Annotated in this window: 60 protein-coding genes (2 of these 60 only partly in view); 30 read left to right on the top strand and 30 right to left on the bottom strand. The window is 46.2% G+C overall.

Going from position 1 to position 56,814, the window contains the following annotated elements; translation table 11 throughout:
- On the bottom strand, window positions 1–231 hold the 5' portion of the coding sequence (locus ZMTM_RS04185; RefSeq protein WP_221765066.1) for a YbjQ family protein. 99 nt of this gene lie to the left of the window's left edge; the window shows 231 of its 330 coding nt (coding positions 1–231); its start codon is at window positions 229–231; its stop codon lies beyond the left edge, outside the window.
- A 137-nt stretch (window positions 232–368) separates the two neighbouring features.
- Between ZMTM_RS04185 and ZMTM_RS04190 the strand changes: the two genes are divergently transcribed.
- Complete coding sequence (locus tag ZMTM_RS04190) at window positions 369–1,271, top strand: NAD(P)H-hydrate dehydratase (RefSeq protein ID WP_221765067.1); 903 nt, start codon at window positions 369–371, stop codon at window positions 1,269–1,271.
- Here ZMTM_RS04190 and gshA read toward each other — a convergent pair.
- Window positions 1,228–2,814, bottom strand: a complete 1,587-nt coding sequence (gene gshA / locus ZMTM_RS04195) for a glutamate--cysteine ligase (protein ID WP_221765068.1) — start codon at window positions 2,812–2,814, stop codon at window positions 1,228–1,230. The two genes, ZMTM_RS04190 and gshA, sit on opposite strands and share 44 nt — an antisense overlap.
- Before the next feature lie 199 nt (window positions 2,815–3,013).
- Here gshA and ZMTM_RS04200 point away from each other — a divergent pair, with 199 nt between their 5' ends.
- Window positions 3,014–3,406, top strand: coding sequence for an MAPEG family protein (locus ZMTM_RS04200; RefSeq protein ID WP_221765069.1), 393 nt, complete (start codon window positions 3,014–3,016; stop codon window positions 3,404–3,406).
- A 14-nt stretch (window positions 3,407–3,420) separates the two neighbouring features.
- On the opposite strand, the gene ZMTM_RS04205 is transcribed toward ZMTM_RS04200, so the two are convergent.
- From ZMTM_RS04205 to ftsY, 5 genes are all read right to left on the bottom strand, one after another.
- Window positions 3,421–4,215 carry a DUF1223 domain-containing protein gene (locus ZMTM_RS04205; RefSeq protein ID WP_221765070.1) on the bottom strand — a complete coding sequence of 265 codons (795 nt, stop codon included), beginning with the start codon at window positions 4,213–4,215 and terminating at the stop codon, window positions 3,421–3,423.
- A gap of 75 nt (window positions 4,216–4,290) precedes the next feature.
- The gene (locus tag ZMTM_RS04210) at window positions 4,291–5,220 is read right to left on the bottom strand and encodes a hypothetical protein (protein WP_225907093.1); all 930 of its coding nucleotides are present in this window, start codon (window positions 5,218–5,220) and stop codon (window positions 4,291–4,293) included.
- Window positions 5,221–5,465: 245 nt separating this feature from the next.
- The gene (gene ftsX / locus ZMTM_RS04215; RefSeq protein ID WP_221765071.1) at window positions 5,466–6,368 is read right to left on the bottom strand and encodes a permease-like cell division protein FtsX; all 903 of its coding nucleotides are present in this window, start codon (window positions 6,366–6,368) and stop codon (window positions 5,466–5,468) included.
- Entirely contained in the window at window positions 6,365–7,036 is a 672-nt protein-coding gene (gene ftsE / locus ZMTM_RS04220) for a cell division ATP-binding protein FtsE (RefSeq protein ID WP_221765574.1), read from the bottom strand. Before ftsE ends, ftsX begins: the two co-directional genes overlap by 4 nt.
- 13 nt (window positions 7,037–7,049) lie before the next feature.
- Complete coding sequence (gene ftsY, locus ZMTM_RS04225; protein WP_221765575.1) at window positions 7,050–8,072, bottom strand: signal recognition particle-docking protein FtsY; 1,023 nt, start codon at window positions 8,070–8,072, stop codon at window positions 7,050–7,052.
- 176 nt (window positions 8,073–8,248) lie between these two features.
- Between ftsY and ZMTM_RS04230 the strand changes: the two genes are divergently transcribed.
- From ZMTM_RS04230 to gloA, 8 genes are all read left to right on the top strand, one after another.
- On the top strand, window positions 8,249–9,586 hold the full coding sequence (locus ZMTM_RS04230; protein ID WP_221765576.1) for a M16 family metallopeptidase: 1,338 nt from the start codon (window positions 8,249–8,251) through the stop codon (window positions 9,584–9,586).
- Window positions 9,576–10,916, top strand: coding sequence for a M16 family metallopeptidase (locus ZMTM_RS04235; protein ID WP_221765072.1), 1,341 nt, complete (start codon window positions 9,576–9,578; stop codon window positions 10,914–10,916). The genes ZMTM_RS04230 and ZMTM_RS04235 overlap by 11 nt, the downstream gene beginning before the upstream one ends.
- Before the next feature lie 34 nt (window positions 10,917–10,950).
- Window positions 10,951–11,505 carry a 16S rRNA (guanine(966)-N(2))-methyltransferase RsmD gene (gene rsmD, locus ZMTM_RS04240; protein ID WP_221765073.1) on the top strand — a complete coding sequence of 185 codons (555 nt, stop codon included), beginning with the start codon at window positions 10,951–10,953 and terminating at the stop codon, window positions 11,503–11,505.
- A complete protein-coding gene (gene coaD, locus ZMTM_RS04245; protein WP_221765074.1) occupies window positions 11,492–11,992 on the top strand; it encodes a pantetheine-phosphate adenylyltransferase in 501 nt (166 codons plus the stop codon). Before rsmD ends, coaD begins: the two co-directional genes overlap by 14 nt.
- Before the next feature lie 6 nt (window positions 11,993–11,998).
- The gene (locus ZMTM_RS04250) at window positions 11,999–12,247 is read left to right on the top strand and encodes a YfhL family 4Fe-4S dicluster ferredoxin (RefSeq protein ID WP_221765075.1); all 249 of its coding nucleotides are present in this window, start codon (window positions 11,999–12,001) and stop codon (window positions 12,245–12,247) included.
- Between the two features lie 76 nt (window positions 12,248–12,323).
- The gene (locus tag ZMTM_RS04255) at window positions 12,324–13,751 is read left to right on the top strand and encodes a DHA2 family efflux MFS transporter permease subunit (RefSeq protein WP_225907094.1); all 1,428 of its coding nucleotides are present in this window, start codon (window positions 12,324–12,326) and stop codon (window positions 13,749–13,751) included.
- A 164-nt stretch (window positions 13,752–13,915) separates the two neighbouring features.
- Window positions 13,916–14,125, top strand: a complete 210-nt coding sequence (locus tag ZMTM_RS13570) for a cysteine-rich CWC family protein (protein ID WP_221765076.1) — start codon at window positions 13,916–13,918, stop codon at window positions 14,123–14,125.
- Between the two features lie 96 nt (window positions 14,126–14,221).
- A complete protein-coding gene (gene gloA, locus ZMTM_RS04265) occupies window positions 14,222–14,611 on the top strand; it encodes a lactoylglutathione lyase (protein WP_221765077.1) in 390 nt (129 codons plus the stop codon).
- A gap of 43 nt (window positions 14,612–14,654) precedes the next feature.
- Here gloA and dnaJ read toward each other — a convergent pair whose 3' ends face one another.
- The 10 genes from dnaJ to ZMTM_RS04315 form a co-directional block, all read right to left on the bottom strand.
- Entirely contained in the window at window positions 14,655–15,776 is a 1,122-nt protein-coding gene (gene dnaJ, locus ZMTM_RS04270; RefSeq protein WP_221765078.1) for a molecular chaperone DnaJ, read from the bottom strand.
- Window positions 15,777–15,856: 80 nt separating this feature from the next.
- Window positions 15,857–17,788 carry a molecular chaperone DnaK gene (dnaK, locus tag ZMTM_RS04275; RefSeq protein WP_221765578.1) on the bottom strand — a complete coding sequence of 644 codons (1,932 nt, stop codon included), beginning with the start codon at window positions 17,786–17,788 and terminating at the stop codon, window positions 15,857–15,859.
- Window positions 17,789–17,895: 107 nt separating this feature from the next.
- Complete coding sequence (gene grpE, locus ZMTM_RS04280) at window positions 17,896–18,411, bottom strand: nucleotide exchange factor GrpE (protein ID WP_221765079.1); 516 nt, start codon at window positions 18,409–18,411, stop codon at window positions 17,896–17,898.
- A gap of 134 nt (window positions 18,412–18,545) precedes the next feature.
- On the bottom strand, window positions 18,546–19,514 hold the full coding sequence (waaC, locus tag ZMTM_RS04285; protein ID WP_221765080.1) for a lipopolysaccharide heptosyltransferase I: 969 nt from the start codon (window positions 19,512–19,514) through the stop codon (window positions 18,546–18,548).
- Window positions 19,515–19,526: 12 nt separating this feature from the next.
- Entirely contained in the window at window positions 19,527–20,570 is a 1,044-nt protein-coding gene (locus ZMTM_RS04290) for a glycosyltransferase family 9 protein (protein WP_221765081.1), read from the bottom strand.
- 11 nt (window positions 20,571–20,581) lie between these two features.
- On the bottom strand, window positions 20,582–21,346 hold the full coding sequence (locus ZMTM_RS04295; protein WP_221765082.1) for a glycosyltransferase family 2 protein: 765 nt from the start codon (window positions 21,344–21,346) through the stop codon (window positions 20,582–20,584).
- Between the two features lie 278 nt (window positions 21,347–21,624).
- Window positions 21,625–22,719 carry a glycosyltransferase family 9 protein gene (locus ZMTM_RS04300; RefSeq protein WP_221765083.1) on the bottom strand — a complete coding sequence of 365 codons (1,095 nt, stop codon included), beginning with the start codon at window positions 22,717–22,719 and terminating at the stop codon, window positions 21,625–21,627.
- Between the two features lie 80 nt (window positions 22,720–22,799).
- On the bottom strand, window positions 22,800–24,032 hold the full coding sequence (locus ZMTM_RS04305; RefSeq protein WP_221765084.1) for an O-antigen ligase family protein: 1,233 nt from the start codon (window positions 24,030–24,032) through the stop codon (window positions 22,800–22,802).
- Window positions 24,029–24,901 carry a glycosyltransferase family 2 protein gene (locus tag ZMTM_RS04310; RefSeq protein WP_221765085.1) on the bottom strand — a complete coding sequence of 291 codons (873 nt, stop codon included), beginning with the start codon at window positions 24,899–24,901 and terminating at the stop codon, window positions 24,029–24,031. The genes ZMTM_RS04305 and ZMTM_RS04310 overlap by 4 nt, the downstream gene beginning before the upstream one ends.
- Window positions 24,902–24,962: 61 nt before the next feature.
- Window positions 24,963–26,000 (bottom strand): glycosyltransferase family 9 protein, encoded by a 1,038-nt coding sequence (locus ZMTM_RS04315; RefSeq protein WP_221765086.1) that lies wholly within the window; start codon window positions 25,998–26,000, stop codon window positions 24,963–24,965.
- 152 nt (window positions 26,001–26,152) lie between these two features.
- Between ZMTM_RS04315 and ZMTM_RS04320 the strand changes: the two genes are divergently transcribed.
- The 5 genes from ZMTM_RS04320 to ZMTM_RS04340 all read left to right on the top strand — a co-directional run bounded on the left by ZMTM_RS04320 (window position 26,153) and on the right by ZMTM_RS04340 (window position 31,705).
- Entirely contained in the window at window positions 26,153–27,247 is a 1,095-nt protein-coding gene (locus ZMTM_RS04320) for a glycosyltransferase family 9 protein (RefSeq protein WP_221765087.1), read from the top strand.
- Between the two features lie 63 nt (window positions 27,248–27,310).
- A complete protein-coding gene (gene edd, locus ZMTM_RS04325) occupies window positions 27,311–29,125 on the top strand; it encodes a phosphogluconate dehydratase (protein WP_221765088.1) in 1,815 nt (604 codons plus the stop codon).
- 149 nt (window positions 29,126–29,274) lie between these two features.
- Window positions 29,275–29,901, top strand: coding sequence for a bifunctional 4-hydroxy-2-oxoglutarate aldolase/2-dehydro-3-deoxy-phosphogluconate aldolase (gene eda, locus ZMTM_RS04330; protein ID WP_221765089.1), 627 nt, complete (start codon window positions 29,275–29,277; stop codon window positions 29,899–29,901).
- 88 nt (window positions 29,902–29,989) lie between these two features.
- On the top strand, window positions 29,990–30,682 hold the full coding sequence (locus ZMTM_RS04335; protein ID WP_221765090.1) for an HAD family hydrolase: 693 nt from the start codon (window positions 29,990–29,992) through the stop codon (window positions 30,680–30,682).
- Window positions 30,683–30,685: 3 nt separating this feature from the next.
- Window positions 30,686–31,705 (top strand): NAD-dependent epimerase, encoded by a 1,020-nt coding sequence (locus tag ZMTM_RS04340; RefSeq protein WP_221765091.1) that lies wholly within the window; start codon window positions 30,686–30,688, stop codon window positions 31,703–31,705.
- A 176-nt stretch (window positions 31,706–31,881) separates the two neighbouring features.
- Here ZMTM_RS04340 and ZMTM_RS04345 read toward each other — a convergent pair whose 3' ends face one another.
- Window positions 31,882–33,648: a M61 family metallopeptidase gene (locus ZMTM_RS04345; protein ID WP_221765092.1), complete on the bottom strand. Its 1,767-nt coding sequence runs from the start codon at window positions 33,646–33,648 to the stop codon at window positions 31,882–31,884.
- Window positions 33,649–33,695: 47 nt separating this feature from the next.
- Between ZMTM_RS04345 and ZMTM_RS04350 the strand changes: the two genes are divergently transcribed.
- The gene (locus ZMTM_RS04350) at window positions 33,696–34,874 is read left to right on the top strand and encodes an aminotransferase class V-fold PLP-dependent enzyme (RefSeq protein ID WP_221765093.1); all 1,179 of its coding nucleotides are present in this window, start codon (window positions 33,696–33,698) and stop codon (window positions 34,872–34,874) included.
- Between the two features lie 18 nt (window positions 34,875–34,892).
- Window positions 34,893–35,768, top strand: a complete 876-nt coding sequence (locus tag ZMTM_RS04355; RefSeq protein WP_221765094.1) for a Kdo hydroxylase family protein — start codon at window positions 34,893–34,895, stop codon at window positions 35,766–35,768.
- 25 nt (window positions 35,769–35,793) lie between these two features.
- On the opposite strand, the gene ZMTM_RS04360 is transcribed toward ZMTM_RS04355, so the two are convergent.
- The 5 genes from ZMTM_RS04360 to ZMTM_RS04380 all read right to left on the bottom strand — a co-directional run bounded on the left by ZMTM_RS04360 (window position 35,794) and on the right by ZMTM_RS04380 (window position 38,617).
- Window positions 35,794–36,489: a YoaK family protein gene (locus tag ZMTM_RS04360; RefSeq protein ID WP_221765095.1), complete on the bottom strand. Its 696-nt coding sequence runs from the start codon at window positions 36,487–36,489 to the stop codon at window positions 35,794–35,796.
- A 144-nt stretch (window positions 36,490–36,633) separates the two neighbouring features.
- Window positions 36,634–37,395 carry a peptidylprolyl isomerase gene (locus tag ZMTM_RS04365; RefSeq protein ID WP_225907130.1) on the bottom strand — a complete coding sequence of 254 codons (762 nt, stop codon included), beginning with the start codon at window positions 37,393–37,395 and terminating at the stop codon, window positions 36,634–36,636.
- Window positions 37,396–37,498: 103 nt separating this feature from the next.
- Window positions 37,499–37,753 carry a BolA family protein gene (locus ZMTM_RS04370; RefSeq protein ID WP_221765097.1) on the bottom strand — a complete coding sequence of 85 codons (255 nt, stop codon included), beginning with the start codon at window positions 37,751–37,753 and terminating at the stop codon, window positions 37,499–37,501.
- 22 nt (window positions 37,754–37,775) lie between these two features.
- Window positions 37,776–38,078 carry a YciI family protein gene (locus ZMTM_RS04375; protein WP_221765098.1) on the bottom strand — a complete coding sequence of 101 codons (303 nt, stop codon included), beginning with the start codon at window positions 38,076–38,078 and terminating at the stop codon, window positions 37,776–37,778.
- Complete coding sequence (locus ZMTM_RS04380; protein WP_221765099.1) at window positions 38,078–38,617, bottom strand: septation protein A; 540 nt, start codon at window positions 38,615–38,617, stop codon at window positions 38,078–38,080. The genes ZMTM_RS04375 and ZMTM_RS04380 overlap by 1 nt, the downstream gene beginning before the upstream one ends.
- Before the next feature lie 134 nt (window positions 38,618–38,751).
- Here ZMTM_RS04380 and ZMTM_RS04385 point away from each other — a divergent pair, with 134 nt between their 5' ends.
- The 7 genes from ZMTM_RS04385 to rluB all read left to right on the top strand — a co-directional run bounded on the left by ZMTM_RS04385 (window position 38,752) and on the right by rluB (window position 44,831).
- Window positions 38,752–39,660, top strand: a complete 909-nt coding sequence (locus ZMTM_RS04385; protein ID WP_221765100.1) for a 3',5'-nucleoside bisphosphate phosphatase — start codon at window positions 38,752–38,754, stop codon at window positions 39,658–39,660.
- The gene (locus tag ZMTM_RS04390; RefSeq protein ID WP_221765101.1) at window positions 39,660–40,283 is read left to right on the top strand and encodes an L-threonylcarbamoyladenylate synthase; all 624 of its coding nucleotides are present in this window, start codon (window positions 39,660–39,662) and stop codon (window positions 40,281–40,283) included. Before ZMTM_RS04385 ends, ZMTM_RS04390 begins: the two co-directional genes overlap by 1 nt.
- Before the next feature lie 9 nt (window positions 40,284–40,292).
- The gene (locus ZMTM_RS04395; RefSeq protein WP_221765579.1) at window positions 40,293–40,928 is read left to right on the top strand and encodes a site-2 protease family protein; all 636 of its coding nucleotides are present in this window, start codon (window positions 40,293–40,295) and stop codon (window positions 40,926–40,928) included.
- A 96-nt stretch (window positions 40,929–41,024) separates the two neighbouring features.
- Entirely contained in the window at window positions 41,025–42,227 is a 1,203-nt protein-coding gene (locus ZMTM_RS04400; protein ID WP_221765102.1) for a tryptophan--tRNA ligase, read from the top strand.
- 35 nt (window positions 42,228–42,262) lie between these two features.
- Entirely contained in the window at window positions 42,263–43,051 is a 789-nt protein-coding gene (locus ZMTM_RS04405; protein ID WP_221765103.1) for a segregation and condensation protein A, read from the top strand.
- A gap of 5 nt (window positions 43,052–43,056) precedes the next feature.
- On the top strand, window positions 43,057–43,611 hold the full coding sequence (scpB, locus tag ZMTM_RS04410) for an SMC-Scp complex subunit ScpB (protein WP_221765104.1): 555 nt from the start codon (window positions 43,057–43,059) through the stop codon (window positions 43,609–43,611).
- 116 nt (window positions 43,612–43,727) lie between these two features.
- Window positions 43,728–44,831, top strand: coding sequence for a 23S rRNA pseudouridine(2605) synthase RluB (rluB, locus tag ZMTM_RS04415; protein ID WP_221765105.1), 1,104 nt, complete (start codon window positions 43,728–43,730; stop codon window positions 44,829–44,831).
- Between the two features lie 16 nt (window positions 44,832–44,847).
- Here rluB and prmB read toward each other — a convergent pair whose 3' ends face one another.
- The 7 genes from prmB to xseA form a co-directional block, all read right to left on the bottom strand.
- Window positions 44,848–45,753: a 50S ribosomal protein L3 N(5)-glutamine methyltransferase gene (prmB, locus tag ZMTM_RS04420; RefSeq protein WP_221765106.1), complete on the bottom strand. Its 906-nt coding sequence runs from the start codon at window positions 45,751–45,753 to the stop codon at window positions 44,848–44,850.
- Window positions 45,750–46,874 carry a succinyl-diaminopimelate desuccinylase gene (gene dapE / locus ZMTM_RS04425; RefSeq protein WP_221765107.1) on the bottom strand — a complete coding sequence of 375 codons (1,125 nt, stop codon included), beginning with the start codon at window positions 46,872–46,874 and terminating at the stop codon, window positions 45,750–45,752. The genes prmB and dapE overlap by 4 nt, the downstream gene beginning before the upstream one ends.
- Window positions 46,871–47,221 (bottom strand): ArsC family reductase, encoded by a 351-nt coding sequence (locus ZMTM_RS04430; RefSeq protein WP_221765108.1) that lies wholly within the window; start codon window positions 47,219–47,221, stop codon window positions 46,871–46,873. Before ZMTM_RS04430 ends, dapE begins: the two co-directional genes overlap by 4 nt.
- A 127-nt stretch (window positions 47,222–47,348) precedes the next feature.
- Window positions 47,349–48,176, bottom strand: coding sequence for a 2,3,4,5-tetrahydropyridine-2,6-dicarboxylate N-succinyltransferase (gene dapD / locus ZMTM_RS04435; RefSeq protein WP_221765109.1), 828 nt, complete (start codon window positions 48,174–48,176; stop codon window positions 47,349–47,351).
- 97 nt (window positions 48,177–48,273) lie between these two features.
- Entirely contained in the window at window positions 48,274–49,113 is an 840-nt protein-coding gene (locus ZMTM_RS04440) for a M48 family metallopeptidase (RefSeq protein ID WP_221765110.1), read from the bottom strand.
- Window positions 49,114–49,126: 13 nt separating this feature from the next.
- Window positions 49,127–51,013 carry a potassium transporter Kup gene (locus ZMTM_RS04445; protein WP_221765111.1) on the bottom strand — a complete coding sequence of 629 codons (1,887 nt, stop codon included), beginning with the start codon at window positions 51,011–51,013 and terminating at the stop codon, window positions 49,127–49,129.
- A 156-nt stretch (window positions 51,014–51,169) separates the two neighbouring features.
- On the bottom strand, window positions 51,170–52,393 hold the full coding sequence (gene xseA / locus ZMTM_RS04450; protein WP_221765112.1) for an exodeoxyribonuclease VII large subunit: 1,224 nt from the start codon (window positions 52,391–52,393) through the stop codon (window positions 51,170–51,172).
- A 55-nt stretch (window positions 52,394–52,448) separates the two neighbouring features.
- On the opposite strand from xseA, the gene ZMTM_RS04455 reads away from it, so the two are divergent.
- From ZMTM_RS04455 to ZMTM_RS04480, 6 genes are all read left to right on the top strand, one after another.
- Window positions 52,449–52,952, top strand: coding sequence for a disulfide bond formation protein B (locus ZMTM_RS04455; RefSeq protein WP_221765113.1), 504 nt, complete (start codon window positions 52,449–52,451; stop codon window positions 52,950–52,952).
- Window positions 52,953–52,993: 41 nt separating this feature from the next.
- On the top strand, window positions 52,994–53,881 hold the full coding sequence (gene cysM, locus ZMTM_RS04460) for a cysteine synthase CysM (RefSeq protein ID WP_221765114.1): 888 nt from the start codon (window positions 52,994–52,996) through the stop codon (window positions 53,879–53,881).
- Complete coding sequence (locus tag ZMTM_RS04465) at window positions 53,841–55,718, top strand: hypothetical protein (RefSeq protein ID WP_225907095.1); 1,878 nt, start codon at window positions 53,841–53,843, stop codon at window positions 55,716–55,718. The genes cysM and ZMTM_RS04465 overlap by 41 nt, the downstream gene beginning before the upstream one ends.
- A 59-nt stretch (window positions 55,719–55,777) precedes the next feature.
- Complete coding sequence (locus ZMTM_RS04470; protein ID WP_221765115.1) at window positions 55,778–55,975, top strand: hypothetical protein; 198 nt, start codon at window positions 55,778–55,780, stop codon at window positions 55,973–55,975.
- Window positions 55,976–56,054: 79 nt separating this feature from the next.
- A complete protein-coding gene (locus ZMTM_RS04475; RefSeq protein ID WP_221765581.1) occupies window positions 56,055–56,447 on the top strand; it encodes a YdbL family protein in 393 nt (130 codons plus the stop codon).
- A 30-nt stretch (window positions 56,448–56,477) separates the two neighbouring features.
- A protein-coding gene (locus ZMTM_RS04480) for a 3'-5' exonuclease (protein WP_221765116.1) crosses the window boundary here: on the top strand, window positions 56,478–56,814 show its 5' end (the start). It continues 440 nt past the right edge of the window; only the first 337 of its 777 coding nucleotides appear in the window; its start codon is at window positions 56,478–56,480; its stop codon lies off the right edge, out of view.

Here is a 56,814-nt window from a genome sequence, read left to right on the forward strand (position 1 = left end):
TGCCCCATGTTTTTCTGCTTGTTTACACATGAGTTGGAAAGCATCACGTCTAGCCTGTTCACACAGCGTGGTATAGACCGTAATATTGCCACCTAAAATTGTCTGCAGACTACCAAAGAATGAACCGACAATAGAACGTGAGCGCACAACTATGCCCCTGACAACGCCAATATTTTGGGTAATTTCGTAGCCTGGCAGTTCGAGTACGGTGGTGACCATTTTGACTTCCATGTTTTCCCCTTTTGATATGTGTGCAGATAATCCGCGATAGCAGAAAAGTACGCCCTACGATTTCGCAAACATGATTGAATAAGAGTATATATAAGATTCATTCGATTGATATTGAAACCAGCCATAGGCAATTAAATATGAATGCAATAAATGCTTTACCTTTACTCGGACGACTCAAACGCAAGCCTGATTCGCATAAGGGTGACTATGGCAAAGTGCTGATTATTGGCGGCGCGGCTGGCATGGTTGGTGCGCCTTTGCTCTCTGGGCAGGCCGCTCTGCATAGCGGCGCGGGTTGGGTGGTTATAGCCTTTTTATCAACCAACGCACCCGCTGTGATGCAAGCGCAACCAGAAATGATGTTGCGACATGTTGAGACTATCGACTTTGGTGATATCAATCCCGATGTAATCGCAATTGGGCCTGGCATGGGCACAAGTGAACAAGCCAAGGCCTTGTTAGCACAGGTGTTCTTGATGGATGTTCCATTGGTGATTGATGCAGATGCCCTGAATCTGTTGGCGGCAGATTATGCTTTGATAGGTTTGTTGCAAAAGCGTAAAGCACCATCAGTATTAACGCCTCATCCAGGTGAGGCTGGCCGTTTGTTGCAGTTATCTAATCAGGCCATACAAGCTGACCGCATTGCCAGCATTAATGCCTTAGTGAAAATGACAAAAGCTATATGTGTGCTCAAGGGCTCTGGCAGTCTTGTAGCTTCTCCAGAACATGCTCCAGAGATATGTAGCGCAGGTAATCCCGGTATGGCAACGGCGGGTATGGGTGATGTGTTGACTGGCGTTATTGCCGCGTTAATCGGGCAGGGCGTACGTAATAGCCTGAACGTCTGGGATGCAACCCGACTGGCGGTGTTGTTGCATGCGATGGCTGCAGATAGCCTTGTCAATAAGGGCATAGGCCCAATAGGCCTAACCGCGCTAGAGGTGGCTTACGAAGTGAGGCAACTGGTCAATCACTATGCTGAAAATGCCTCATCTACTGACACAGATGGCTTGGCGTTCTTGCTCGATAGTCCTTGATAAAGGCATCGAAGTCGCCCGTCTGTGTTGCTTCAATCTGTGCTTGTTCATTGAGCGATGTTTGAGCCATCTCTTCAAAACTGGCTAGCTCTTCCGCGCTCAATGGGCGTGACTTGAAGTCTTCTGCATGAATTTGGCTTTGATGCAGGGCAAAAGTTTTGAATGAGCCACCATGCGCATGAATCGCCTCTAATACCTTGGCTGATGGCGTGAGTTCTACTGAGATTAGTTTCTCTTTTTGAACAGCTAGTGCATTCGCATGTACTGAGTCACCATGCTGCGCATCTAGTAAATCTGCAATTTTGCTAATTTCGGTTAGCAGTTCTAGCCCCCAGGTTTTGAGTTCAATGGCTTCACCATTGCGTTGCAAGGTAAAGCCTGGGCGGCGGCCTTCTTTCACCGTGCGAGCAAAGTTATCTTTATTTTCGGCATCTTCAGCTTCACTTGTGGCTGGGCTATCTGTAAATGCACAGAAGTGTAAAAACGCATCAATAAAGCGCGAGGTTTCCAGAGTAATACCGATGGGGTTGAACGGGTCAACGTCCATACATCGCACTTCAATATATTGCACCCCGCGTGAACAGAGCGCTTCCAGTGGGCGTTCGCCAGTGCGGATGACGCGCTTGGGGCGTATTGTGGCGTAAAACTCATTCTCGACCTGCAGAATGTTTGCGTTGATCTGTACCCATTCACCATCCCGTTGTATGCCAAGTTCCTCATACGGCGGATACGGCTCGCGCACGCCGCGTGCAAGGCTTACCATGTAATCACGCAACGAGTTAATTGGCTTCATTAGCCCCGCCTGCACATTGTTCTGGTACCCGAGGTCGCTCATACGGAGGCTGGTGGCGTAGGGTAGGTATAAGGTATCTTCCGACAATGCTTCTAATCCATGAGGATTGCCCCGCATAAACTGCTTGGCGACGGCAGGTGACGCGCCGAACAGATACATGAGCAGCCAGCTATATCGGTGAAAGTTGCGCAATAGCGCAATATAGCTCTCGGACTGGTAACTCATGGCAGTGCCGCCAGCTTCTTCTGTGTTCTTGAGTAAACGCCAGATATCCTCAGACATCGAGAAGTTGTAGTGTATGCCTGCGATACATTGCATGGTTCTGCCATAGCGCAAAGCTAGGCCTTGTCTATACACATGCTTGAGCATACCGATATGTGACTTGCCGTAGGTAGCAATCGGGATATGTTCTTCTTCTGGCAGGTCACAGGGCATGGATTGACTCCATAATAATTCGTCGCCAAGTGCGGTGTAGCTAAAGCGATGCACTGCGTCCAGCTGAGCTAGTACAGATTCAATATCGCGCCCAGTTGGAGTGATAAATTCAAGCAGTGACTCAGAGTAATCAGTAGTGATTTGCGGATGGGTGAGTGTTGAACCAAGTGATATTGGATGCGGCTTCTGCGAGAGATTTCCTGTGGCATCTACCCTTAAAGCTTCACGCTCTATACCGCGTAATCCCTGCGCCAGTAATTTGCGGTGAGCCTCATACGAAAATAATTTAAGACGGCGGGTTAGTTGCTCACTCAATTGGAATCTCTTTATTGTTTGTTATATGTGCTCACGCGATAAAATCAAGCTTGCTATATGACTGGGCTAAATTAGATTAGTGCCATACATTATAAAGCCTGCGCATCAATTTATCAGACACAATAATATGTGGGGTGATGCTATTTCAAAATCAAGCTTAATTAGGCTTTAATAACGACCAATTAATTAGGAGAAAAACATGACATTAGAATTATCCTGTTTAGCATGGCTAGTGGTACTTGCCGTTGTACAAATCATGATGGCTGGGCAAGCACGTACCAAACAATACGGTACCCAGTGGAATGTGAGCGCACGCGACGGCGAAATGCCAGAGCTTAATCCACTAGCAGCAAGACTTGCCCGTGCACAAGCCAACCTGTTTGAAACCCTGCCATTATTCGCCATCGCCATATTGATTGCCACGGTAGCGAATAAAACCAACTGGATGACAGAAGTCGGCGCTGTCACTTATCTCATTGCACGCCTAGTTTATCTGCCACTTTATGCATTCGGCGTACCTGTAGTGCGCACGGTTGTGTGGATGATTTCAATGCTTGGATTTCTGCTGGTGCTTGCTGCCTTGGCATTATGAAATTAACAGGTTGCCTAGCTACATATTTTCAATGCTAGTGCCTGTAACACCGCACCATTGGTTCGGTCTTGCACAAAAGTGGCAACCCCTGCATTGCGAGCTTTCCACTCCGATTTAAGCGTAATGGTACGTTGCCAGCCGACATTGTTGGCATCATTGCCATCCAGCTTGAATGGGCCATAAAACTCGCGCACCACGTAATCGTGGTCTAGTTTTCGCCCACTGTTTTCACCTGCATTGACCTGGCTCGAAAGCTTGTTTTCGTAGATTGCGATAAAGATATCAGCATTTTTACTGTCATTGGCTTGCAGGGTTTGTGCCGAGACTCTCAATGACAAATCGCCATTAGCATTAGGCTCTATATTCAAACTCAGGTTGGCTCGTGCGGGCTGTTTGAGTTGGTCGTTGATGGATTGATTAAATCGTGAATTTTGCTGCCAGCCGCGAAAGTCTGAGCCATTAAATACGACTTGTGGTGTATAGACGAAACGAGAGTTACCCATGCTCGCCACTTCATTCTGCCGTGCACTGTATTCTGGCTTGGCAAAGCGGTCTTTCCAGCCTATGTAATCCCAGTAATCCACATGAAAAGCCAGAGGTACTACTTTGTCTAAGGAATACCCTGCAGCATTGATACTACTCAGCCATTGCTCTGCTGGCGGGCAACTGCTACAGCCTTCTGAAGTGTAAAGCTCCAGTAGCGGTACGCGTTCTTTACCGCTTTGTGCGACACATGCGGCATTGATATACGGGGTGATGAGCATTGAGGCTGTGCCCAGATAAATGGCGAATAAGCGAGCGAACGACATTTGAATTCTCCAGATGAATAAGTCTATAAAACTTAGTCGTGAGAATTGAGCTTGGCTTACATGTTGAATCTCTACTTAATTAAAAGATTTACCGCCGCCACCGAAAAACTCGCCCATGAGGAAGTTTTCCAGTTCATCATTGTCCTCAATTCTTGCCGACTTAGTGACGGTTCGCCCCAGCCTGACAGACTCCCAGGTAAAGTCACCTGGATAATCCTTGCGAATAATCGCAATCATCTTTTTGACGATTGCACGGTTAATATCTTCACCCCTATTCGCTTCAACATTGATGACTTGGTGTTCAGCAATTAACGAGTTCTTTTTCCAGCCATTAAACGAGAATTGTGCATTGTAGGTGCCCTTACTGGTGATCTGGAATACACCACCGCCACCTCCCTGTGGTTGCAGATTTTTCTTGATAATGGCATCGCGCTTTTCTTCTTCGGTTGGGCCTCGCTCAGTGGCCATAGATGCTGCATTCTCCGCTGCTGCTGCGGTTTCTTCAGGCGATTGATTGGCCAAGCGCTTGGCTCGCATCGCATTCACATAAGATTGCATGTCAGTCGGTGCTGGCGTGGTCGGTTGCGCAGCGGAACTTGGTGCAGGTTTTTGCGTGGCGATCACTGGCGGTGTTGGCGGCACAGGGCGCGGTTTAGGCGGCGTGCGCTGTTTTCTGGGCACAATCACTGGATTAGGTTCAGGCGTGACTTCGTTGGGCGGTGCAACTTCGGCGGGTGGCTGTTTTTTAGGTTCACCAAGCTGCACGACGATAGGTGATTGTTCAGGCGGTGCAGTTGGAGGATTTAATGCATTAGGTACCGCTTTCAACACGAATAGTATTAGCAGTGCATGAATCAGCAGTGAAACAATAACTGCAATCAGCGTATTGCGACTGATACGGAAATTGAGGTAGAAATCGCCTCTGGGCGGTAATTCCCAGATAGGCAATGGTGCTTTGGGTTCTACATTTGGCTTTAAGCCAAGATTGATGTCAGTCCCAGTCAATGCTGAATTGCCTTGATGTTTTGGAGATTAGATTGTGCTGGCAAAAGACGCATAAACAACAAATGATTCCAAATGACAGGGGTAAGTGATCTGGAGAATATACTCAGTGAAATGTAATTTTAGTGTGATTCACAAAATCACGCCTGAATATCTTCTATTGATTACAAAGATTTACAAATTTTTTGGTGAAAAACTCTGACTTTAAGACCTGCGGCAGTTGCAGGTGTTCAACTCATTAATTGAAACTAGTTCAGTTTTGACAACGAACGCCCTACAGCAATGTAAGACCCAATCCAGCCTAAACTCAGTGCACTAGCAATCATGACCACGCTGGTAGCAAAATCAGGCAGAGCTAGATGGAAATTACTGCCGTAAGATGCGGCAATCTCAGTCACTGAGCTATTGAATAGGGTAATGACACTTGCCAGAAACAAAGTCGCAGCTAAGCCGCCGCCCAAGCCATAAATAGCACCTGCGTATAAAAATGGTCTGCGTATAAAACGGTCAGTTGCGCCTATCAGCCTGCTGACTTCGATCTCTTCTCGTTGCGTAAGTATTTGCAGCCGTATGGTGTTGCCGATAATGGCAATCAAGGCAAAACCAAGCAACAACACTAGAGCGAGAATTGCTTTTTTGCCTAGCTCCAGCATTGCATAAAGCCGTTTTACCCAATTGGCATCAGCTTGGGCGATTTCAACGCCAGGCCATTGCTGCATTTCTTGCTGTAGCGCTTCAATCGCGGCTGGCTCTATGTTTTTAGGGGTCACGAAATAGGCGTCAGGCAGTGGGTTTTTTTCGAGATTATGGGCGATTTCGGTAGCGCCGCTAGTCGCTTGTAAATCTTGCCATGCTGCATCTTTACTGACGAAACGATAAGTTTTAACTGCTGCATGCTCGCTCAGTTTTGTATCGAGATCAGCGGTGGTGTCGGATTTGATATCCTGCTTCAGAAACAGGCTGATCTGCGGCTCACCCTTGATGTCGCCCGCCAGGCGGTTCAGGTTATCCACAATCACATAGAGAATGCCGGGCAGGCATAGTGTCACGCCCATCACGCAGAACATGAGTAGCGTCGCCAATAAGTTATGGCGCATGCGCGTAAGGACTATCTGCAAGGCTTGCTGGTGCTGGTTGAGCCATTGCTTCATGAGATTAATGTTCCTTCTTCAGCGTTTAGCAATTGCCCCTGATTCAATCTCAGCACGCGTGCGTCTCCGGTGTCGTGCAGATTGTGGGTAGCGATAATCACGCTAACGCCGACTTGCCTGAAGGCATCAAAAATACCCATGATTTCGGTCGCGTAGTTTTCATCAAGATTGCCCGTGGGTTCATCTGCAATTAGCACCGATGGTCTGCTGACTACAGCGCGGGCAATGGCCAGCCGTTGTTGTTCACCGCCAGACAAGGTGATCGGCATGGCTTTTTCCTTGCCTAGCAAGCCAACTTTATCAAGCGCTGCACGAATGCGCTTACCAGCTTCACTACCTGTGACGCCATTGATATAGAGCGGTAATGCCACGTTTTCAAAACAGTTGCGGTCGTAGAGTAATTTGTGGTCCTGGAAGACTAGGCCAAACTTACGGCGCAGATAGGGGAGCGCTGCGGGGCGTAATTTACTGACATTCTGGTTATTGATGAGCACGGTGCCAGATGTGGGGCGCTCAATGCCTGCAATCAATTTAAGCAAGGTACTTTTGCCAGCGCCTGAGTGCCCAAGCACAAACACCATCTCACCTTGTTGCAGCTCGAACGAAACGCCTTTGAGCGCCTCATGGCTGCCAGGGTAACGTTTGCTGACTTGGTCAAAACGAATCATTTCCATGCTTCCATTATGAGAATAGCGCTTCTATGAATTCACTGGCATTGAAAGGGCGCAAATCAGCAATGTCTTCGCCAACGCCAATGTAGCGAATCGGGATAGGCCGTGATTGCGCAATCGCTGCAATTACGCCGCCTTTGGCGGTGCCATCCAGCTTGCTTAGTACTAGGCCTGTCACGCCAAGCGCGTCATCGAATGCATTCACCTGCATCACTGCATTCTGGCCTGTGTTGGCATCAAGCACCAATAATACTTCGTGCGGTGCGCCAGGCAAGGCTTTATCGATGACACGCTGTACCTTGCGAATTTCTTCCATCAAGTTCAGCTGCGTGGGTAAGCGACCAGCAGTATCGGCCATTACGATGTCGATGCCTTTTGCCTTGGCAGAATTCACCGCATCAAATATTACGGCAGCTGGGTCACCGCCATCTTGCGTAACGACATGGACATTGTTGCGCTCACCCCAAACCTGCAATTGCTCACGCGCTGCTGCACGGAAAGTATCGCCAGCGGCGATCAATACTGATTTACCTTCAGCCTGAAACTGGTTGGCCAATTTGCCTATAGTTGTTGTTTTACCTGCGCCATTCACACCCGTGAGCATGATGACGAAGGGCTTGTGCGTTGACGTAACCAGTGGTTTTTGTAGTGGTGTCAGTAATTCAAGTAGCGCCTGTTTAAGCGCCTCGCGCAGTTGGCTGTTGTCACTCAGGCTTTGTCTTTTTACCCTGTTCTTGATGTCATCAAGCAGCTTTTGAGTGGCGGCAACGCCTACATCCGATGTGAGCAAAATCGTTTCAAGTTCTTCATAGACATCATCATCAATCTTGCCGCCGCCAAATAGCCCTACCAGTTGTCCACCAAGCTGGTTGCGTGTGCGGCTGAGCCCTTGCTTGAGTTTTTCAGCCCACGATAGATTGTTTGTTGCTTGGTCTAAAATAGGAGCTTCGGGAATGCTAGATGGCAGAGTTGTAGGTTGTTGCGGTATAGGCGTTGGTTCTGCAGGCTTATCTTTTTTGAACAGGTTGAACATAAATAATGGCAGGGAAACTTTCACTTGAATTTCATAGTATTTTAGACGCATTCAACGCGACGTGCCACGAACTAAGCAGTATTTATCTGGGTCACAGGGTTGCCAATCAGACTTAACTCAAACTATAGCAATAGCGTTACAAGGAGATTCACAAGGTGTTCACCAAAAAAATAATCATGCTCATGCTGGTTTTTCCACTCGCTGCGCATGCCGAGATTCAGGAATTCAAGCTGGATAACGGCCTCAAAATCGTGGTGCAGGAAGACCACCGCTCCCCAGTCGTAGTTTCTCAAGTGTGGTATCGAGCAGGCAGCATTGATGAGGTCAACGGTAAAACCGGCGTGGCGCATTTGCTGGAACACATGATGTTTAAAGGCACTAAAGCCGTTAAAGCAGGGCAGTTCTCGCGCCTGATTGCAGCTGCTGGCGGTAAGGAAAATGCTTTCACCAATCGTGATTACACCTGCTATTTTCAGCAACTGGAAAAATCACAATTGCCGCTGGCAATGAGGCTGGAAGCTGATCGCATGGCTAACCTGGATTTGAGCAAGGAGGAGTTCTCCAAAGAGATCAAGGTGGTGATGGAAGAGCGTCGCTGGCGCACTGAAGACAAGCCGCAATCCATGGTGAGTGAGCAATATCAATCGACGATTTTTCAGGTGCATCCTTATGGTCGCCCAGTCGTTGGCTGGATGAATGATCTGGAAAATATGACGGTGGAAGATGCCCGCGAGTGGTACCACAAATGGTACGCGCCGAATAATGCCACGCTGGTGGTGGTTGGCGATGTGAAGGCGGAGGATGTTTACCAGCTTGCCAAGAAATACTACGGCCCGATCAAAGCGCGCCCATTGCCTGAGCGCAAACCACAGATTGAACCAGCACAAATCGGTGAACGCCGTATTATCGTCAAAGCCCCAGCTGAGTTGCCTTATGTGTTGCTTGGCTTTCATGTGCCAGCTTTGCAAGACCCAGACAAAGACTGGGAGCCGTACGCGCTGGATATTCTCTCCAGCGTATTGAGTGGCAATGGCTCTGCACGCCTGAACCAGAATCTGGTTCGCCAAGATCGTGTAGCGGTTGATGCAAGCGCTGGCTACGACTCTACGCAACGCGGTGCGACTAGTTTATTTGAGTTAGATGGCACGCCAAGCGAAGGCAAAACTGCCGCTGATCTTGAAGTTGCTTTATTAGGTGAAATAGAAAAAATCAAGACACTGGGCGTGACGGAGGAAGAGTTGCAGCGGGTAAAAGCGCAAACCATTGCGGCTGATGTATATAAGCGTGACTCCATGTTCTATCAGGGTATGGAGATTGGCCAACTGGAAACCATCGGTTTTTCGTGGCGTATTCTCAAAGATTATCCAGCCAAGCTTGCAGCAGTAACGCCTGAGCAAGTGCAGCAAGTTGCCCAGAAATACTTGGTGAAAGATAACCTGACAGTCGCCACGCTAGACCCACAGCCCATAGACCCTAACGATAACAAGCCAAAAGGTAAGCCACATGTTCATTAACAAGTTATTGAAATATGCATTCGGCGCGGCTGCTTTATGCGCCAGTTTGCAGGCCAGCGCTGGGTTGAACATCCAGCATTGGCAAACCAGCACGGGTGCTGATGTTTATTATGTTGAAAACCATGACCTGCCAATTATTGACCTCAGCGTGAACTTTGCCGCAGGCAGCGCGCGTGATGAGCTAGCCAAAGCAGGCCTGGCCAGTATTACGCGCTACATGATGACACTGGGCGCTGGTGGTTTGTCTGACGAAGATATTTCCAAACGTATGGCCGATGTGGGCGCGCAGCTTGGTGGTGATTTTGATGCGGACAAAGCCAGTTTTAAATTGCGCAGCTTGAGCAGTGAACGTGAGTTTAATCAGGCGCTGGATATCTATACGCAGATTCTGCAAAAGCCAGATTTCCCTGAAAACGTGCTTGCACGTGAAAAATCACGGATTATCGCAAGCCTGAAAGAGTCTGCGACCCAGCCAGATAGCATTGCTAGTAAAGCCTTCATGAAGGCGCTTTACGGTAACCATCCTTATGCTTACGACAGTCTGGCGGAGCCTGCTACCGTTGATTCCATCATACGCAGTGATTTGCAGTCTTATTATGCCAACCATTACGCAGCAAAAGGCGCAGTGATTGCCATGATTGGTGATCTCACCCGCGAGCAGGCCAACCAGTTGGCGGAGAAATTAACTGCAGGCTTACCACAAGCTTCTGCAAACGTACCACTTCCAGCAATGACATATCCGCTACAAGCCCAAGAGCAGCGCATTGCGCATCCAGCCAAGCAATCCCACATTTTGATAGGCTACCCTGGTGTGAAACGTGGAGACCCTGATTACTTTCCGTTATATGTCGGCAACTATATTCTGGGCGGTGGCGGCTTTGTTTCACGCCTGACCGAAGAAGTACGTGAGAAGCGTGGCTTGGTCTACAGCGTTTACAGCTACTTCATGCCGATGGCGGAATTAGGTCCGTTCCAGATTGGGTTGCAAACCAAGCGTGAGCAGTCTGAAGACGCCTTGAAATTGGTACGTGAAACGCTGAATACCTTTATCGTTAAAGGAGTCACAGAACCTGAATTGAAAGCCGCTAAGCTGAATATCACTGGCGGTTTCCCACTGCGCTTGGATAGCAATGCCAAGATTCTGGATTACCTTGCAGTGATTGGCTTTTACAAGCTGCCATTAAGTTTTTTGGATGACTTTAATACTAATGTGAATAAAGTCACTACTGCACAGATAAAAGAAGCATTTAGTCGTCGCATTGACCCGAGCAAGATGGTGACTGTAGTCGTGGCGGGGAATGTACCAGCCACAGCCGCTGAAGGAAAATGATAAAATCGGGCTTACTGTTTAATTGAGCCCGATTTTGTCAGCAAACAATAAAGTAAGAATAGGCGGTGGTGAGTGGCGCAGCCGTATGGTGACCTTCCCCGACCTGCCAGGTTTACGCCCTACACCTGACCGGGTACGCCAGACACTATTCAACTGGCTGGGCCAAGACTTAGAGAGTTTGGCCTGCCTTGACCTTTTTTCAGGGACTGGTGTGATGGGGTTTGAGGCATTATCTCGCGGGGCTCAGCAGGTAGTGATGGTTGAAAAGGCTGTTCCAGCCTATAAATCTCTACAGCAGAATAAACAGCAACTAAATGCCGATACTGCACAAATCCTCAATATGGACGCCGTGCAGTTTCTGGCAAAAAATCAGTTGGTATTTGACGTCATATTTCTTGACCCTCCCTACAATCAGGGCTGGCTGGCTAAGCTCTTGCCCACATTGAGCTCCCACTTGAGTTCTGAAGGTGTTATCTATGCCGAGGCCGAGTTTGCCATTGAAGATGATGACCATTGGCAAGTCATCAAACACGGCAAAGCGGGCAATGTTTTTTATCACCTGTTAAAATCACGCCATGAAAGCACTTAAAGTCGTTTATCCAGGTACCTTTGACCCTATTACTCGGGGACATGAGGACATCGTCCGTCGCGCTGCGGGATTGTTTCCCGAGGTGATTATTGCAGTAGCTCAAAGCCCAGGTAAAGCGCCATTCTTTGGTCTGGATGAGCGTGTTGCTATGGCTGCCGAGGTCTTGAAAGATTGTCCGAATGTCAAAGTGTTGGGCTTTTCAGGCCTGCTCATGCAGTTCGTTAAAGCACAGGGCGCGCATGTGGTCATCCGTGGCTTGCGCGCAGTTTCTGACTTCGAATATGAGTTTCAGTTAGCTGGCATGAATCGCAATATGTTTCCTGAAGTCGAAACCTTATTCCTGACGCCTGCTGAGAAATACATGTTTATTTCTGCCAGTCTGGTGCGCGAAATCGCAAGACTGGGTGGCGATGTCAGTAAGTTTGTCTCGCCATTAGTGCAAGACCATATCAGTCAGAAAATCAGCGAACTTAGTAAGAATCGTTAGGTTGATATGGCATTAATGATTACAGATGAATGCATCAATTGCGATGTATGTGAGCCAGAATGCCCGAATGGTGCGATCTCACAAGGCGAGTATATCTATGTGATAGACCCCAATCACTGCACCGAATGTGTTGGCCACTTTGATGAGCCGCAATGCCAGCAGGTGTGCCCAGTTAGCTGCATTCCGTTTGACCCCGATGTTATTGAAACTAAAGATCAGCTCTATCAGAAATATTTGAAGATTTCAGCTGTTTAGATTGCTGAAAGTCTAGAGTTTTCAATCACTCTGCAATTAAGTTTTTGCCAATTCGCTATCAATCCTTTCAGGAGACATGATGTCCTTAACAGCCCTACTCAATAGACGATGGATGACACTGATCGTGCTTTGTCTGGGCGAATTAATGATCGTACTCGATACCACTATCGTCAACGTTGCGCTCCCTTCTATTCGTGCAGACTTGGGTTTTACCGAGACATCTCTGGTGTGGGTGGTGAATGCCTACATGCTGACTTTTGGTGGATTCTTATTACTTGGTGGTCGTTTAGGTGATTATTACGGGCATCGAAAATTATTCCTGATTGGGTTGATTTTATTCACGGTTGCTTCATTGGCCTGCGGCTTGGCTAATACCCAACTCATTCTAGTAGTTGCCAGAGCGATACAAGGTCTAGGTGGCGCCGTTGTCTCAGCCGTGGCCTTGTCATTGATTATGGATTTATTCACTGAGCCAGGTGAACGTGCAAAAGCGATGGGTGTATATGGATTTGTCTGTGCTGGTGGCGGTAGTATCGGGGTGTTGCTGGGTGGACTACTTACTAGCCTGTTCAACTGGCACTGGATATTTTTAGTTAACCTGCCAATCGGAATAGGGGTATTGATGCTGTGCATGAAGCTGATACCCCGCGACCATATTGAGCAAGATTCCAGCAGCCATGATATCGCTGGCGCATTCACTATTACTGCATCGCTTATGCTGGCAGTTTATGCCATTGTGAATGGTAATGAAATGGGCTGGACTTCAATGTCAGTGATAGGCATGTTGATTCTCGCTGCTGCCTTCTTGGCGACTTTCATTGCGATTGAACAGCGCGTTGCTACACCGCTGGTACCGCTGGCTCTGTTTCGTTTACGCAACCTAGCCATCTCTAATATCACTGCGGTGTTGTGGGCCGCATCAATGTTCGCTTGGTTCTTTATTTCAGCCTTGTATATGCAGCTAGTGCTGGGCTATAGCGCTATGCAGGTTGGGCTCGGATTTTTACCTGCCAACCTTATCATGGCGGCATTTTCATTAGGTATCTCGGCCAAAATGGTCATGCGCTTTGGTATTAAAATTCCGCTCATTGCAGGTCTGCTGATGGCTGCGCTGGGCTTAGCCTTGTTTGCCCGCATGCCGTTGGATGGTCACTTTGTCATTGACCTGTTGCCTGGCATGCTGCTGCTAGGTTTGGGCGCAGGTATTGCATTCAACCCTATGCTGCTTGCTGCAATGAACGATGTATCACCAAAAGAATCGGGTTTGGCATCTGGCATTATCAATACCTCGTTCATGATGGGAGGTGCGCTAGGCTTGGCTGTGCTTGCTAGTCTCGCTGCTATGAGAACTACATATTTGATGGGGCAGGGGACTGCGGAAATTGCTGCGCTTAATGGCGGCTACCAGTTGGCCTTTGCTCTGGGGGCTGTTTTTGCAGCTATGGGTGGACTGCTTAGCGTCTTGCTTACCAGCAAATCCCCAGCGCACATGGCAGCTCACTAATCGTATCTGTACCGCCAACCAGAAACGTTGATAATCCCAGCCCTCGGCGTGCTGGGCAAGGTCCAGTGTATTTATGAATGGGTGCGATATCAGGAATATTCTGCTCTAATTAGTGTCAGATTTAAATTTTGAACCAGTTGTATGAATAATGACGGAGATTATGTGTGCTAGCAAAACGCAATCCTCTTTGCCCGATCTGTAATGAAATTAATGGATGTGCAATCGCCAGCACAGGTGATTTGCAAGCGCAGTGTTGGTGTAAACAACAGAATATTTCTATTGATGTGATCGCAAAAGTACCCGAATCCGAACGCAATCAGTCATGTATTTGCATGAATTGTGCTGGCAACTTTGCACTCGAGTCTTCAGACTAAGCTCGCTGGAGTCGGATAAACAACACGGCGTATAATTCATTAAACGCTAGTAATTTTTTTAAATTAAAAAGATAAAAACGAATTAGGAGAAGATCAATGCGAATGTTACACACTATGTTAAGAGTCGGTGACTTGAATAAATCCATCAAGTTCTATGGCGATGTGTTGAATATGAAACTGCTGCGCAAGCATGATTTCCCTGACGGTAAATTCTCGCTGGCCTTTGTTGGCTACGGCGATGAAAAAGACCATACCGTCATCGAATTAACCCATAACTGGGATACTTCAAGCTATGACAAAGGCAACGCCTACGGCCATATTGCGATTGAAGTGGACGATGCTTACGCCGCTTGTGATGCAGTCAAGAAGGCAGGCGGTAAAGTAGTTCGTGAAGCTGGCCCAATGATGCATGGCACCACCGTGATTGCTTTTATTGAAGACCCAGATGGCTACAAGATTGAATTTATCCAGAAGGGTACGCAGTAGAAATTATGTAAATAAAAAGGCCTGCAATCGCAGGCCTTTTTATTTACTCAAAGAAATCTTTCACCTTATCCATCCAGCTTTTGTTTCTAGGGCTATGCTTGCCAGAATCTTGCTGATTAATGGTTTCTAGCTCCTGCAACAACTCTCTTTGTCTATCGGTCAGTTTAACTGGTGTTTCGACTATGACATGGCACATCAAGTCGCCATTATCACTACCGCGCAATGGTTTGATGCCTTTGCCACGCAGGCGGAATACAGCGCCTGTCTGCGTTTCCGCTGGAATCTTCATCTTGGCATGGCCATCCAAGGTGGGAATCTCAATCTCGCCACCCAATGCAGCAGTGGTAAAGCTGATGGGCATTTCGCAATGTAGATTGCTGCCTTCGCGCTGGAAGATGTTATGTGGCTTGAGGTGAACGACGACATACAGATCGCCTGGAGGGCCGCCATTAACGCCAGCTTCGCCTTCGCCAGATAGGCGAATGCGATCGCCTTCATCCACACCTGCTGGAATCTTAACCGCTAGTGTTTTGTGTTGCTTAACGCGACCACCGCCTTGGCAGGTTGGGCAAGGTTCCTTAACCATTTTGCCGCTGCCATGACATTTAGGGCAGGTTTGCTGTACTGAGAAAAAGCCTTGTTGCATACGCACTTGGCCATGGCCGCTACAGGTAGTGCAAGTGACAGGCTGCGTACCAGGCCGTGCACCTGATCCATGGCAGGTTTCACACTCTGACATGACTGGAATGCGGATCTTGGTTTCAGATCCTCTCGCCGCGTCTTCAAGCGAGATTTCCATGTTGTAGCGTAGATCAGCGCCACGATAAACATTAGAGCGACGCCCACTAGCAGCACCGCCAAAAATATCACCAAAGATGTCGCCAAACGCATCAGAGAAATTGCCGAAACCCTGACCACCAGGCCCGGGGCCAGCGCTAGGGTCTACACCTGCATGGCCATATTGATCATAAGCTGCGCGCTTTTGATCGTCCGAAAGCATTTCGTAGGCTTCTTTCGCCTCTTTAAAGCTTTCTTCGGCTTTTGGGTTATCTGGATTGCGGTCTGGATGATGCTTCATCGCCAGCTTGCGATAAGCCTTTTTGATATCATCTTCAGACGCGTCCCGGTTTAAGCCGAGAACTTCGTAATAATCACGTTTTGCCATTTATACTCGCCACACATAGCACGGAGGACAGCGAGGGTGCAGATTGCTCTGGCCTCGCTGTCCCCCGTGACTGGTTAGATTTATTTCTTGCTGTCTTTTACTTCTTCGAATTCCGCATCCACGATTTCTGCATCTACGGTTTTCTCATTCGGTGTGCCTTCGTTGGTTTCAGCGCTGGCAGTTTCTGCCTGGCTGGCCGCATAGACTTTTTCACCCAACTTTTGTGAAGCTTCCATCAATGCATTGCTCTTGGCTTCAATCGCATCTTTGTCATCAGACTTCAGCACTTCTTCCACTTCCTTGATGGCAGCTTCGATGGCGTCTTTTTCGCCAGCGTCTAGCTTGTCGCCATGTTCAGCCAGTGATTTCTTCACGCTGTGGACCATGCCGTCTGCGGTGTTGCGCGCATCAACCAGTTCACGCAGCTTCTTGTCTTCATCGGCGTGGGTGGCAGCATCTTCTTCCATGCGCTTGATTTCTTCTTCACTCAAGCCAGAGTTAGCCTTAATCGTAATCTTGTTTTCCTTGCCTGTTGCTTTGTCTTTGGCAGAAACATGCAAGATACCATTGGCATCAATATCAAAAGTCACTTCAATTTGCGGCATACCACGTGGTGCAGGTGGAATATCGCTCAGGTTGAATTGACCCAAACTCTTGTTGCCAGAAGCCATTTCACGCTCACCCTGTAACACCTGAATGGTCACTGCGGACTGATTATCATCAGCTGTAGAGAACACTTGTGCAGCCTTGGTTGGGATGGTGGTGTTCTTCTTGATCAGCTTGGTCATGACGCCACCCAAGGTTTCAATACCCAAAGATAATGGCGTTACGTCTAGTAACAGAACGTCTTTCACATCACCTTGCAACACACCACCTTGAATAGCAGCGCCAACAGCAACCGCTTCATCAGGGTTTACGTCTTTACGTGGCTCTTTGCCGAAGAACTCTTTAACCTTTTCTTGCACTTTAGGCATGCGAGTCTGACCACCGACCAAAATTACATCTTGAATGTCGGTCAATTTAACGCCTGCATCTTTAATCGCCACTTCGCATGGTTTGATTGAACGTTCAATCAGGTCTTCAACCAAGCTCTCGAATTTCGCGCGGTTGATCTTTACAACCAAATGTTTAGGGCCAGTGGCATCCGCGGTAATGTAAGGCAGATTCACTTCAGTTTGCTGGCTAGATGAAAGCTCGATTTTGGCTTTTTCTGCTGCTTCCTTCAGGCGTTGTTTCGCAAGCAAATCGTTGCGCAGATCGAGACCACCGTTTTCTTTCTTGAATTCATCAGCCAAGAAATCGATCAAGCGGTTGTCAAAGTCTTCACCACCAAGGAAAGTATCGCCATTGGTAGAAAGCACTTCAAACTGGTGCTCGCCATCAATGGTTGAAATCTCAATGATGGAAACGTCAAAAGTACCGCCACCTAAGTCGTAAACAGCAATCTTGCGATCACCTTCCTGTTTGTCCAGGCCGAAGGCGAGGGCAGCAGCAGTAGGTTCGTTGATGATACGTTTAACTTCAAGACCAGCGATACGGCCAGCATCTTTAGTGGCTTGACGTTGACTGTCGTTGAAGTAAGCTGGTACGGTAATCACTGCTTCAGTAACTTCTTCACCTAGATAGTCTTCTGCGGTTTTTTTCATCTTACGCAGAACTTCGGCTGAGATTTGTGGTGGTGCCATTTTCTCGCCACGCACTTCTACCCATGCATCGCCGTTATCGGCTTTAGTAATGGTGTAGGGCATCAAACCGATGTCTTTTTGCACTTCTTTTTCATCAAAGCGGCGGCCAATTAGGCGCTTTACAGCATACAGCGTATTTTTTGGGTTAGTAACAGCCTGACGCTTGGCTGGAGCACCAACCAGAATTTCGCCATCTTCCTGATAAGCAATAATCGATGGAGTTGTGCGAGTGCCTTCAGCGTTTTCGATCACCCGTGGCTTGCCGCCTTCCATCACTGCGATACAGGAATTTGTTGTTCCCAAATCAATACCAATAATTTTACCCATCATGTTTTCCTCGTAATTTTTAACTATAGATTGGAGTCATCTAAATACTCATGTTCTAAAAGTGGGGATTATGTTTTCCATTTCAAGAAGCTGAGTTGTATTTTTATTTAACTTTTTGCCTTGGCAACCATGACCAGCGCAGGTCTCAGCACGCGGTCATTAAGCGTGTAGCCTTTTTGCAGTACGCTGACTACGGTGTTTGGTTCTTGGTCTGCTTCTACAGAGCTGATGGCTTGATGTTTGTTCGGATCGAATTTCTCACCGACTGGGTTGAGTTCCACGATATGGAATTTCTCAAACACATGGGAGAGTTGTTTAACGGTAATCTCAACACCATTCTTGTAGCTTTCGAGCGTGCCAGTTTCTATATTTAATGCGGCTTCCAGACTATCTCTGACAGCAAGTAATTCGCCTGAAAATTTCTCAAGTGCAAATTTACGTGCTTTATCGATGTCGTCCGCTGCACGGCGGCGAATATTTTCACCTTCCGCTTTGGCATACAAAACAGCGGCTTGTTGCTCTGCCAGTTGCGCTTCTAGCTCAGCAATCTGATCTACTTGGTTTGTGTTTTCTTGATCCAGTGGGCTTTCCTGGTCCATAGGAGTTTGGTCTTCTTGCTGCATGGCTATCCTTTATCACTTGGTAATTTTTATTAATGATAATTACTGCATCTAATTCAATTTAAATGAGGCGTCTTGAGTTATTTTCAAGTCTATTTAACGAAAACTCTATTAAATATGCGAAACAGGTTTGTAGCTTAGCGTTTGAGTTCCGAGAAGGCTGTGAGCACTTGATTGACGTCGGGACTGTCATTTTTCCCGCCAAGATTAATTGCAATAGAGCCTTCACCAGCGTAAGCACCATTCAATGCTGGGTAGGTATCTGTATAAATCGCGATACTAGGGATTTTTAAAGCGATTGCAAGATGTATTAGCCCAGTGTCTACGCCGATTGCTGCAGTTGCTTTACCAATAACGCCTGCTAGTGTTGCCAGGCCGAATTTTGGTAGCACTATAGATGACGCTACATTTTCAGCAATTGTATTCGCGCGTAGATGCTCATCCTCATTTCCCCAAGGTATTACTAAAGTAAAGCCTTTAGCTTGAAGTGCTTTGCCCAGTGCAATCCAATGATCAACTGGCCAAAGTTTAGAGTCTCTGCTTGTGGCGTGAAAGGCAATCACATAATTTTCAGGTAAATCAATACCAGATTCGTCGTCTGATGGCCTAGCTGATAACCCATACTCAGGCAAGCTGGCAGGCAAAGTGTAGCCAAGCGTTTTAGCTGCTAGTGCACGGTTTTGCTCAACAGCATGCTGGTTGCGAGGCACAAAATGCGTGTGATGGTAAAAAAGTGCCGCTAACGGCTCACGTGTAGTTTTGTAATTCTGACCATGCCGAATCCCCTTGGCAAATGTGGTGATTAATGCGCTCTTAAGCAAGCTTTGCATATCCAATATCAAGTCATATTGTTCGGCACTTAATTGCTTTTTAAAGCATGATATTTCGCGCCACGTACTTTTGCTAAACAAGTGCTTGCGCCAACGTCTGATGGCAACAGGAATGATTGCATTAATGTGAGGATTAAGCGCCAATATCTCAGCAAAACTTTCCTCAATCACCCAATCAATTTTTGCGTCTGGAAACTTTGCGCGGATATCGGCAATGATAGGCAAGCAATGAATTGCATCGCCCATAGACGAGGTTTTGATGATAAGGATGTTCATATATCTTTGTGATTAAGCAAAGGTTGCAAGCCTTGCTTGTAATTTTTCAAACACTTGTTGAGGCTGAATACCATCCATACAGGGATTTGGACTGCCGCATGTTGGTTTGCTGTCTAACTCAGCGCTTTTGAAGCATGCGCAGTCATCACCAACGACCACTTCTTCAGCTTGATAATGAGGGGCCACGGAACGAATAGAGTTGCCAACTGCATATAAACCAATTACAGGAATACCTAAGCCAGCAGCAAAATGTAAAGGGCCTGTATCACCTGCAATAAAAAGTTTTGCACGGCTTATTAATGCTAAAAACTGAGCTAAGTCTGGGATGGATGGAATGATGATGATGTTGGCATCCATCTTTTTAAAATCCGCAAGCAAGGTGCGCTCTCTCGCATTAGTACCAGCTGAAAACGCTAATGAATAACCTGCATTTCTAGCAAGTTTATAAAATTCGTACCACTTTTCCAATGGCCACTCTTTTTTCACTTGAGAAGTTGCTAAATGACATAAAATCGTATTCGGGGGAATGATTGTGCTCACAGCGTTAATCGCTGCGGAGTGATTCGAAATACTGAGCTTTAAATCATTTTTCGGCTTAATTCCCCATTGCGCAAGCAATTGAAGATGTGTCTGAGCATAGACGTAACTGAGGGATTCAATAGCAACTGTGTCCGTATACCCAATTTTTTTAATGAACCCTTGTTTGTGCTCACGATATGAAAGCCTGATGGGCGCGCCTACTAGTAGTCCAAATATGGCACCTCTATCATTGCCGCCAAAGTCCACAACTCGATCAAAGCATTCTTTTGTAAGAGATTTAATGAGTGGCCAAGTCTCTTTAATGTTTGCTTTTCCGCGTTTTCTGGGCATTGCCCATAGCTTATCAATGAACGTTGAATTCTCAAGTAAGGGAGCCATTTCTGCGGCTATCAGGACATGTAATTCTGCTTGCGGATAATGCAGTTTAATTGCTTGCAAAGCTGGTGTAATAAACACCGTATCACCAAAGTACTTAAATTGAATAGCAAGAATCTTCTTCGGGTTAAGCCGTTCCATATTTAGACGTTTTAGCCCAGTTCTTTGTTATTTAACATCATGAGTTTGAGGTATTTGTAATAGGTTGTTTCAGCATTGTATACAGCAAGTATAAATCCCATGCGACCATCTAATATGCCAAGTTTCAAAATGTATGTTCGAAGAAATGCCCATAGTCCACGCAACACAGCGCTTAAAACACTAGTTTGTTTGTTCTTGGCCAACAACATGGCGGCCCCATCACTGGAATATCTGTTTAGCTTGATAAGAACATCTTCTAGGTTGTTGTAGCTTAAGTGAATTAATGGGGATGACAGATTTTTTATCTGACAATTTGTAATCAATTTTTCGTGAACAATATCGTCACTAAATTTTGCTTCACCACGTTTAAATAATCTTGTTACATAATCTGGATTCCATCCAGAGTGATTAATAAACTGCCCACAAAAACTCGACGATCTTGAAATTTGAAAAGCTGAGTTTAAAGGATTCGACCTTATCGTCTCTTCTATTTCTGAATGCAACGCTTCTGACACACGCTCATCCGCATCAATTGATAATACCCATTCATGGCTAACTAAAGCCAATGCGCGATTCTTTTGTTTACCAAAACCTTGCCAATCTTTTGCAATATGTACTTTAGCGCCAAATGAACGGCATATTTCGACAGTGCTGTCCATGCTGCCAGAATCTATTACAACAATCTCATCTGCCCATTTGACTGAGGATATACACTCTAAGATGCTATCTTCTTCATCCTTGGTGATGATGATGATGGAGAGTTTAGGTGGGTTCAATTTGCGAGCGGTTTGTGAGTTTTGTGAATGATGATAACTAAGCGAGATCAATATACCTCAGAAAGAGCAGTTTGTTCTACAGTATGCTCAATAACTCTTACATCATATGGTATTTCCGAAAACTGTGATTTGTGTTTCAAATGAGTCAATGATTTCGCTGCTTAAATATGAGGATTGATGGAGTAATACACATAATGGGCGTTCGCAGGCCGTATTGAATTAAACTATTTAGGATCTAATCCACGTCAGTCCCAAGTTCTATATAAATGCATTTTGCATTAGGCGGAATGCTGCTGGGCTGTTTTGACCATGTTAATAATGTCTTCTGGGAGAATCGTATTAATGTCGCGAGATTTTGCCTGAATTGACAGGGCGAGTAATTCATCTGGCAGCCGCCATATAGGATTGATGGCATTATTGAATAATGAGAGCACAGGTTTATTTGTGCTGATCGCAAGATGCATTAAACCGCCATCTGCAGCAATGATGAGGGATGATTCTTGCATGATTTTTTGACATTCTTTTAGGCTGGTTTCCCCCACCAAGTTTTTTATTTCAAAGGTATCGTCTTCTAACGATAGTATTTTTTCCGCATAAGAAACACCATTTTCACTACCCACGAGCACTACCTTTTTTTTATCCATTTTTTTAAGCTCTAAAACAACCTCATACCAGTGCCTATAAGTTCTGGTGGAGTCTGCACCTCCTATGGCAATTGTTGTTACATCTACGTTGTTTATTGAATGTTCTGTAATTTTCGTTAAGCTGAGTTTTTGGTGTGCATGATAGGAAAGTTGCGCACGGGTAAGTGTTGTGTTCAATAATTCAACAATTTTTTTTGTTGAATAAAGTGAGCGATTAATTTCAGGACCAGAAAATTTACCAAATATACTTAACCATGGCAGGTACCAAGCATAGTAAATTTTGTGGCGAATGGATCGCCATTTCATGCTTGATACAATCACAAAGTCATATTGCTTTGCATTAATCTTGGACTTGTCTGATTCAACCCTATTCAGCCATTGGTCGTCAGCAAACAGTGACGCGATATGTATTGGGCAGAATAAATCAATTTGAATACCATGTTCATTAAGTAGTGATCTTGGCGCCAGATCCATTAAGGCATCCCCAATTTGTGGAATATCATAATAAAGCCATAAACATTTTTTCCATTGCGGCTTTATATGCTTGACCAAGTATTTTTTTTGTCCGCTTAACCGATATGCTAATAATCTGCGAAATGCACGCCATCCCAGTTTAGGTATTCCTTTTTCTGGCAAATATATAGATTTGTTAGAGTGAATAGGATGAGCAATTGATTGAGAAATCGAGTCTATTGCCTCTTTAATCAAAAAGCGTTTTAAGCATTTCATGCGGAATTGCACTCTAATTTAATCTTTGTGTTTGTTTGGGCTTGCTGGCTAGACCATCGAAAAACTTCTAGGCTACCTTCTTAATTCTTGTTACTGATGCTGGGATTGGGGGTATCAGCAACAAGGCTACTGCTTTTTGGTATATAAGCACTAAGTAGGACACCTGCAAGTACGCAAAAAAACTTTCCTTCTGCGGCGTCTAGTAAAAGTGAATTAAACAGCGACCCTATTACCATCGTAACAATGAGTCCTTTCATTGCTGTACCGTAACTAGTTTTTTTTAGTTGGCTGGCAGTACGCCACTGAGTGGTGAAAAATGCCATTAACGCGAAAAGTCCAACAATGCCAAGCTCGTGAGTAATAAGTAGGAATTGGTTGTGAGGGTTAACTAAATGATCGATAGCAAGATGTTTAGATGTTGCTAGTTGGCTAAACTCTTGTTCAAAACTCCCCGTTCCTCCTCCCAAAAATGGATGCCTTTTAATTAAGATTAGCGTGTTTGTATAATATTCAATTCTCTGGTCTGATGATGTTTCTACTACGTTGGCATGGTGGCTTGATATTTCTTTGCCAATTACGGTGAGTCTGGAATCTGGTAAAAATTGATGGCATGTCAATGTAATTGATATTGCAATGCTAAAGCCAATTATTGCTCTTTTCCCCCATGTTTGATAAGAAAAAAGTGCTAATAAAACAAATGCTAAGACTTGGCCTGTGCGACCATTGACTAAAAATAATATATTGAAAATTACCAGAGCTGAGAAAATAAGCCATGTGAGTCTGAAGTAACCCGTGAGGTTTTTTGCCTTCATCAGCATTAGAAACATTGCAAACGCCATAAGTATGCTTTGGTATATGCGGTTGGTAAATACGATATAACCTTGCGTAAGGTCTTTAGGAGTAATTAGCCCACCCCACATTAAGTAAGAGGCTGTGAGGGTGATAATTGAGCTAATTAAGAAAGCATTAATCGCATAATTTCTGTGGCGGTCTGAGGTGATTATGCTGATGACGATGGGTATGTAAAGTAATTTGTGATATCTAAACCACCACATGGATTTTGTATGCCAGTCAACGTTGGAATAAACCATTCCAAGGCCGTATAAAACAAATAGTCCAATAGCAATAGTTGACGCTGGATTCTGAATTATTCGCTGGTACTTGGTTTCCCACTCGCCAGAAAATAACCAAGCTAAAAACAATATGCCTATTGTGATATTGATAGCACCTATTCCAAATGGAAAACTAAAACAAACAGCTATGATGAGCCACGGTAATATTGTCTGGTTGAGTTGTTGGATGTGTTTAGTCAATTGGTTTCTTTTACTAATTTATAATGTTTTTTGCTCAACTCCCAGCCAAATAAATTCTCTAGTTTCATCGCATATCTGTGTTTAATTTCTCTACGTGTGGCTTGGTAATTTGGATTCTGGTGGTAGCTTTGTTCTGCTTCAGTTCTAAGCCAAGTACAAATAATTTCAGGGTGCGACTCAGTAAATGGTTTTAATGCTTGGGCATCAATTTGATAACCGTCAAAAAGTGGGTGGTTATGGCCCCAATAGTGTCCAACACGCTGATTTTTCTCTCGCATTGCTGCAATGTTTCTGACATGTCCATAATGATAAATTGAGGCATTTGCCAAAGCGGCTTTGGGATATCTGCCATGCTTGTTTTTGTCCATGATTACAAAATATAGACCATCTGGTGCCCAGCTACGTATTGTGTTTCGAATAATGCGAGGTGCTCTGCGGTACCAACCTGGGCTAATTGCTAGCCAGTCAGGGCTGCCGTAAAAATGCTTGTAATCAAAAACTAATGCCTCAACTTCTGGGTTCTTTAAATGCTTTTGCATGCTTGCGCGTATTGTTTCAATGTCTTGTTGGTGCAATATTTCATCACCCTCAAGATAAAATGCCCAGTCGCCCGTGCATGCATATTGAGCAATCATTTTCTGCTGGGCATATACGAAACCTCTGTCCTGCATTTTTTCATTCCAATGAGTTTCGATAATTTTGATTTTATCTGACGGAATGTTCTTAACTCTCTCAAGCGTATCGTCCTCACTTTTACCAACTACTACAATGAGTTCATCGCAGAGCGGCAATAATGATTGAATGCTTTCAATAAATGGATATCCCAGTAAGGTGCCATTTTTGATAAATGTGTAACCACTGACCTTCATAAGTATTTACTAAGGTTGAAATGAAGAGGGCTTAATTATAAGCGTATATGTATTTTATACCTTATATGCTTTGAGATTTATCAATATGGAAATTTAAAGTGTTAATAATGTCTCTTGTGGCTCGTGCGACTTGATTGGGGTCAATGTTATCCACTTTTTTATTTGCGATTAATAAGCGATTTATTTCTGATTTAGGGCTCCAGCTAATGATTGCAGCAGGGGCTATAAAAATCGCAACGACTGGGGTGTTGAATGCCGACGCAATATGAATTGCGAAGGTATCTGGGCTAATTAAAACATCGCAATCACGAATAAGTGCAGCAACGTCTAAAATATTTTTCTTGGGCGGAGTGATGAATATTTGGTTTGAGTGTTTTGATGAGTTAAGCTCCTTTTTTAAGTCGGAAGCATGTTTTGTGTTTTGAGATATGATGTGTAATAAGACTTTTGGGGCTATAGCGAAAATAGAGTCGCAAATTAGTAGTACTTTGGGGGGGGATAAACGTCGATCATCTCCGCTTGCGCCAGAATTCAGTAAAATCTTTGTGTAGTCTGATGAGTGGGTATTTCTCCAATACTCATTTGCAAAATTTATAGAATCTTGAGGCAAGCTTAGCTGAGGTTTAACTTTAACTGGGGCGCTAAGAATAGTATCTAAAACGGCTTGGCATCTATCAAGAAAATGACCATCGTCCCAGTTTCTTATTATTAATATGTCGTTCTTTCTGCCTACAGGTGTTGTACTTATCCATAAAATTCGCTTTATCCGAGCGGCCCACCTCATGATTGAGAAACTTTTACCTTGATGTTCCCCGCTTGTTACAATCGCTATTGAATAATTGCTCCTGCTCAACTTCAGGCCGCACCAGAAACGTGTTAATACGCTACGACTGGGGATGATAAATACTTTGTTAATGTCTGGGTTTGCTTGCCAGATAGCGGCGTTGTTTTTTCCCGCAGCAACATCAATAAGGCAACTTACCCATTGTTGCTTCAGCGGTTTAATCAAGCTATTTAGTAAGACGGCATCTCCGATTTTATTATCGTGACTAAAAATGAGAATACGCTCTGGATTTGTGATTGTTGTATTTATACGCATGAGGCTTTCAATTACAATTTTTAATATACTTGGCAGCTTACTTCAATAGTTTATTTTTTTGTCAACCTTAATAACAGAAGTATTTTTCTGCCCCTTTTTTAGCGTACGGCTAGGTTTTATATTGTTAACAAGGATAGAGATTTAGTGTGGTTATGGCGAATTTTAATAAAAAATTGTCTTTGAAAGTCAAAATTAAAGCATGGGCTATGCGCAGGCTATGCAAAAAAGAATCTCCTCAACCGCTTAGCCATCAATCAGTAAAAAGTATCCTTGTCATGCGCTATGACCGAATTGGCGACATGATTGTAACGACTCCATTGATTCATGTCTTACGTAAGTATTATCCAGATAGCCACATCATGGTACTGGCGAGCAAGGCAAATTATGATGTAATTATACAAAATCCAGATGTTGATGAGGTACTGATTTTCCCCAAATCATTGCTTGCCCGTATAGCAGTATTGATGAAGTTGAGGAAAAGAAAGCTATCTATGGTAGTCGATTTGTACCATGATTTAATTTGGCACGCGATTATTGCGATACGATTAATCCGTCCTACTTGGGTATCCAGTAGTTTTAAGAATAATCGTTATGGAGTCGATGCCAAATCACTAGATTTATACGATGTGATGAGTAAGGTTGATGTTACACACCCAATCTCTGAGATTTATTTAGGTATAGCAACAGCATTAGGCGCCAAATTAAATAGGGATGATTATTTCTATAGATTAAATCCAAATGCCGAACAACGACAGTGGGCAAATGCAAATATTAAGCAAGGTGTTAATGTGGGTATTAATTTGTTTAGTAGTCATGTAGATCGGCGACTGAAATCAGAAGATTGCATAGCATTGTGCCAGCAAATATTGAACGAAAAACCAGATGCTAATGTTTTTCTATTGGCAACACATCAAACATTAGCTGAGATGAAGCGTTTAGCTGACTCTATGGGAAGTTCAAAAGTTTTTGTTTTACCGCCAAAAGATAACATTATGTTTATTGTTAGCTTCATTAAACTATTAAATTTTTTGATCACGCCTGATACGTCCCTTGTTCATGTTGCTTGTGCTTGTAATACCCCTTTTATTGGGGTTTATCCAAAATCCTCTGGAAACTACACGCATTGGAAGCCAAAACATCTATCCAATAGATTTAACGTTATATTTTCATTAAAGGAAAAGTCTTTAGATGGCTATTCTAAGCAAATGCTAAAACAAGCAGTGCATGAAATGATGGTCAAGCTTTAATTTGACGGTAATGCTCTCATTAAGGATAATCAAAGACTAATTTAATTCTATAAATCACATCTGATGAAACAATCCCTGATCGAAGTGACACAGCGCATACAAGAACGTAGCGCGCCTACGCGCAAGGCGTATCTGCAGCGTGTTAATCATGCGATTACCACGCCTAGAGGGGCTGATAGGCTTGGCTGTGCCAATGTGGCTCATGCATTTGCTGCCTTACCAACTAGCGATAAATTCCGTGTGGTGGCAGAAAAAGCCAAGAATATTGGCGTGATAACCGCTTATAACGATATGCTTTCTGCGCATCAGCCGTATGAGACTTTCCCAGCGATTATTCGTGATGAAGCCCGCAAGCTAGGCGCTACAGTGCAAGTGGCTGGTGGTGTACCAGCCATGTGTGATGGCGTCACACAAGGTGAGCCTGGCATGGAACTCAGCCTGTTTTCACGCGATACGATTGCGATGGCGACAGCTGTTGGTTTATCCCATGACGTATTTGATGCCGCTTTATTATTGGGCGTTTGCGACAAAATCGTGCCTGGTCTGTTGATTGGTGCTTTGCATTTTGGTCATCTGCCCTGTGTGTTTGTGCCTGCTGGCCCGATGAGCACGGGTATCGACAACACAACCAAATCAAAAGTGCGCGAGAAGTATGCGCAAGGTCTGGTGGGGCGTGAGGAGCTATTGGCGTCGGAATCTGCTGCGTACCATGGTGCTGGCACCTGTACTTTCTATGGCACGGCCAATAGTAACCAGATGCTGCTTGAAGCCATGGGTCTGCATGTGCCAGGCGCTGCGTTTATCCATCCACATTCTGGCATGCGCGAAGAATTGACCCGTGAAGCTGTGCGTGCAGTGTTATCTATTACACAAGGCCAGCGTTTCACGCCCATCGGCCAGATGGTTGATGAGCGTGTGATCGTGAATGCAATGGTGGCCTTGCTGGCTACTGGCGGTTCTACCAACCACCTGATTCACTGGGTCGCTGTAGCGCGGGCTGCCGGCATTATTATCGACTGGACAGACTTCTCTGATCTTTCAGACAACACACCATTGTTGGCGCGCGTTTACCCAAATGGTAAAGCTGATGTTAATGAGTTCCAGAATGCAGGCGGCCCAGCTTTCGTTATTCGCGAGCTGATAGATGCTGGCTATATGCATGCTGATGTTTCCTCGGTTGTGATAGGTGGTTTGCGTGATTTCTGTAAGCAGCCAGCTTTGTTCGAAAAAGACCTGATCTGGGTTGATTTACCTGAGCAGACACCTGACGACACCATCGTGCGTAATACCGAGAAGCCATTCAGTGAGTCTGGCGGTATGAAGTTGCTGACTGGCAATCTGGGCCGTGGCGTAATCAAGACGTCTGCAGTGCCAGAAGATCGCCAGATTGTTGAAGCACCTGCCATTATTTTTAATGGTCAGGAAGAATTGCTGGCAGCGTTTGAGCGCGGCGACCTAGAGCGTGACTTTATTGCCGTGGTTCGATTCCAGGGCCCGAGTGCCAACGGTATGCCAGAATTGCACAAACTGACGCCCCCATTATCTGTACTACAAAGCAAAGGTTTCCAGGTTGCAATCGTGACTGATGGCCGTATGAGTGGTGCTTCAGGCAAAGTTCCTGCAGCGATTCATGTCAGCCCTGAAGTGAATATGGGCGGCCCATTGGGCAAGGTACGCGATGGCGACATCATTCGCTTGAATAGTATTGTTGGCACCTTGAACGCATTGGTCGACTCCGATGAATGGGCAGAGCGCGAGATTGTACACATGAGTGATCAACAGCGTAATGGTAATGGCCATGGTATGGGTCGTGAATTGTTTGGCGGTATGCGTAGGCATGCACTCAGCGCCGAGCAAGGCGCAGTCACCTGGCTATAATCTGCTTCAGAATTGAGCGATAACTGCGTTGCCTTCGCTTGCCGTACTTATTGTACTGTCTTCGCTCAGGCGCCTTGTTCTCGCACAATTCTGAAACAGATAGTTTCAACGAAATTATTTACTTAATCAACAACAGGTCATTTCAAGATATGAATACATTAGATTTAGCTAACTACGGCCCAGTGATTCCAGTCATCGTCATCAACAGGGTTGAAGATGCAGTGCCAATGGCCGAGGCCTTACTTGAGGGCGGCATCAAGGTATTAGAAGTGACATTGCGTACTTCAGTAGCTCTGCAAGCGATGGAAGCGATTGCCAAAGCTGTGCCTGAGGCAATTCTTGGTGCAGGTACTGTGCGCAGTATTGCGGATGCGTATGCGGCTCGTAATGCAGGCTGTACCTTTGCCGTTAGCCCTGGCTACACCAGTGAATTGGGCAAGGCAGCTCGCCAGATCGGCTTGCCTTTGTTGCCAGGTGTTTCTACTGGTAGCGAGATCATGATGGCGAATGCCGATGATTATTACTTCCTCAAATTATTCCCTGCAGTAGCGGTAGGCGGCATCAATTTGCTCAAGGGTTTTGCTGGCCCATTCACTGATGTGAAATTCTGCCCAACGGGTGGCGTTACCGTTGAATCAGCACCACAGTTCTTGGCTCTGCCAAATGTTGTGGTTTGTGGCGGTACTTGGCTCACACCAGCCGATGCGGTCAACTCCAAGAACTGGGCACACATTACCAAGCTGGCGCGCGAAGCCAGTGCCATCAAGCCTGCTTGATTTTTAGTGTCATGATAATCAAATCTGTATCTAGTCTAGGGCTGGATACAGATTTTTTATATGCGCCTTACGCAGAATACAAGCCGTCATGACTGATTTAAGCCGATACAAAACACTAGTGTTTGATTGTGACGGAGTGGTACTCAACTCAAACCAGCTCAAGATTCAGGCCTATTACGCCACAGCACAAAACTATGGTGCCAGCCACGAGCAATCACAGGCGCTGGTGGATTATCATGTCGAATATGGTGGCATCTCACGCTTTGTGAAGTTCGATCACTTCTTGCGTGAAATCATGCATAAGCCAGTCAGCGATGCTGATATTCAATTTTTACTGGCTGACTTCGGCCGTGAGGTAGAGCGGCGCTTACTGGGCTGTGAGGTAGCACTAGGTCTGCACGAATTGAAAAAATCTATGCCCCATACTCGTTGGATGATGATTTCAGGCGGTGACCAAGATGAGTTGCGTCGGTTGTTGGCACAACGTAATTTGGCTCAGCTGTTTGATGCTGGTATTTTTGGTAGCCCAGATAACAAAGATCAAGTCATGGCGCGTGAGATAGCCAGCGGCAATCTAGCTAAACCAGCTATCTTTTTTGGGGATAGTAAATATGACCACCAGTCCTCAGGCCGTGCAGGGCTAGACTTCATTTTTTTTAGTGGCTGGACAGATGTTGAAGGCTGGCAGCAGTATTGCCGCGAGAATGCGATTATTATATTGCCCAGGCTAGCCAGTCTGTTAGGCACTGAATCCTCAACCAACTCTTTTGATAATGCTTAATCTATGAAAATTCTCGTCACTGGTGCTGCTGGTTTTATTGGCTTCCATACTGTGTTGCGTCTGCTTGATCGTGGCGATCAGGTCATCGGGGTCGATAACTTGAATGATTATTACGATGTCGCACTGAAAGACGCGCGCTTAGCCGAGATAAGCAAGCACGCACAGGCCGCGAATTTCAGCTTCATCAAAATCGATCTGGCCCATACCAGCCTGACTGACGCATTGTTTGATGAGCATAAGTTTGACCGTGTGGTACACCTTGCAGCCCAAGCTGGCGTCCGTTATTCGCTCACCAATCCACATGCTTATATCAGCAGCAATATTGTCGCTTTTGCCAATATTCTTGAGGCTTGCAGGCACAATGCTGTGCAACATCTGGTCTATGCCAGTTCTTCCAGTGTCTATGGGGGCAATACCAAATTGCCGTTCAGTGAGCATGACAATGTTGACCACCCGGCCAGCCTGTATGCTGCGACTAAAAAATCCAATGAATTGATGGCACATACCTACAGCCATCTTTATGACTTGCCGACGACAGGGCTGCGTTTCTTTACCGTCTATGGCCCGTGGGGACGCCCTGATATGTCGCCTTTCCTGTTTGCAGATGCCATCTTAAATAATCAGCCAATCAAGGTGTTTAATCACGGCGATATGCTGCGTGACTTCACTTATATCGATGATATTGTGGAAGGTATCATCTGTGTGTTGGATAAAACCGCGACTACCAACCCGACTTATGATGGCGACCAGCCAGACCCAGCAACGGGCATTGCCCCCTATCGTGTGTTCAATATTGGCAACAATAATGCAGAAAAGCTGATGGACTTTATAGGGGCGCTGGAGTCTGCGTTAGGTAAAACTACCGAAAAAATCTTCATGCCTATGCAGCCTGGTGATGTCAAAGCGACGTTTGCCGATACCAGCTTGCTGGATGCCTGGGTAGGCTTTAAGCCAGATACGCCCTTACAGGTTGGTATCGACAAGTTTGTTAGTTGGTATAAAAATTTCTATAAGTTTCTTTAGATACTAATGGCGATACACAATTAAGTCTGTTGGAGTTTTTAGAACAATAAAAGTAGGGCTTTATTGGCTTTTTATCAGAGTCTACTATCGACGGCGGATTCAACTGATCTCTGAAACACACGCATTAAATTTTGAAGTTGGGGTCTCATAATTCAAGTTTTTTTGAGGCCTTTCATTCACCTGCCTAGCCAGTCTTCTAAGAGTTTTTCCGTGTCAGCATTAAGCTTGGGTTTAATGACTAGATTGCAGTAATCCAGCGTTTCTGTTTGTTTAATAATCGTTGTTAGCATGAGTTCGTCACGGCGGAAAAAATGCGTCTGTAGATGAGCACCATTAGGTTTTTTAGCGACAATATCCTTTAGGCTTTTTGCATTGACCTTAATGTTATCTACTGCGATCAATACATCGTTTGCGGCTAATCCTGCTTGTTCTGCGGGGCTGCCTGTAAATACGTTTGCCAGCTTTGTTTCATTTTCACTGCTAAGTTGAAGCCCTAGCATTTCTCGCAAGACATTCGGGGTTTTATCTTTGGTTTCATACGCGATTCCGAATTTTGCTAATAGCTTTTTCAGTGGCGGGTCATCTGTGCCGCGCACCGTGCTATCTAATAACCTAGTCAAATTTTGGCCAGTACTGGCTAAGATAAAATCATCTATCTCATCTTCACCTAGCAAACTGCCCCTAGTTTGATAGCGCAACCACAAGGCGCGCATAACGTCATCTAATGAACGGTTTTTTATGCGTAAAGATAAATCCAGCGCTAGTGCTACTAAGGAGCCTTTGAGGTAATAGCTGATTTGTGTGTTTGGGGTGTTTTCGTCAGGTTTATATAATTTAACCCAACTATCAAAGCTCGATTCGTCCAGTCTTTGTAGTTTTCGCCCTGGTGTACGCAAATAGCGTGTGATGTCTTTGCTCAGTGATTTTAGATATTCTTCACGGCTCATTAGGCCTGCGCGTAATACTGCTAAGGTGTCGTAATAGGCGGTAAAGCCTTCGAATATCCAGAGCAAACGGGTATAGGCTTCGCTTGATAAATCAGGGTTTTCAAATACTTGAGGGCGCATGCGTTTTACGTGCCATGCATGAAAATACTCATGGCTACACAGCCCTAGAAACTGCTGATAATTTTCAATATCCAGCGTTTCATCTTTAACAGGTAGCCAACTACGTGGGCATATCAGGCTGGTTGAATTGCTGTGCTCCAAACCGCCATATTGATTATCGCCAGCGGCATAGAGCATGAATAAATACTGTTCGAACGGTGCGGTGCCAAAGAATTTGATGTGGTATTCGCACAAGGTTTTCAGGTCTTTGCAAATGCGCTTGAGATCACTTTTATGTTTGCCAGAAATCGCGATGCGATGGGGCACGCCAGCAGCTTTAAATTCTGCGACAGCCAGATTGCCGATTTCAAAGGGATAGTCGATCAGTTCAGCGTAATTGCTGGCTTGGTAGCGGCCAAAGCCTTGTTTGTCTATTTTTACAGCAGGCATTGCAGTCGCCACTTGCCAGTGTTGATAAGGTTTTGGGGGTGAATTCAGCTTTACTTCACAAGTTGCTTGATCAGCGCCATGTACTTTTAAAAATAGGCTGGTACCGTTAAAGTAAGCGCGTTCGGTATCAAAATAAGCAGTGCGCACAGACATATCAAACGCATAGACCTGATACGTAATACGCAACGGAGTATTGCACGGCGCGCAATGCCAGGTGTGCTTATCCAGCTTTTGGATGGCAATGTTTTCGCGCTTGCCTTTATGCTCAATGATGGCGCTTATCTTCACGATATGCCTAGCAAAGTCGCGGATTAAATAACTGCCAGGTATCCATGCGGCAAGCGATACTATTTGACCATCTGGATCAGGCTTGCTAATCAGGCAAGTGACTTCAAACAAGTGAGCTGTAGCTGAGTGCAGGGAGACTTCGTAATAGATGGTTTGCATAATCGTTATAAATTGGGTTGTACTTAATAAATATAGTCAGGTAAAAAATGCAGTCAAAATGGAATCATCAATCAGAGTTTAATGCGGGCTTGGAAATGCGCAAGCACTGGATGCTAGATGATGAGATTTCTTTTCTGAATCATGGCTCATTTGGCGCAACCCCGAAAGTTGTATTACAGAGTCAGCAAGATTACCGCGCCCTGATGGAACGTCAGCCTGTCGATTTTTTTGTCAGGCAACTGCCAGATTTAATTAGGAAGGCAGCCGCTGATTTAGCGGGTTTTCTGGGGGCTAATCCTGATGATTTAGCCTTTGTCGAGAATGCTACAGCAGGCATTAACGCAGTGTTACGTTCTTTTCCATGGCGGGCAGGTGATGAGCTATTGCTAGCCAATCATGCGTATCCTGCAGTAAAAAATGCGGCTTATTTTGTTGCTCGTCAATTTGGAATTACTGTGCGGGAATTTGAAGTGCCATTTCCGCTAGAAGATGAAAACGAAATACTGCAGGCATTCACGAAAGCAATTAGCCCCAATACCAGAATGGCCGTGCTTGACCATGTTTCATCGCCTCTCGCCATTATTTACCCCTTAGAGAAAATGCTGGTAATTTGTCGTGCACATAGTGTGAAGACTTTAGTGGATGGGGCGCACGCACCAGGAATGTTGCCGCTTAACCTTGATGCAATAGATGCTGATTGGTATGTGGGTAATTGCCATAAATGGTTATTCGCTGCCAAGGGCTGTGCATTCTTATGGGCAGCGCCACATGCGCGCGATTTTTTGCAGCCAATGTCTATTTCTCTGCATGCGGATGTTGGCTTTCCTCAAAGCTTTGATTGGGTTGGCACGCGAGATGTCAGCGCATGGCTTTCAATTAGTGCTGCGATAGATTTTTATAAAAGTGTAGGTGGTGATGAAATACCAGAGAAACTTCACAATTTTGCGATTGTAATGGCGCAGCAACTTGCGGCAGATTGGCATGTCGATTTGCCAGCAAAGCCTGCGATGTTTGGCAGTATGGTAACTTTGCCTATGCCGTTTAATGGTGAGGCTACCCAAGAAACAGCGGATCAATGGCGAGATACGCTCTGGCATGAAAACAGAATTGAAGTGCCATTTTTTGCGATCAATAGACAGTTATGGCTACGTATTTCAGCGCAGCTTTATAATAGTAGTATTGATTATGAACAGTTGTCACAAGCTGTTACCCGCAAATTTTTGTGACTCTAGAATAGGCTGAGTATGAACATATTGCACACATTCGATTTTGAGAGTTGGCGTCCGGATATTGATAAAGCACTCAGGCATCGTGCAGTGAGTGCACTTGAGGGGGGCGGTGTTATTTTCATGCCTGCACTGACTTTTAGCCTCAAGGAAGATGAAAAGCGTTTTCTTTCACCTGCATGGTCGGATGGTAAATCTAAGAATATTTCATTACGGCCAAATGGTGGATTGAAGGGCGCTATAGGTAATGAAGAAGAGCTTAATGCTTTGCAGCGGATGATTCATCGCTACGCCACTGAAACAACGGCATTAATTCATACGCTATATCCTGAATACACGCCATATTTACAGCCAGCAAATACAAGCTTTAGGCCATGCGAGGTAGAAAACCGCAAGAGCTCTTACCGCAAAGATGATAGCCGTTTGCATGCGGACGCTTTTCCTTCGAACCCTACACAGGGGCTGCGTTTATTGCGTGTCTTTACGAATATCAATCCTGATGGCAGGCCTCGCCAATGGCGAGTAGGTGAACCGTTTATTGATATGGCGGCTAAATATTTGCCAGATACTAAATCGATGTTGCCAGGTCAGGCAAAACTCATGCATGTCTTAAATATCACCAAGAAACGTCGCACGCCTTACGATCATCTCATGCTGCAACTACATGACAAAGTGAAGTGGGATATCGAGTATCAGAAAAACGCACCACAACAGCATGTGGATTTCCCACCAGGAAGTACTTGGATTGTGTTTTCTGACCAAGTATTACACGCTGCAATGGCAGGTCAATACATGATGGAGCAGACTTTTTATCTCCCAGTGGATGCGCTTTATAACCCGCAAACTGCGCCGATTCGTGTGCTGGAATCCATGCTCAATAAATCATTGGCATGAGTGGAAAGTTTTGAGCCTGCTTTAATTAAGCTGGTGGCTCTTTAGGATAGGTGGCAGCTAGGTAAATCAGCGCCAAGATGGGGACGAGTAAGCAAGCAAAAGACCAGTATTTGTAGAGAAAAGCGCCCGCGATAGCGCCTATCATAAAGGCGACAATCGCAGGGCCATAAATAGCAAAACGCTTGGCAGCATCGTTTGCAGTTACAGGATTTTTGGTGACGATATCTACAAAATCAATCACGGCTTGCGTCATGTTGCCCGTCATAATCGTAGTAGGGACTTGGCCCGGCTCAATCAGGCGTGATTGTGCGTTTTGTATACCCATGGCCATGACAGCGAATATCCCCGTTACAAGGGCAAGCCAGTTGTCTGGATTCAATATTGGGCTGGCATACCACCCACTCAGCATGAAAAAAGTCAAAAAGCTTGCCTGCAGCATATACAACAAAATAATCAGTCGCCTTGATTGCGAGCCGTAATGCGTAATCACAAGGCGTGTAGCTGCCACGGTGATGATAAATACAGGGATGGCCAGTAATTTTGATACTAAGCCATTAGAAGAGTTACTGACTGATACGCCTATCATCACGATATTGCCAGTCATGTGATTGGCAAATAGCCCAAATAAGGCGACGAAACTCACTACATCAACAAACCCACCAGTGAAAGACAAAATGTTGGATTTGCCAAATATGGGTAAGGAACGAATTTTGTTGATCATAAGCGTTGAGTTATTTTTACGAGATAAAGTTGTTATGTTTAGATGACTGTTAATTGGTTAGCTTGCCTAAACCTTCACCATCAAGATAACAAAAAACCCGCATTTGCGGGTTTTTTGCTTGGGTATCACTACGTGAGTGCCAGATTATTTCTTGACAGCAGTATCAGTGATTTTTGCTTTAGCGCGCAGGTCGCTCAACAGTTTTTCCAATTTTTGTTGTTGCAGGCGTTTTTGCAAGTCATCTTTTACTTTTTCGTAAGCTGGTGGTTGTGCATCACGAATATCGTTCAGCTTGATAACGTGCCAGCCAAATTGAGTTTGTACTGGTGTTTGTGTGATGCCACCTTTTTGCAGTTTAGATACTGCATCGCCAAACGGTTTCACCATGCCACCTAGAGAGAACCAGCCTAAATCACCACCTTTTTCTTGTGAACCCGGGTCTTTAGATTTGTCTTTAGCGATTTTTGCGAAGTCACCGCCTTTACCAAGCTGTGCAATCACGTCTTTTGCTTCAGCTTCTGTAGCGACCAGAATATGGCTTGCGCTGTATTCTTTGTCGCCCAGTTGTTTCTTGTAATCATCGTAGGCAGCTTTTGTATCAGCATCGCTTACTGGGTTCTTCTTGATGTAATCAGCCAGGAACGCGTTTACCAATAATTCACGTTGTGCAAGTTCTTGGCGTGCGATGTAGTCAGGTTGTTTGTCCAGGCCAATGCGCTGCGCTTCTTGCGCTACTAATTCGCTGCTGACTAATTTGTTGATGATGACGTTACGTGTGTTGTCATCAACATTTTGACCGCGGGCAGTAGCATCCTTAACGATAAAATCGTAAACAGATTGTTTGATTGGCTTGCCATTGACTGTAGCAATAACGCCATCAGCCGCTTGTGCTGCGGGCAACATCATTGATGCTGATAAGGTGATTGCCGCAAATACACGGCCAATCGTCAAAAAGTTAGAAAATTTCATGCGTGATTCCTTCAGTAATTTTAGTAATTAAGTGCAGTATTTATAATTCATTTGGCGACTTTGCACGAATGCTCAGTGCATGTATTTTAGATGTCATCAGGTCTGCAAGTGCTTGGTAAACCATACGATGTCGGATTATGTGGGATTTTCCGTAAAAATGCGAGCTTACGATATATAGGCTGTAGTGTCCGCCGCCTGTATTGCCAGCATGACCCGCATGCGAAGCACTATCGTCACTGATTTCAATAGTCGTTGGTTCAAGTGTGGCTAAACGTCTTTTTAATTCTTCTATCATTATGTGTGGGTAATTTTGATACTTAGTTAGGCAGGGTTTTGCGGAATGGTTTGACTGATACTTTTGCATAGACACCCGCTGCCAAGAAAGGGTCAGCATTCGCCCATATTTCAGCGGCGGTCAGATTATCAAATTCAGCCACAATCAGGCTACCTGTATAACCTGCTGGACCCGGGTCTATGCTATCTATCGCAGGCAAAGGACCAGCGAGAAGCAGGCGACCTTCTTCGTGTAATTTGGTTAAACGCGCCAAGTGTTCAGGCCTTGCTGCAGTGCGCTTGGCAAGGCTGTCAGGGAAGTCTTCTGTAATAATCATGTACCACATTATTTAGGTGTTTCTTCGCTAATGTATTTGTTGAGTATCAAGCCCTGGCCGATGATAAAAATGAACATCAGCGCAGTCGTGCCAAACAGCTTGAAATCTACCCAATGATCAGTTGAGTAATTGAATGCTACATACAGATTAATAAAACCCAACACCAAGAAAAACAAAGCCCAGGCCAGGTTAAGTTTGTTCCAGATGTTGTTAGGCAAGCTGATCTGTTTTTCCATCAAGCCACGAATCAGATTCTTTTTAAATGCCAGATTGGCCACGACCAAGGCGATAGAAAATACCCAGTAGAGCACGGTAGGTTTCCACTTAATAAAGTTCTCATCGTGCAGTAGCAAAGTCGCACCACCAAACACGACGATAATCAGGCCGCTGGCAATCAGTGTGCCTTCAATTTTTCCGTATTTGAGCTTCATCCAGATGATCTGGATAATCGTGGCTACCATGGCCGCTGCTGTGGCTGGGTAAATGCCAAAGAATTTGAACACCACAAAAAACAGGATGACGGGAAAGAGATCAAAAAGAAACTTCATAAATGCCTTAAATTGAATGCAACAGCTACCAAAGAAAAATCTAAAAGTAGCATGAGTATGAGCGACAACGCTATTTTGCTATGATTGCGCACTAGTCACAAGCAACCAAGTGCAAGTATTCAAGTCTTATACCCATGCCCACGCCGATAGATCTACATTGCCATTCTACCATTTCAGACGGATTGCTTACGCCCACTGAGTTGGTGGTGCACGCAGCTAGCAAAGGTGTGCGTGTGATGGCTTTAACTGATCACGATGATCTTTCTGGTTTGCCTGAAGCCAAAATTGCTGCAAAAACAGTAGGGATCACGCTGCTCGCAGGCGTTGAAATCTCCGTAACTTGGCGCAAACGTACTTTGCATATCGTTGGCTTAAACATTGACCCCGATTATTCGCCCTTGGTTCAAGGTTTATCCGCCATTCGCGAAGGCCGACATCTACGCGCAAAGGCTATGGCAGAGTCATTGGATAAAGTTGGCATTCATGGCAGCCTAGAAGGCGCTTATGCCTATGCGACACATGGAATTATCAGCCGTACGCACTTTGCCCGCTTTCTGGTTGAAAAAGGCTATGCAAAAGACTCAAAAAAAGTATTCAAGAAATATTTGGTCAAGGGTAAGCCTGGCTATGTTGAACACCGCTGGGCAGAACTGGCTGACGCCGTGAACTGGATTACCGCTGCTGGTGGCGTAGCTGTGATTGCGCACCCAGGGCGTTATGATCTGGGGCGTACGAATATGTTGTTACTATTGGAAGAATTCAGGGCTTTAGGCGGCAAAGCCATCGAAGTGGTGACAGGCAGTCATACGCCGCCGCAATATGATGAATATGCCAAGTTTGCCCGGATGTTTGGTTTTGCGGCGTCAAAAGGTTCTGATTATCATGGTCCAGGCCATAGTTATATTGATATGGGCAGCCTGCCCGACCTGCCTCATGGCTGCATACCTGTATGGCAAGATTGGCCTGAAGCCAAACTACTGGAAACATTGCCAGCAGAAACATTAGCAATAGAAACCTTACCTTTAGAAAACGAGTTGCACTAATGGCGCAGTATTTCGTAGTTCACCCTGAAAACCCGCAAGCGCGGCTGATTAGCCAATCTGTTGAAATCTTGCGTAATGGCGGCGTCATCGCCTATCCAACAGATTCAAGTTATGCCTTGGGCTGTATGCTCGGCAATAAAGAAGCGCAGGATCGTATTCGGAGCATTCGTGGCGTGGATGAAGACCATCTATTTACGCTGGTGTGCCGTAATTTGAGTGAGCTGGCAGTCTATGCGCAAGTCGATAACAGCCAGTTTCGTCTGCTCAAGGCAAATACGCCTGGCCAATATACCTTCATCCTCAAAGCCACGCGTGAAGTGCCTCGTAGATTGCAGCACCCAAAGCGCAGTACTTTGGGGCTACGTGTGCCAGAGCATGCTGTTACGCAGGCTATTTTAGAGCAACTGGATCAGCCTATCCTCAGCATGACCTTGTTGCTGCCAGAAGACGATGAACCCATGAACGCTGCGTGGGAGATTCGCGATCGCCTAGAGCATCAAGTCGATTTGGTGATTGATGCTGGTGCCTGTGTTGCCACGCCAACCACAGTGATTGATCTCACTGGTGAAACCCCTCAACTCATACGTGCTGGTGCTGGCGACACTGCACCTTTTGGACTATAAAACATCATGATGGAATTGACCTTCATTCAGAAAATCGCAATCTATGCATTGCCGGTTATTTTTGCGATCACAGTGCATGAGGCTGCGCATGGTTACGTAGCCAGATATTTTGGTGATATGACTGCGCAGGAAGAAGGACGCATTAGCCTAAACCCGATCAAGCATATCGATTTGGTGGGTACCATTGTGATTCCTGCAATCAGTCTGCTATTGGGCGGTATTTTGTTTGGTTGGGCGAAGCCCGTGCCAGTGAATTTTTCAAGATTACGTCATCCCAAAAAGGACATGTTGTGGGTAGCTGCTGCCGGCCCAGCGGCCAACTTGGTAATGGCCTTATTCTGGGCAGTGCTTTATAAATACTCTGTTGATATGGGTAGTTTCGCAACGCCAGCAGGCTTAATGGCGCAAGCGGGCATTATGATCAATATCGTATTGATGGTGCTTAATCTGTTGCCTATCCCACCGCTCGATGGTGGCCGTATTGCCGTAAGCCTTTTGCCAAATCACTTGGCTTATCGCTATGCAAAAGTTGAGCAGTATGGCTTTATCATCCTGATTATTTTGCTGTTTACTGGTGTGTTATCGCAGATATTGCATCCGTTTATTGAGATAGTGGCAGGCTTTATCCAATGGCTGATTTTGTGAACACCCAAATATTTTAAGTCGCTATTTGGCTTTTCTCTAAAATCGCTCACTTGCCCTTATAATGCGTATATCTTCATTCTAAGTTTGTAAATCACTATGGCGGTTGAGCGGGTTTTATCGGGCATGCGGCCCACAGGTAATCTCCACCTTGGGCATTATCACGGCGTATTGAAAAACTGGTTGCGTTTGCAGCATGAGCATGAATGCTTTTTCTTTGTTGCTGACTGGCACGCGCTCACCACACATTACGATACCCCAGAGATCATAGAAGAAAGCGTCTGGGAAATGGTCATAGACTGGCTAGCTGCTGGTGTTGACCCCGCCAATGCCACGATCTTCATTCAGTCTCGCGTACCAGAGCATGCCGAATTGTTTACCCTGCTTTCGATGATTACACCTTTAGGTTGGCTGGAGCGTGTGCCAACTTACAAAGACCAACAAGAAAAACTTGCGCAGAAAGATCTCTCCACTTACGGTTTTCTTGGTTATCCGCTGCTGCAAAGCGCGGACATCCTGATCTATAAAGCTACACAAGTGCCAGTTGGTGAAGACCAGATTCCACATATTGAATTCACACGTGAAATCGCACGCCGTTTTAACCACATTTATGGACGTGAAGTTGGCTTTGAAGAAAAAGCCAAGGCAGCCATCAAGAAGTTGGGTAGCAAGCGTGGTGGCTTGTATGAGGAGCTGCGCACTCGCTATCAAGAGAGCGGCGATGACGAGGCCCTTGAGTCAGCCCGCGCTATGATAGAAGAACAGCAAGGTTTGAGCATGGGTGATAAAGAGCGTCTGCTCGGCTACCTTGAAGGCGGCGGCAAAATGATTCTGCTGGAACCAGAACATAAGCTCACTCCCGCATCAAAAATGCCTGGTTTGGATGGGCAGAAAATGTCCAAGTCATACAACAACACAATTTCATTGCGTGAGTCACCAGACGTCGTAGCTAAAAAAATCAAGACTATGCCGACAGACCCAGCACGTGTTCGTCGCACTGATCCAGGTAATCCAGAGAAATGTCCTGTATGGCAATTGCACGAAATTTATTCTGACGAAAAAATACAAAGTTGGGTGCAGGAAGGCTGTCGCACAGCTGGTATCGGCTGTATCGAATGCAAACAACCAGTGATAGAAAGCGTGCTGGAAGAGTTGAAGCCTATCCAAGAGCGTGCTGCTCAGTATGCAGAAGACCCAACCTTAGTCAAAAACATCGTTGCTGAAGGTTGCGAGCGGGCGCGTAAACAGGCACGCGAAACCATGCGTGAAGTGCGTGATGCAATGGGCTTGAATTACTCTTGAGCGATTTCTGATTCTTTATTAAAAGAGGTGAATGTTTGCAGACTCAGCTGACAATCGATGCGCGTATCTACGGTGAGCAGCTAGAGTCTATTCCCCAGGATTTATACATTCCGCCCGATGCGCTTGAAGTCTATCTGGATGCCTTCGAGGGCCCGCTTGATTTATTGCTGTACCTGATACGCAAACATAACCTCAATATTCTTGATATCCCTATGGCTGAACTCACACGCCAATATATGGATTATGTCGAGAAAATGCGCCAACTCACGGCAGGCTTTAAACTTGAACTGGCCGCAGATTACCTGCTGATGTCTGCCATGTTGATTGAAATCAAATCACGCATGTTGCTACCCAAACCAGCTGCTGTGGAAGAAGAGGATGACCCTCGCGCTGAGCTGGTGAGGCGATTAATGGAGTACGAATCCATTAAGCTGGCAGCGCAAAATCTTGATGCCATGCCGCAAGTTGGCCGCGATATTCTGGTTGCCCAAGCCTATTTGCAGCAAATCACAGAAGTGCAATTGCCAACGGTTTCTATGGATGACCTGATGGCAGCCTGGCAATCAGTATTGCATAGGGCAAGCCAGTATGCGCACCACAAGGTAAGCCGCGCTGAGCTTTCAGTGCGTGAGCATATGAGCTATGTTTTACGCCGCCTGAAAAATGATAATTTGCTCGAGTTTATCCAGCTTTTTGATGTGGAGCATGATGGCCTGCCGAAGCTGGTGGTGTGCTTTTTAGCGATACTGGAGCTTGTGCGCGAAGGCTTGCTCAAGATTACACAGCAGGCTGCGTTTTCACCGATTTATCTGCAATTGGTTTAATTAATATGACCACAGAGACACAAAACATCCAGCAAATGAAAAATATCCTCGAGGCTGCATTGCTGACGGCAGGCGAGCCATTGTCGCTAGATGATTTGTTGCGCCTTTTTGTTGAGCGCATGGAACGTGCGACATTGCGCATGTTATTGGATGAACTGAAAACTGACTGGCAATCAGGCACTATGGAGTTAGTGCAAGTGGCCAGTGGATGGCGCTTTCAAGCGCGTGAGGAGTATGCGGGTTTTCTGGCACGTTTAAATCCAGATCGCCCACAGCGTTACTCGCGTGCGGCGCTGGAAACACTGGCGATTATTGCGTATCGCCAACCCGTTACCCGTGGCGATATTGAAGAAATCCGTGGCGTGGCAGTCAACCCCAACATCATGCGCCAACTGATTGAACGTAACTGGGTTGATGTCATCGGCCAGCGTGACGTGCCTGGCAGGCCATCACTCTACGCAACGACTAAAACTTTTCTGGATGATTTAGGCTTAACTTCGCTGGCTGATTTGCCACCTATGGAAACGTTTACCCAGGCTGAGATTCAGCTAGACCTATAGTTTGTGCTTTTGGTTTTCTAGTAACTAGCAGCAAACATCTTGCTGTAATCGCGTTAAATCAGAGTTTCTCCACTATCTGCGGTAAAATGCCTTAATTATTTAGTTGGCAATCTCTCATGGCTCGTCCTTTTAAACAGCAGCGTGACCCAGGCGCTGTAAAATTCAAACCTGTTCTTTTTGATCCCGATGCAGTACCACAGCGCCTGCACAAGCTGTTGGCATTGGCTGGCATAGGCTCACGCCGCGATATGGAAACGCTGATTGCCAGTGGCCGAGTAACCATTAATGGCCAAGTTGCACAAGTGGGCGCAGGTGTTGTGCCTAACGATATTGTGCGGATTGATAGCCGACCAGTCAGTCTGCCGTTTGAGCCAGCCTTACCTAAAATACTGATTTACCATAAACCAGAAGGCGAGATTGTCAGCCAAGATGACCCGGAAAAACGGGCGAGCGTGTTTGATAAATTACCCAAGGTTAAAGGCGCGAAATGGATAGCGATTGGTCGTCTGGACATCAACACTTCCGGCCTGCTGATATTCACTACGTCTGGTGAATTAGCGAATCGTTTCATGCATCCACGTTATGAAGTCGAGCGCGAATATGCCGTGCGTATTTTCGGTGAATTGACCGAAGGCCAAATGTTGCAACTTACCCAAGGTATCGAGTTGGATGACGGCCCCGCTAGTTTTGATGTGATCAGTCCACAAGGTGGCGAGGGTTCAAACCACTGGTATCAGGTCATTCTGCGCGAAGGTCGCAATCGCGAAGTGCGTCGCCTGTTTGAGGCGTTTGCATTGCCAGTTAGCCGTCTCATGCGTGTACGTTTTGGCCCGATTAACCTACCACCGCGTATCAAGCGCGGCATGATGATGGAGCTTGAGCCGAAAGAGGTTGTTAATCTGCTCGAATGGGCTGGTTTGGAAGCGCCGCATGTGCCATTCAAGCAACGCACCGCACGTGAGATAGAGAAGGCTTCGCAACCGTTCACACCTAAATCACGCAAAACTGAAGCTGTCACCGCAGATGCTGAGGCAGTAGCGAACCAGCGCAATCCAAGAAGAGTAACCAAGACCAGACAAGAAGCCGATAAGTCTGCTACTCCAACTAATAAACCTTTTCAGGCAGCTAAACCCAGGAAACCTGCCCAAAACAGGCGGATCAGGCAGGCCTCTGATGTGCCAAGCCCGCAGCAAAAACGAGGTAGTAAGTCTAAGCGCTAGTCAGGTGCTATGTCTATTAGTGTTGAAGCAACTGTTCTTTTGTTAGCAAGAACACAAACGCGTTACCAGACTCAACCTCTAGCCAGATAAAAGGCAGTTCTGGATAGGCTTCAATCAGGGCATCGCGGTTATGCCCGATTTCTACTACCAAAATACCACCATCATTCAGGTAATTACCAACTTCGTTCAAGATAGTGTGGGTGTGATCAAGCCCTGCAATACCGCTACCTAAAGCGATTTGAGGTTCATTTCTGTATTCTTGCGGTAGTTGTGCCATGGATGGCGCATCCACATAAGGTGGATTGCTGATAATCAAGTCGTAGGTCTTGCCGCTGAGTGCGCTAAACATGTCAGATTGAATCGCGCTGATCTGGTCTTGCAAACCGTAGTTGGCAATATTGATGTTGGCAACGGCGATTGCGTCTGGCGAAATATCGATTACATCTATCGCAGCATTGGGGAATGCATGTGCCATCAGCACGCCGAGACAGCCACTACCCGTGCAGATATCGGCAGCGCTTTCAACCATTTCCTGATACTCAATCCAAGGGCTCAGGCCATTTTCAAGCAGCTCTGCAATGAATGAGCGAGGCACGATCACGCGTTCATCTACGTAGAATTTAAAACCTTTGAGCCATGCTTCCCTGAGTAAATAGGCCGTGGGGGTACGGTCGGTGATGCGGCGTTCTATGAGATGGGCTAAATGCTTACGTTCTGCTTCCGTAATCACGGCATCAAGAAAATTTTCCAGCGTATCCATCGGCAAGTGCAGTCCACTCATGATGAGCCAAACAGCTTCGTCATAGGCATTGTCAGTACCATGACCGAAGAAAATGCCAGACTCTTCAAAGCGGCTGACGGTGAAGCGTAGCCAGTCACGAATGGTAAAAAGCTCTTCGGTCAATCGTGGATAGTGAATCATGGTGTGAGCAGTTTTTCTAATGTGATGCGGTAAGTGTCTTTCAATGGCTCGATATCAGCGACTGCAACACATTCGTTAAGCTTGTGAATGGTTGCGTTGAGTGGCCCGAATTCAATCACTTGCTTGCAGATGTCGGCAATAAAGCGGCCATCGGAAGTGCCGCCAGTGGTAGAGAGTTCGGGTGTTACACCGTAACTCTGTTGTATGGCTTCTGAGATTGCCTCTACCAGATTGCCACGTGGTGTGATGTAGGGTGGTGAATACTCCCACTCTAGGTCATATTCCAAGGCATGTTTGTCCAGAATGGCATGCACACGCTCACGCAGATTTTCGTCAGTACTGGCGGTGGAGAAACGAAAGTTGAAAAGTATCTCCACTTCACCCGGCACAACATTGGTGGCACCTGTGCCGCCGTTCATATTGGATATTTGCCATGAGGTGGGAGGGAAGTATTCGTTACCGTTATCCCACACGGTTTCCACCATATCTTTAATCGCTGGTGCGACCATATGGATAGGGTTTTTAACGAGATGCGGATACGCGATATGGCCTTGTACCCCCTTCACTGTGAGCTTGCCTGATAGTGAGCCGCGGCGGCCATTCTTGATCATGTCGCCAACCACTTTATTTGAGGTGGGCTCACCAACGATGCAGTAATCAATCAATTCGCCACGCGCTTTCAAAGCCTCCACCACTTTTACTGTGCCATTGATGGCAATGCCTTCTTCGTCCGAAGTAATCAGCAGGCCTATCGAACCTGCATGGTCTGGATGCAAAGCAACAAAATCTTCAATAGCGGTGATGAAAGCTGCGCATGAAGTCTTCATGTCAGCTGCGCCACGGCCATAGAGCATGCCGTCTTTGATCGTGGGTTCAAATGGTGGTGTGTGCCATTTATCGACTGGGCCTGTAGGCACAACATCAGTGTGGCCTGCAAACACGAGTAATGGGCCAGTTGTGCCGCGCCGCGCATAGAAATTATCAACATCGCCAAAGCGCATACGCTCGATTTTGAATCCGAGGGGTTCCAGCCTTGAGATAAGCAGCTCCTGGCAGCCTGCGTCATCAGGCGTATTAGAGCGGCGAGAGATCAGATCTTTAGCTAATTCGAGAGTTTTCATTTGGCAAATAGCTTTCTGTAACTATCTTCATCAAACCTAAGGTTAAGGATTTTCTCATCCTTAACCAATATAGGGCGCTTGATGACGGAGGTTTTGTCTATCATTAACTTGATGGCGGCATCGTTATCTACTACTGCGGCTTTCTCGGTGTCGCTCAAACCGCGCCAAGTCATACCGGCACGATTTACCAGCTTTTCCCAGTTTGTTTGGCTCAACCAGTTTTTAAGTGTGGTTTCGTCTATGCCCAACTTCTTGAAATCGTGGAATTCGTAGGCAATGCCATGTTCATCGAGCCAAGTACGGGCTTTTTTTACGGTATTGCAGTTGGGAATGCCATAGAGTTTCATGGGTAGTATGACCAGAAATAATTACAGATATTCTAACAGTTGGTGTTGTTTAAGCGAATCTAAAGTGGGTGCTACACTGTAAAACAAAACGCCCACCGAAGTGGGCGTTTGACTTAACTAATACTTCTTAAATGCCGCGTAACAGTTCGTTAATGCCGACTTTACCTAAAGTCTTGGCATCCACTTTCTTCACGATCACCGCGCAATACAGGCTGTAGCTACCGTCTTTAGATGGCAGGTTGCCTGAAACCACGACTGAGCCAGAAGGGATGCGACCATATGTCACTGAACCAGTTTCGCGGTCATAAATCTTGGTGGATTGTCCGATATACACGCCCATAGAGATTACGCTGTTATCTTCAACTACTACGCCTTCAACTACTTCTGAGCGGGCGCCGATAAAGCAATTGTCACCAATGATGGTAGGGCCAGCTTGAACTGGTTCCAGCACGCCGCCAATACCTACGCCGCCAGATAAGTGCACGTTCTTGCCGATCTGCGCGCATGAACCAACAGTCGCCCAGGTATCTACCATGGTGCCTTCATCCACATAAGCGCCAATGTTCACATAAGAAGGCATAAGCACGGCATTTTTGCCGATGAATGAGCCGCGGCGCACGATGGCGTTTGGCACCACGCGGAAACCGCCGGCCTTGAAATCTGCTTCAGTATAGTCAGCGAATTTTGGTGGTACTTTGTCGAAATACTTGGTGACACCATCGTCCATCAATACGTTTTCTTCCAGGCGGAAAGACAGCAACACGGCTTTCTTGATCCACTGATGGGTTTCCCATTCCTGTGATTCACCAATGCGGCTGGCAACGCGCAGCTTGCCAGCATTGAGTTCTTCCAGCACGGTGAATACGGCTTCTTTGACGTTTTTGTCTACATTGGCTGGGGTAATGTTGGCGCGGTTCTCAAAGGCCGCTTCAATCGTGGTTTGTAAATCACTCATCTTAAAAATTCCGCTCTAAAAATTTGGCTGTCGCAAAAGAGCGCTATTTTACCTGAAACTAAGGTTCAAGTCGGTAGTGCTTTCTTGCTTAATGGATTTACTTGCTGGCTTGCTGATACAGCGGCATGACCACAGGGATCAGGCGTTTGATATCTTCAATGCGTGAAGCATCGGCAGGGTGTGTGCTCAGGATTTCTGGTGGTTTACTGCCATTGCTTGCTTTACCCATCTTTTCCCATAGGCTAACTGCTGCATTGGGGTTGTAACCTGCGCGAGCGGCGAGTTCTAACCCCATTTCATCGGCTTCGTGCTCGGCAGTGCGGCTGTTTGGTAAGGTAAGAGCTACAGCCGCAATTGGTGCGCCAATGGCTAAAGTGGCAGCCGCATTCTTACTGCTGTCAGTAGTAACGCCTATGATGGCAGCTAATCCTAATATGCCTATCTGCTGTGCTTTAGCGCGCGACATCTGCTCACGTACATGTTCCCGCAAGGCATGTGAAATTTCGTGGCCCATCACGGCGGCCAATTCATCGTCTGTTGGTTTAATTTGGTCCAGCAGGCCTGTATAAACCATGATCTTGCCACCAGCCATGCAGTAGGCGTTAATTTCTTTGCTATCTTGTACATTGATTTCCCATTTCCAGTTCACAGCATCTGGCCGGAATATGCCAACTTGCGCGATCAATTTCTGGGCAATGCTACGCACACGCTGCGTTTCCTTGCTATCGGTGTTCAGTAGTTTTTTGGTTTGGGCTTCTTTAATAGTTTGTTGGTATGCCAGTGCTGACTGGTTTACTGCCTGTTCTTCAGTGACCAGTTCCATGTGCTGTTTGCGATCAATTCCTACGGCGCCAGACTTGGTGCTGCTTGTGGCTGCACAACCTGTCAGGATCAATGAGATTAGCAAGGCTAAGGTGATGTTGAGTGTTTTTGTCATAGGTATTTTGATATTAGAAAATGACTTGAGCACCTAATTCTACAACACGATTAGGCGGCAGTTTGAAGTGGTTGGTGACGCTATCTGCGTTGCGGAACATAGCCACAAACAGCTTTTTACGCCAGAAGGCAAAGCCAGGTTCATGTCCGAGAATCAGGGTTTCTTTGCCAATAAAAAAAGAGGTGTCGATGGAATCAAGCTCAACGCCATGTACAGAACACATGCGTAAATCCCTAGGCAAATCAGGCTCATCTTTAAACCCATAACGCACGGTGACTCGGAAAAAGTCATGGCCTAGTTTTTCTACATTGAGGCGATTAACCAAAGGTACAAATGGGTAATCTTTAACTTTGACGGTGAGTAGTACCACTTTTTCGTGCAGCACCTTGTTATGCTTGAGGTTATGTAGCAGGGCGTTGGGAACGCCTTGAGGATTCTGTGTCATAAACACCGCATTACCTGGCACGCGGGTTGGCGGATATTTGCCTATGGATTCGATAAATGGATCAAGTGCCATCGCCTCGCTCTTGAGTCGCAAGAACAGCAAATCGCGACCTGTTTTCCATGTCAGCATCACGCTGAAAATGACCACTGCCATCAAAATAGGGAACCAGCCGCCATCGGGTATTTTAAGCACATTAGCGCTAAAGAATGCGAGATCTATAGTTAAAAATAGCGCGACGACCAAGCCTGTTCGTAACCAGCTCCAACCCCAGACGCCGTGGAATACCACGCTGGCAAGCAAGGTGGTAATCACCATGTCGCCCGTGACTGCAATGCCGTAAGCGGCTGCCAGATCGCCAGAAGAGCCAAAACCAACGACCAGCGCCATCACGGCTAACATCAGCGTCCAATTGACATAGGGCATGTATATTTGACCTTCTTGACTGCTTGACGTGTGTTCAATCTCCATGCGTGGCAGGTAGCCAAGCTGCAGAGCCTGGCGTGATACAGAGAATGCTCCTGAAATGACGGCTTGAGATGCAATCACGGTAGCGACTGTGGCAAGCGCTACCAATGGGTAGAGCATCCAGTCTGGCGCGAGCAGATAGAACGGGTTTTTGACGGCTTCAGGGTCATGCAATATCAAGGCACCTTGGCCGAAATAATTGAGTATCAATGCAGGCAGCACTAGGCTGAACCACGCCAGCTGTATTGGCTTGCGGCCAAAATGCCCCATATCTGCATATAAGGCTTCAGTGCCAGTCACCGCCAGCACTACTGCGCCCAAAGCCACAAAAGCTACCCACGGGCTAGCAATAAAAAAATGCACTGCATAATGCGGGCTGAGGGCAACTAGCACGTTGGGATGATGGAATATATTGATTAAGCCTAACGTACCCAATGTGCCAAACCACAAGAGCATGATGGGACCGAATAAAGCGCCCATGGTGCCCGTGCCTTTGCTCTGCACAAAGAATAGGATAAACAAAACAATCAAGGTAATCGGGATGATCCAGCTATCGAACGCAGTCGTGGCGACTTGCAAACCTTCAATAGCGGAGAGGACTGAAATGGCGGGGGTGATCATGCCATCGGCATAAAACATACAGGCGCCTAGTATGCCGATGAGCATCACCAGCCGCTGCTTACCCTTATCGCGAGCCAGATTACGGCTGGCTAAGGCCAGCAAGGCCATAATGCCGCCCTCACCACGGTTATCTGCACGGGTAATAAATGTGAGATATTTAACCGAAACCACCATGATCAGCGACCAGACAATCAGCGAAAGAATGCCGTAGATATTGTCTGGCGTGAGCGCTACAGGGTGATGGCCTGCGGCAAATACCTCTTTCATTGTGTATAGCGGGCTAGTGCCAATATCGCCATACACTACGCCCAGTGCGGCTAGCGAGAGCGCGCGCGTACGACTTTTTGTACTATTGTTGCTTGAACTCATGGACTTGAACTCACAGATAGGCCAAACATCATGCAGATGTCTTTAAATTTTATATATGAGACGCTACAAATCAAATTCTAACAGTTATCGCCAGCCCACTGTAGAACGCGCGTGCATTGTGTTGTTTAAATGCGAAAGGTGACCAAAAACCACCCATCAAGACCTAAATAACGATGCAGGTAAAATCTCTGCGTCAGTTTTACCATCTTTAAAGTTGAGCGCAACACGTTGCCCAGTTTTCAGGCCTTTGCTAGACGAAACCAGTTCGCCATTCGCATTTTCTACATAAGCATAACCCCGCTCCAGAACAGCTTGTGGGTTCAAATGTTGCAGGTTCTGGCCTAATTGTATGAGTCGTTGCTGCTGCTGTTGCAGCTGCGTGGTACTGGCGGTTTTTAATCTCGATTGCAATTGAGTCAGTGTGTCGCGTTTATGCTTGATTTGCTGTAATGGCGATAGCAAACGTCTGCTCAGGTAATCCAACTGCTGGCTACGGTTTTCCAGCAAGTAGCGTATCTGGCGCGATATTCTTTGCTCAATCTGCATAATGCCAGCAAGTAGATTATTGCGATCTGGCGTTGCCAGTTCAGCCGCTGCGGTAGGTGTTGGCGCCCGATAATCTGCAACGAAATCGGCAATGGTGAAATCCGTTTCATGCCCTACACCGCTAATAATAGGGATTTGGCAGGCATGAATCGCACGCGCAACAATTTCTTCGTTAAATTGCCACAAGTCTTCAATGCTGCCACCACCGCGGCAGAGTATCAGCACATCACATTCTGCCCGTTTACTGGCTTTATCAATGGCTGTTGCGATGAGATTGGCGACACCTTTCCCTTGCACGGGGGTGGGGTAGAGGATCACAGGAATGCTTGGCATGCGGCGCTTAAGTGTGCTTAACACATCGCGCAAAGCGGCTGCATCTGCCGAGGTGATGATGCCAATCTGGCGGGGATATTGGTGTAACGGTTTTTTAAAGGCTGCATCAAACAACCCTTCACTTTCCAGTTTCAGGCGTAATCGCTCGTAGGCTTCAAACAAGGCGCCCAGCCCAGCCTGCTGTAAAAACTCAATGGCTAATTGAAACTCGCCACGGGCTTCATAAAATGAAACCACGGCACGGGCTTCAACCTTGTCACCTTCTTTCGGTATCCATCCCAGATAACTATTGCGGTTCTTGAACATCACGCAACGCACCTGCGCGCCACTGTCTTTGAGTGAGAAATACCAGTGACCAGAGGCCGCGCGCGTGAGGTTGGATATCTCGCCACTCACCCAAAACAGCGGAAAACTACGTTCTAGTACATCGCGCGCTAAACGATTCAATTCGCTGACGGTCAACACTTTTGTCGGTGAACCAATCGCTTGGTTTTCGGCCATTTTCTCTTTAATCCGTTACAATATTGTCTTGAATTATAAGGCGTGAAAGCATCGTATGTTAAATAAAGTATTCTCTGGCAGAGCTGGCTATTTTCTTGGGTTTGTCGCAAGTTTTGGCTTGGTTGGGCTCGCGTTATTCATTCAGCAAAAATACAATCTTGAGCCATGCCCATTGTGCATTTCACAGCGCATTGCATTCATGGCATTGGGCATTACTTTCTTGTTGGCAGCTTTGCATAACCCTAAAAATATAGGTAGAAAAGTATATGGCCTGCTGCAGTTTGTGGCGGCAGTGACTGGTGCTGGCATTGCCTCACGCCACATATGGATACAAGCTAACCCTGACAAAGTGATGGCAGAGTGTGGTGCAGGGTTTGACTATATCTTTGAAAACTTCCCCATGAAGCGCGCTCTAGACTTGGTGTTTAAAGGTACTGGCGAATGTACTTCGATTGACTGGACATTGTTTGGGCTCACTATCCCGCAATTGTCACTCATCTGTTTCGTAGGCTTGGCGATTTACGCCATATTGCTGGCATTTTTAAAAGCCAAAGCCTGATTCACACTGCTGCTACAAAAACCAAAAAATAAAGAACTTACATGTATAAAACTTTAGAAGATTTTGTCGGCAATACGCCACTCGTCAAACTGCAACGCATGGCTGGCAATACCAGCAATACGATACTCTTAAAGCTTGAAGGCAATAACCCTGCAGGTTCTGTGAAAGACCGGCCGGCGCTCTCTATGATCAAACGTGCCGAAGCGCGTGGTGATATCAAGCCAGGCGATACGCTGATTGAGGCCACGTCAGGCAATACTGGCATTGCACTAGCCATGGTGGCGGCGATGCGCGGTTATAAGATGGTGCTGGTGATGCCTGAAAATCAAAGCATAGAGCGTCGTCAGAGTATGAAAGCCTTTGGTGCCGAGCTCGTGCTGACACCCAAAGATGGCAGCATGGAACTGGCTCGAGATGTTGCGCTAAAAATGCAGGCCGAGGGTGAGGGCATAGTGCTAGATCAATTCGGCAATCAAGATAATCCACTTGCCCATTACGAAGGCACGGGACCAGAAATCTGGCGCGATACCGAGGGTAAAATCACCCACTTTGTGGCCAGCATGGGCACCACAGGCACGATTATGGGCACTTCACGTTATCTTAAAGAGCAGAACCCGAATATCCAGATTATCGGTGTGCAGCCAGAAGAAGGCGCGCAAATTCCAGGCATACGCAAATGGCCAGTGGAATATATGCCCAGCATTTTTGATGCAAAACGAGTAGATGAGCTGGTGTATGTAAGCCAAGCCAATGCTGAGAAAACCACGCGTAAGTTAGCCAGTGAAGAAGGTATTTTTGCTGGCATTTCATCTGGCGGCGGCTTGTATGCCGCCTTGCAGCTTTCTAAAACGCTGGAAAATGCAGTGATTGTCTCCATCGTTTGCGATCGTGGCGACCGTTATCTTTCCACTGGGGTTTTCCCTGCCTAGTTTAAACAGTCATCACCAATCACTGCGTTTTGCAGTCTTGGTGATGGGCTTGTTTGTTTTACAAAGCAATCTTGCACAGGCACAAACCAGGCTCAGCATTCAGGTTGGTCAGATGCAAAGTGATGTCGGTGAAGCACGCAACGTGAATCTCGATGTGCGTTTACTTTCAAGGCCATCTGCAAAACCCACTCTGAATATTCAGGCGAAAGCGCAGATAAAAGCTAAGGAAGATAAAGCTTGGAGCGATGCTGCATTGACCTGCGATAGCTTGAGTAATCCATCCTTAGCAAAATGGCAATGTGAGCATGGTAGCGTTAGTTCAACTGCGTTTAAGCTGCCTTTTAGCCTAGCGATACAACTACCAATTGATAAAAACCAGCCCAACTATTCAGCGGATATTGCATTAAAAAACGCCAGTTTTAATGATGCTGCAGGGTTACATGCTGGCGATAAAATCAATGCCAGCATGCAAGTTGTCGCAGCTAAAAAAGCCAGCCAGTGGCGTTGGCAAACCAGTCTGGATTGGCAGTCAGGCGAAGTCTTCTGGCAACCGTTTTATATCGCGACGGCAGGTCATCAACTACATGCTAGTGGCTATCTCGATCAAAATTCCTTGGCTATCGAGCAGGCATCGCTTGATATAAAAAATGTTGGTGTGGTGAATGTAAACGCCAACATTAGTTTGCCAGACCACGCCATTACTAACCTCACACTCAACGCATCTAGCCTTGATATGGCAGCGCTATATCCGCTCATACTCAAGCCTATGCTTGAGGGCGGTAGCCTGAGCCAGCTTGAGGTCGCTGGCAAGGCTGATATACAGTTTCAGTTGCTGAATGGTTCGCCGCAGTCTTTTAATGTGCATTTGCAGGATGTCGATCTTGAAGATGGCAACGGCCGCTTTGCACTGTACAAGCTGAATGCGAGTATTCCGTGGGATTACGATGATGTTCGCAATATGACTGCCAGCTATCAGGGTGGCCATGTGCTTAAATTACCATTGGGCGCGACCAACTTGAATGCCGAGCTTAATCGCTATGCGCTGACTTCAAGTCAATTGAAATTGCCTGTCTTGGACGGTGCACTGGTGTTGTCAGAGGTTTCGGCCGCGCTACTCGGCGGTGACTTGCACGGCCATCTGCGCGCTAGCATTTTGCCTATTAGCATGCCTGATCTCAGCCATGCACTTGGCTGGCCGCGAATGGAGGGCAAAGTCTCTGCAATGATTCCACTGGTCACTTACTCTGCGGGCTACCTAACGACAGATGGTGAGATGCTGTTTAATGTATTCGATGGCACCGCAGTCATCAGGCAACTCACAATGCAAACGCCACTCGGCATCAACCCCAAACTCAATGCGGATGTTGAGATGCGCAATCTTGATTTAGGCGCACTGACTCGCACCTTTTCTTTCGGCGCAATCGAAGGCAAGCTGGATGCTGATATCAAAGAGCTTGAGTTGAATAACTGGCAAGCAGTGAAGTTCGATGCCAATATGCGCAGCAGTGCAGGCCGCTACCCTAAAAAAATATCACAACGCGCTGTGGAAAATATCTCGTCGCTAGGTGGTCCAGGTGCTTCGCTGGCGATACAGCGCAGTTTCTTGCGGTTCTTCAAAGAATTCAATTACGAAAAAATCGGTCTCTCATGCCGCCTGATTAATAACACTTGCCTGATGGATGGCGTTGAATCAACCCCGCAAGGGTATGTCATCGTAAAAGGCAGCGGCGTGCCTGCCATTACCGTGATGGGCTACAATCACAATGTGAATTGGTCGGAGCTGGGCACGAGAATCAAGCGCATTACGCAGAGCAATGTGAAACCCGTGATTGAGTAATGCCAGAATCATGTTCAGAATGAGTGATGACTGAAGTTGTATTTTAAGAGGATGACAAAATGAATAAATGGAAATTAGCCTTACCAGTTGTGTTCTTACCTCTAGTATTTTTGCCTGCATGCGTCACCATCAACATCTATTTTCCCGCCGCGGCCGCAGAAAAAGCAGCCGACAAGATTATTGATGATGTGTGGCAATTAAAACAGCCAAAAGATAAAGCACCTGATGCGCCAGACGCCACCAGACCCGCAAAATAAGGATGACAAAATGAACGCTATCAAAATCAAAACTATGTCGCAAAACCGTTTGAACTTAAATTTCCTGATTGCGGCATTCATGTTCCTTGCTATTGGTTTATTTGCGTCTTTCGCACATGCCGCCGCAGATATTGAAATCAATACACCCGCTGTCTCAGCGATTAAAAATAGCATGCAGGCGCGCCATACCCAGCTTGAGCCTTTTTACGCCAGTGGTGCTGTTGGCTTAACGCGAGATGGCCTAGTCAGCGTGCGCGATGCCAATGCGGTAGCGCTCTCGCAACGCCAAAGCGTGAATGGCTTGGTCTCTGCCGAGAACACAGATCGCAACGCACTATATAAAGAGATTGCCAATGGCAATGGCCATCCCGAATGGGAGGCCGAAGTAAGAGCTACTTTCGCCCAGCGCTGGGCACAAAAAGCACCCGCAGGCTGGTGGGTTGAGGGCGCAAATGGTTGGGTTAAAAAGTAACTAATTACGAGCTAATATTAAGCCATCCATATGACACCAACTCTAGTTTTTGATATTGAAACAGTGCCCGATACCGAAGGCATCAAGACGCTATTGGACTTACCTGATAGCACCTCTGCTGAAGATGTAGCCAACATAGCCTTGCATAAACGCCGTCAACATAATGGCAGTGAATTTTTACCTTTGCACCAGCATCGTGTGGTTGCTATTTCATGTGCCTTGCGTGAAGGCGATAGTTTTAAGATATGGACGCTTGGCTCGGTGGATGAGCCTGAAGGTCAGCTAATCCAGCGTTTCTTTGATGGCATTGAGAAATACACGCCCAATGTGGTTTCGTGGAATGGCGGTGGTTTTGATTTACCCGTGC

The organism is Methyloradius palustris (genome assembly GCF_019703875.1).
Taxonomy (GTDB): domain Bacteria; phylum Pseudomonadota; class Gammaproteobacteria; order Burkholderiales; family Methylophilaceae; genus Methyloradius; species Methyloradius palustris.

Excerpts from the sequence above, each read along its gene's own strand:
- ZMTM_RS04190 (WP_221765067.1), top strand. The coding sequence starts at position 369 with ATGAATGCAATAAATGCTTTACCTTTACTCGGACGACTCAAACGCAAG.
- ZMTM_RS04200 (WP_221765069.1), top strand. The coding sequence starts at position 3,014 with ATGACATTAGAATTATCCTGTTTAGCATGGCTAGTGGTACTTGCCGTT.
- ZMTM_RS04205 (WP_221765070.1), bottom strand. The coding sequence starts at position 4,215 with ATGTCGTTCGCTCGCTTATTCGCCATTTATCTGGGCACAGCCTCAATG.
- ftsX (WP_221765071.1), bottom strand. The coding sequence starts at position 6,368 with ATGAAGCAATGGCTCAACCAGCACCAGCAAGCCTTGCAGATAGTCCTT.
- ftsE (WP_221765574.1), bottom strand. The coding sequence starts at position 7,036 with ATGATTCGTTTTGACCAAGTCAGCAAACGTTACCCTGGCAGCCATGAG.
- ftsY (WP_221765575.1), bottom strand. The coding sequence starts at position 8,072 with ATGTTCAACCTGTTCAAAAAAGATAAGCCTGCAGAACCAACGCCTATA.
- ZMTM_RS04230 (WP_221765576.1), top strand. The coding sequence starts at position 8,249 with ATGCTCATGCTGGTTTTTCCACTCGCTGCGCATGCCGAGATTCAGGAA.
- ZMTM_RS04235 (WP_221765072.1), top strand. The coding sequence starts at position 9,576 with ATGTTCATTAACAAGTTATTGAAATATGCATTCGGCGCGGCTGCTTTA.
- coaD (WP_221765074.1), top strand. The coding sequence starts at position 11,492 with ATGAAAGCACTTAAAGTCGTTTATCCAGGTACCTTTGACCCTATTACT.
- ZMTM_RS04250 (WP_221765075.1), top strand. The coding sequence starts at position 11,999 with ATGGCATTAATGATTACAGATGAATGCATCAATTGCGATGTATGTGAG.
- ZMTM_RS04255 (WP_225907094.1), top strand. The coding sequence starts at position 12,324 with ATGATGTCCTTAACAGCCCTACTCAATAGACGATGGATGACACTGATC.
- gloA (WP_221765077.1), top strand. The coding sequence starts at position 14,222 with ATGCGAATGTTACACACTATGTTAAGAGTCGGTGACTTGAATAAATCC.
- dnaJ (WP_221765078.1), bottom strand. The coding sequence starts at position 15,776 with ATGGCAAAACGTGATTATTACGAAGTTCTCGGCTTAAACCGGGACGCG.
- dnaK (WP_221765578.1), bottom strand. The coding sequence starts at position 17,788 with ATGGGTAAAATTATTGGTATTGATTTGGGAACAACAAATTCCTGTATC.
- grpE (WP_221765079.1), bottom strand. The coding sequence starts at position 18,411 with ATGCAGCAAGAAGACCAAACTCCTATGGACCAGGAAAGCCCACTGGAT.
- waaC (WP_221765080.1), bottom strand. The coding sequence starts at position 19,514 with ATGAACATCCTTATCATCAAAACCTCGTCTATGGGCGATGCAATTCAT.
- ZMTM_RS04290 (WP_221765081.1), bottom strand. The coding sequence starts at position 20,570 with ATGGAACGGCTTAACCCGAAGAAGATTCTTGCTATTCAATTTAAGTAC.
- ZMTM_RS04300 (WP_221765083.1), bottom strand. The coding sequence starts at position 22,719 with ATGAAATGCTTAAAACGCTTTTTGATTAAAGAGGCAATAGACTCGATT.
- ZMTM_RS04310 (WP_221765085.1), bottom strand. The coding sequence starts at position 24,901 with ATGAAGGTCAGTGGTTACACATTTATCAAAAATGGCACCTTACTGGGA.
- ZMTM_RS04315 (WP_221765086.1), bottom strand. The coding sequence starts at position 26,000 with ATGCGTATAAATACAACAATCACAAATCCAGAGCGTATTCTCATTTTT.
- ZMTM_RS04320 (WP_221765087.1), top strand. The coding sequence starts at position 26,153 with ATGGCGAATTTTAATAAAAAATTGTCTTTGAAAGTCAAAATTAAAGCA.
- edd (WP_221765088.1), top strand. The coding sequence starts at position 27,311 with ATGAAACAATCCCTGATCGAAGTGACACAGCGCATACAAGAACGTAGC.
- eda (WP_221765089.1), top strand. The coding sequence starts at position 29,275 with ATGAATACATTAGATTTAGCTAACTACGGCCCAGTGATTCCAGTCATC.
- ZMTM_RS04335 (WP_221765090.1), top strand. The coding sequence starts at position 29,990 with ATGACTGATTTAAGCCGATACAAAACACTAGTGTTTGATTGTGACGGA.
- ZMTM_RS04340 (WP_221765091.1), top strand. The coding sequence starts at position 30,686 with ATGAAAATTCTCGTCACTGGTGCTGCTGGTTTTATTGGCTTCCATACT.
- ZMTM_RS04345 (WP_221765092.1), bottom strand. The coding sequence starts at position 33,648 with ATGCAAACCATCTATTACGAAGTCTCCCTGCACTCAGCTACAGCTCAC.
- ZMTM_RS04350 (WP_221765093.1), top strand. The coding sequence starts at position 33,696 with ATGCAGTCAAAATGGAATCATCAATCAGAGTTTAATGCGGGCTTGGAA.
- ZMTM_RS04355 (WP_221765094.1), top strand. The coding sequence starts at position 34,893 with ATGAACATATTGCACACATTCGATTTTGAGAGTTGGCGTCCGGATATT.
- ZMTM_RS04360 (WP_221765095.1), bottom strand. The coding sequence starts at position 36,489 with ATGATCAACAAAATTCGTTCCTTACCCATATTTGGCAAATCCAACATT.
- ZMTM_RS04365 (WP_225907130.1), bottom strand. The coding sequence starts at position 37,395 with ATGATGTTGCCCGCAGCACAAGCGGCTGATGGCGTTATTGCTACAGTC.
- ZMTM_RS04370 (WP_221765097.1), bottom strand. The coding sequence starts at position 37,753 with ATGATAGAAGAATTAAAAAGACGTTTAGCCACACTTGAACCAACGACT.
- ZMTM_RS04375 (WP_221765098.1), bottom strand. The coding sequence starts at position 38,078 with ATGTGGTACATGATTATTACAGAAGACTTCCCTGACAGCCTTGCCAAG.
- ZMTM_RS04380 (WP_221765099.1), bottom strand. The coding sequence starts at position 38,617 with ATGAAGTTTCTTTTTGATCTCTTTCCCGTCATCCTGTTTTTTGTGGTG.
- ZMTM_RS04385 (WP_221765100.1), top strand. The coding sequence starts at position 38,752 with ATGCCCACGCCGATAGATCTACATTGCCATTCTACCATTTCAGACGGA.
- ZMTM_RS04390 (WP_221765101.1), top strand. The coding sequence starts at position 39,660 with ATGGCGCAGTATTTCGTAGTTCACCCTGAAAACCCGCAAGCGCGGCTG.
- ZMTM_RS04395 (WP_221765579.1), top strand. The coding sequence starts at position 40,293 with ATGGAATTGACCTTCATTCAGAAAATCGCAATCTATGCATTGCCGGTT.
- ZMTM_RS04400 (WP_221765102.1), top strand. The coding sequence starts at position 41,025 with ATGGCGGTTGAGCGGGTTTTATCGGGCATGCGGCCCACAGGTAATCTC.
- scpB (WP_221765104.1), top strand. The coding sequence starts at position 43,057 with ATGACCACAGAGACACAAAACATCCAGCAAATGAAAAATATCCTCGAG.
- rluB (WP_221765105.1), top strand. The coding sequence starts at position 43,728 with ATGGCTCGTCCTTTTAAACAGCAGCGTGACCCAGGCGCTGTAAAATTC.
- prmB (WP_221765106.1), bottom strand. The coding sequence starts at position 45,753 with ATGATTCACTATCCACGATTGACCGAAGAGCTTTTTACCATTCGTGAC.
- dapE (WP_221765107.1), bottom strand. The coding sequence starts at position 46,874 with ATGAAAACTCTCGAATTAGCTAAAGATCTGATCTCTCGCCGCTCTAAT.
- ZMTM_RS04430 (WP_221765108.1), bottom strand. The coding sequence starts at position 47,221 with ATGAAACTCTATGGCATTCCCAACTGCAATACCGTAAAAAAAGCCCGT.
- dapD (WP_221765109.1), bottom strand. The coding sequence starts at position 48,176 with ATGAGTGATTTACAAACCACGATTGAAGCGGCCTTTGAGAACCGCGCC.
- ZMTM_RS04440 (WP_221765110.1), bottom strand. The coding sequence starts at position 49,113 with ATGACAAAAACACTCAACATCACCTTAGCCTTGCTAATCTCATTGATC.
- ZMTM_RS04445 (WP_221765111.1), bottom strand. The coding sequence starts at position 51,013 with ATGAGTTCAAGCAACAATAGTACAAAAAGTCGTACGCGCGCGCTCTCG.
- xseA (WP_221765112.1), bottom strand. The coding sequence starts at position 52,393 with ATGGCCGAAAACCAAGCGATTGGTTCACCGACAAAAGTGTTGACCGTC.
- ZMTM_RS04455 (WP_221765113.1), top strand. The coding sequence starts at position 52,449 with ATGTTAAATAAAGTATTCTCTGGCAGAGCTGGCTATTTTCTTGGGTTT.
- cysM (WP_221765114.1), top strand. The coding sequence starts at position 52,994 with ATGTATAAAACTTTAGAAGATTTTGTCGGCAATACGCCACTCGTCAAA.
- ZMTM_RS04470 (WP_221765115.1), top strand. The coding sequence starts at position 55,778 with ATGAATAAATGGAAATTAGCCTTACCAGTTGTGTTCTTACCTCTAGTA.
- ZMTM_RS04475 (WP_221765581.1), top strand. The coding sequence starts at position 56,055 with ATGTTCCTTGCTATTGGTTTATTTGCGTCTTTCGCACATGCCGCCGCA.